The 43,429-nt window shown below is 62.8% G+C and carries 40 protein-coding genes and 2 pseudogenes (1 of these 42 only partly in view); 23 read left to right on the top strand and 19 right to left on the bottom strand.

All coding sequences use genetic code 11. The annotated features are described in order from the left end of the window. Positions 1-1,249, bottom strand: the 5' portion of a protein-coding gene (locus tag AC2CGW_RS14430) for a hypothetical protein (protein ID WP_484574207.1). It extends 260 nt beyond the left edge of the window; the window shows 1,249 of its 1,509 coding nt (coding positions 1-1,249); its start codon is at positions 1,247-1,249; its stop codon lies beyond the left edge, outside the window. A 227-nt stretch (positions 1,250-1,476) separates the two neighbouring features. Then, entirely contained in the window at positions 1,477-1,971 is a 495-nt protein-coding gene (locus tag AC2CGW_RS14435) for a DUF6231 family protein (RefSeq protein ID WP_484574208.1), read from the bottom strand. A 160-nt stretch (positions 1,972-2,131) separates the two neighbouring features. On the opposite strand from AC2CGW_RS14435, the gene AC2CGW_RS14440 reads away from it, so the two are divergent. From AC2CGW_RS14440 to AC2CGW_RS14455, 4 genes are all read left to right on the top strand, one after another. After that, the gene (locus AC2CGW_RS14440; RefSeq protein ID WP_186668479.1) at positions 2,132-2,827 is read left to right on the top strand and encodes a PA1041 family peptidoglycan-binding anchor lipoprotein; all 696 of its coding nucleotides are present in this window, start codon (positions 2,132-2,134) and stop codon (positions 2,825-2,827) included. 57 nt (positions 2,828-2,884) lie between these two features. After that, the gene (locus AC2CGW_RS14445; RefSeq protein WP_186668477.1) at positions 2,885-3,607 is read left to right on the top strand and encodes a PA1041 family peptidoglycan-binding anchor lipoprotein; all 723 of its coding nucleotides are present in this window, start codon (positions 2,885-2,887) and stop codon (positions 3,605-3,607) included. A 108-nt stretch (positions 3,608-3,715) separates the two neighbouring features. Continuing rightward, positions 3,716-3,991, top strand: a complete 276-nt coding sequence (locus AC2CGW_RS14450; RefSeq protein WP_054891766.1) for a DUF1145 domain-containing protein — start codon at positions 3,716-3,718, stop codon at positions 3,989-3,991. Continuing rightward, a complete protein-coding gene (locus AC2CGW_RS14455; RefSeq protein ID WP_288374535.1) occupies positions 3,984-4,742 on the top strand; it encodes a collagen-like protein in 759 nt (252 codons plus the stop codon). Before AC2CGW_RS14450 ends, AC2CGW_RS14455 begins: the two co-directional genes overlap by 8 nt. A gap of 67 nt (positions 4,743-4,809) precedes the next feature. On the opposite strand, the gene AC2CGW_RS14460 is transcribed toward AC2CGW_RS14455, so the two are convergent. Further along, positions 4,810-5,274 carry a CopD family protein gene (locus AC2CGW_RS14460; RefSeq protein WP_186668473.1) on the bottom strand — a complete coding sequence of 155 codons (465 nt, stop codon included), beginning with the start codon at positions 5,272-5,274 and terminating at the stop codon, positions 4,810-4,812. 98 nt (positions 5,275-5,372) lie between these two features. Here AC2CGW_RS14460 and dinG point away from each other — a divergent pair, with 98 nt between their 5' ends. The 6 genes from dinG to AC2CGW_RS14490 all read left to right on the top strand — a co-directional run bounded on the left by dinG (position 5,373) and on the right by AC2CGW_RS14490 (position 13,606). Next, on the top strand, positions 5,373-7,517 hold the full coding sequence (gene dinG / locus AC2CGW_RS14465) for an ATP-dependent DNA helicase DinG (RefSeq protein ID WP_054891763.1): 2,145 nt from the start codon (positions 5,373-5,375) through the stop codon (positions 7,515-7,517). 79 nt (positions 7,518-7,596) lie between these two features. Next, on the top strand, positions 7,597-9,834 hold the full coding sequence (locus AC2CGW_RS14470; RefSeq protein WP_484574209.1) for a beta-galactosidase: 2,238 nt from the start codon (positions 7,597-7,599) through the stop codon (positions 9,832-9,834). Between the two features lie 129 nt (positions 9,835-9,963). Beyond that, entirely contained in the window at positions 9,964-11,109 is a 1,146-nt protein-coding gene (locus tag AC2CGW_RS14475; protein WP_186720736.1) for a serine hydrolase, read from the top strand. A gap of 99 nt (positions 11,110-11,208) precedes the next feature. Next, positions 11,209-12,210, top strand: a complete 1,002-nt coding sequence (locus AC2CGW_RS14480) for an OmpA family protein (protein ID WP_484574210.1) — start codon at positions 11,209-11,211, stop codon at positions 12,208-12,210. A gap of 20 nt (positions 12,211-12,230) precedes the next feature. After that, positions 12,231-12,878 (top strand): pyridoxamine 5'-phosphate oxidase, encoded by a 648-nt coding sequence (pdxH, locus tag AC2CGW_RS14485; RefSeq protein ID WP_186711167.1) that lies wholly within the window; start codon positions 12,231-12,233, stop codon positions 12,876-12,878. Between the two features lie 263 nt (positions 12,879-13,141). Next, a complete protein-coding gene (locus AC2CGW_RS14490; protein WP_054891758.1) occupies positions 13,142-13,606 on the top strand; it encodes an outer membrane lipoprotein in 465 nt (154 codons plus the stop codon). 65 nt (positions 13,607-13,671) lie between these two features. On the opposite strand, the gene nhaA is transcribed toward AC2CGW_RS14490, so the two are convergent. The 8 genes from nhaA to AC2CGW_RS14530 form a co-directional block, all read right to left on the bottom strand. Beyond that, the gene (gene nhaA / locus AC2CGW_RS14495) at positions 13,672-14,862 is read right to left on the bottom strand and encodes a Na+/H+ antiporter NhaA (protein WP_186720740.1); all 1,191 of its coding nucleotides are present in this window, start codon (positions 14,860-14,862) and stop codon (positions 13,672-13,674) included. A 650-nt stretch (positions 14,863-15,512) separates the two neighbouring features. Then, positions 15,513-17,126, bottom strand: a complete 1,614-nt coding sequence (locus AC2CGW_RS14500) for an NAD(P)/FAD-dependent oxidoreductase (protein WP_288374546.1) — start codon at positions 17,124-17,126, stop codon at positions 15,513-15,515. Between the two features lie 103 nt (positions 17,127-17,229). Continuing rightward, a complete protein-coding gene (locus AC2CGW_RS14505; protein ID WP_484574211.1) occupies positions 17,230-17,904 on the bottom strand; it encodes a COG3650 family protein in 675 nt (224 codons plus the stop codon). A gap of 143 nt (positions 17,905-18,047) precedes the next feature. Then, positions 18,048-18,749, bottom strand: a complete 702-nt coding sequence (locus tag AC2CGW_RS14510) for an ABC transporter ATP-binding protein (protein WP_054891753.1) — start codon at positions 18,747-18,749, stop codon at positions 18,048-18,050. Continuing rightward, positions 18,750-19,517: a high-affinity branched-chain amino acid ABC transporter ATP-binding protein LivG gene (livG, locus tag AC2CGW_RS14515; RefSeq protein ID WP_411383951.1), complete on the bottom strand. Its 768-nt coding sequence runs from the start codon at positions 19,515-19,517 to the stop codon at positions 18,750-18,752. After that, entirely contained in the window at positions 19,514-20,770 is a 1,257-nt protein-coding gene (locus tag AC2CGW_RS14520) for a high-affinity branched-chain amino acid ABC transporter permease LivM (RefSeq protein WP_186710865.1), read from the bottom strand. The genes livG and AC2CGW_RS14520 overlap by 4 nt, the downstream gene beginning before the upstream one ends. Then, positions 20,767-21,690 carry a high-affinity branched-chain amino acid ABC transporter permease LivH gene (gene livH / locus AC2CGW_RS14525; RefSeq protein WP_039575990.1) on the bottom strand — a complete coding sequence of 308 codons (924 nt, stop codon included), beginning with the start codon at positions 21,688-21,690 and terminating at the stop codon, positions 20,767-20,769. The genes AC2CGW_RS14520 and livH overlap by 4 nt, the downstream gene beginning before the upstream one ends. A gap of 226 nt (positions 21,691-21,916) precedes the next feature. After that, positions 21,917-23,032, bottom strand: coding sequence for a branched-chain amino acid ABC transporter substrate-binding protein (locus AC2CGW_RS14530; RefSeq protein ID WP_186710867.1), 1,116 nt, complete (start codon positions 23,030-23,032; stop codon positions 21,917-21,919). Between the two features lie 360 nt (positions 23,033-23,392). Between AC2CGW_RS14530 and AC2CGW_RS14535 the strand changes: the two genes are divergently transcribed. Next, a complete protein-coding gene (locus tag AC2CGW_RS14535) occupies positions 23,393-23,698 on the top strand; it encodes a DUF2288 domain-containing protein (RefSeq protein ID WP_186668452.1) in 306 nt (101 codons plus the stop codon). Positions 23,699-23,942: 244 nt separating this feature from the next. Here AC2CGW_RS14535 and AC2CGW_RS14540 read toward each other — a convergent pair whose 3' ends face one another. Next, the gene (locus tag AC2CGW_RS14540) at positions 23,943-26,114 is read right to left on the bottom strand and encodes a hypothetical protein (protein WP_186710869.1); all 2,172 of its coding nucleotides are present in this window, start codon (positions 26,112-26,114) and stop codon (positions 23,943-23,945) included. A gap of 195 nt (positions 26,115-26,309) precedes the next feature. On the opposite strand from AC2CGW_RS14540, the gene AC2CGW_RS14545 reads away from it, so the two are divergent. Beyond that, positions 26,310-27,197: an NAD(P)-dependent oxidoreductase gene (locus AC2CGW_RS14545; RefSeq protein WP_186710871.1), complete on the top strand. Its 888-nt coding sequence runs from the start codon at positions 26,310-26,312 to the stop codon at positions 27,195-27,197. Here AC2CGW_RS14545 and AC2CGW_RS14550 read toward each other — a convergent pair. Both AC2CGW_RS14550 and rapA read right to left on the bottom strand, forming a co-directional pair. Beyond that, positions 27,097-29,361, bottom strand: coding sequence for a putative bifunctional diguanylate cyclase/phosphodiesterase (locus tag AC2CGW_RS14550; protein WP_484574212.1), 2,265 nt, complete (start codon positions 29,359-29,361; stop codon positions 27,097-27,099). The genes AC2CGW_RS14545 and AC2CGW_RS14550 overlap by 101 nt on opposite strands. A gap of 250 nt (positions 29,362-29,611) precedes the next feature. After that, a complete protein-coding gene (rapA, locus tag AC2CGW_RS14555) occupies positions 29,612-32,458 on the bottom strand; it encodes an RNA polymerase-associated protein RapA (RefSeq protein ID WP_484574213.1) in 2,847 nt (948 codons plus the stop codon). A gap of 118 nt (positions 32,459-32,576) precedes the next feature. Here rapA and AC2CGW_RS14560 point away from each other — a divergent pair, with 118 nt between their 5' ends. The 7 genes from AC2CGW_RS14560 (at position 32,577) to AC2CGW_RS14590 (ending at position 37,424) form a co-directional block, all read left to right on the top strand. Then, positions 32,577-33,272: a M949_RS01915 family surface polysaccharide biosynthesis protein gene (locus AC2CGW_RS14560; protein WP_186668441.1), complete on the top strand. Its 696-nt coding sequence runs from the start codon at positions 32,577-32,579 to the stop codon at positions 33,270-33,272. Between the two features lie 110 nt (positions 33,273-33,382). Continuing rightward, the gene (locus AC2CGW_RS14565; protein ID WP_186668439.1) at positions 33,383-33,721 is read left to right on the top strand and encodes an aspartate-semialdehyde dehydrogenase; all 339 of its coding nucleotides are present in this window, start codon (positions 33,383-33,385) and stop codon (positions 33,719-33,721) included. A gap of 67 nt (positions 33,722-33,788) precedes the next feature. Further along, positions 33,789-33,950, top strand: a complete 162-nt coding sequence (locus AC2CGW_RS14570; protein ID WP_186668437.1) for a hypothetical protein — start codon at positions 33,789-33,791, stop codon at positions 33,948-33,950. 133 nt (positions 33,951-34,083) lie between these two features. Beyond that, positions 34,084-34,200, top strand: coding sequence for a cytochrome c oxidase subunit CcoM (ccoM, locus tag AC2CGW_RS14575; protein ID WP_054891741.1), 117 nt, complete (start codon positions 34,084-34,086; stop codon positions 34,198-34,200). 161 nt (positions 34,201-34,361) lie between these two features. Beyond that, a complete protein-coding gene (locus tag AC2CGW_RS14580; RefSeq protein WP_484574214.1) occupies positions 34,362-36,350 on the top strand; it encodes an FUSC family protein in 1,989 nt (662 codons plus the stop codon). Continuing rightward, positions 36,337-36,543, top strand: coding sequence for a DUF1656 domain-containing protein (locus AC2CGW_RS14585; protein WP_186668433.1), 207 nt, complete (start codon positions 36,337-36,339; stop codon positions 36,541-36,543). Before AC2CGW_RS14580 ends, AC2CGW_RS14585 begins: the two co-directional genes overlap by 14 nt. 11 nt (positions 36,544-36,554) lie before the next feature. Then, positions 36,555-37,424 (top strand): efflux RND transporter periplasmic adaptor subunit, encoded by an 870-nt coding sequence (locus AC2CGW_RS14590; protein WP_186668431.1) that lies wholly within the window; start codon positions 36,555-36,557, stop codon positions 37,422-37,424. Positions 37,425-37,469: 45 nt separating this feature from the next. On the opposite strand, the gene AC2CGW_RS14595 is transcribed toward AC2CGW_RS14590, so the two are convergent. Beyond that, positions 37,470-38,198, bottom strand: coding sequence for an SDR family oxidoreductase (locus AC2CGW_RS14595; protein WP_484574215.1), 729 nt, complete (start codon positions 38,196-38,198; stop codon positions 37,470-37,472). Between the two features lie 101 nt (positions 38,199-38,299). Between AC2CGW_RS14595 and AC2CGW_RS14600 the strand changes: the two genes are divergently transcribed. Then, positions 38,300-39,088, top strand: coding sequence for a LysR family transcriptional regulator (locus AC2CGW_RS14600; RefSeq protein WP_484574216.1), 789 nt, complete (start codon positions 38,300-38,302; stop codon positions 39,086-39,088). Here the strand turns inward: AC2CGW_RS14600 and AC2CGW_RS14605 are convergent. Further along, positions 39,085-39,335 (bottom strand): annotated as a pseudogene (locus AC2CGW_RS14605) (SDR family oxidoreductase); the annotation flags it as partial. The gene AC2CGW_RS14600 and the pseudogene AC2CGW_RS14605 sit on opposite strands and share 4 nt — an antisense overlap. A 17-nt stretch (positions 39,336-39,352) precedes the next feature. On the opposite strand from AC2CGW_RS14605, the gene AC2CGW_RS14610 reads away from it, so the two are divergent. Both AC2CGW_RS14610 and AC2CGW_RS14615 read left to right on the top strand, forming a co-directional pair. Further along, on the top strand, positions 39,353-39,475 hold the full coding sequence (locus AC2CGW_RS14610; RefSeq protein WP_346655303.1) for a hypothetical protein: 123 nt from the start codon (positions 39,353-39,355) through the stop codon (positions 39,473-39,475). A 125-nt stretch (positions 39,476-39,600) separates the two neighbouring features. Then, positions 39,601-39,941, top strand: a pseudogene (locus AC2CGW_RS14615) (DUF2025 family protein). On the opposite strand, the gene AC2CGW_RS14620 reads toward AC2CGW_RS14615, so the two are convergent. Continuing rightward, positions 39,919-40,995, bottom strand: coding sequence for a diguanylate cyclase (locus AC2CGW_RS14620; protein ID WP_186668423.1), 1,077 nt, complete (start codon positions 40,993-40,995; stop codon positions 39,919-39,921). The pseudogene AC2CGW_RS14615 and the gene AC2CGW_RS14620 sit on opposite strands and share 23 nt — an antisense overlap. A gap of 128 nt (positions 40,996-41,123) precedes the next feature. On the opposite strand from AC2CGW_RS14620, the gene AC2CGW_RS14625 reads away from it, so the two are divergent. Beyond that, complete coding sequence (locus AC2CGW_RS14625; RefSeq protein WP_484574221.1) at positions 41,124-42,218, top strand: MBL fold metallo-hydrolase; 1,095 nt, start codon at positions 41,124-41,126, stop codon at positions 42,216-42,218. Between the two features lie 3 nt (positions 42,219-42,221). Here AC2CGW_RS14625 and AC2CGW_RS14630 read toward each other — a convergent pair whose 3' ends face one another. Both AC2CGW_RS14630 and AC2CGW_RS14635 read right to left on the bottom strand, forming a co-directional pair. Beyond that, positions 42,222-43,115: a formate/nitrite transporter family protein gene (locus tag AC2CGW_RS14630; RefSeq protein ID WP_186710890.1), complete on the bottom strand. Its 894-nt coding sequence runs from the start codon at positions 43,113-43,115 to the stop codon at positions 42,222-42,224. 64 nt (positions 43,116-43,179) lie between these two features. Further along, a partial coding sequence (locus AC2CGW_RS14635; protein ID WP_484574217.1) for a hypothetical protein occupies positions 43,180-43,429 on the bottom strand: 250 nt, incomplete at its 5' end.

Here is a 43,429-nt window from a genome sequence, read left to right on the forward strand (position 1 = left end):
CGATCTCGAATTGCTGGCCCTTAACGGTCCCGCATTGGGCGACCAGCATGGGCAGCATGATGTTCTCGACGTACTCACGGGTCTGGGTTTGGCCGCAGATGGTGACTTCGTTCTTCAGGACTTTCGTGATAGTGATTTTCATGGTTTGGGTTCTCCTATTGGGGACCCTTTGATTCGTCCTTGCGCCATAGACGCGCACGACCAGACGGCCAAGGAGAAAGCCTTCGCGGGCATCTTCAAGGACGATCAAAAGGTTCTGGGTTTCAAATGGTTTTGATGACGCTGATTCAGGACATGGCAACCCATAGGCTCCATCGACCAGAGGCACTTGCCGGATGGAGAAGTCATTTTTCAGGGTCTTTCCCTTCTCGTCCTTGTTGATGTCGATGACGGTGATCCCGTCCACTTGCTTTATGTCGTCCTGAGTCAGTTGGTACAGCTCGCCAATGCGGGCACCTGTGAGGACTCCCAGAGACAGTGCCCAGCGCTTCCAGTCGGTCACAGGCAAGGTATTAGCGTGGTCCATGATGGTCGCCACTTCCTCACGGGAGAACGGTCTACGCTCGCTTTCAGCGCCTTTCTCGATCTTCAGGCCCTTGTCATAGGAGCGCTCAAGGAAGCCATTGTTTACGGCCCAATCCATGACAGTGGATAGCTGGGTCAATAGCTTGTTGACTGTCAGGACCTTGCGGCCATCCATCACACGCTCTTTGAGCGCCACCATGTCAGCTCTTGAGTGGGTCTTGATGTCGAGGTCCCCGAGAAGCCCCGAGAGAGTCCTACAGTTCGATTGAATGGCCTTCAGGGTCGAACCTTCCACGTTGCCTTGGCGTTCCTTGATGAACAGCTCAGAGAGGCCCTCGAAGGTAATCGGGTCTGTCGAGGACGCATTTACAGATAGGGACACGGAAGGGGCTACAGACGTGCTACAAGACAGCTCTCCAATGATCTCTGTGAGTTCCTGAGGGCGACCCTCAAGACGCTCCTGAGCAGCCCTGAGAACCCGCTGGCCTGTCCCGATGGCTCGCTGCTGGCTCCCAGTGAACCGACCCAGCGAGGCAGCCTCAGCGAGGTGGTTGCTCATCTGGTCATAGATTTCCATGTAGAGGCCCCGTGAGTCCTCGCTATGGCCCTGTAGGGCGTCCTCAGCGATCTCCTTGAGGCGCTCCTTGAGGTCCTCCCACGAAGCCTCAGGGCGGTCGAGGTGGAAGACAGCCAGTGTCTTGAGGATGTCCTTTGAGAACTGCATAGCGGTTGGCCTATCGGTGGAACGGAGAGAGATGGCGAGACTACGGGTTGAGCATCCCCGAGGGCGAACTCTCAGGTAATAGATTCCTGACCGTCTGTAGTGCCAGACCGAAAGGGCCTGAGCTGGTCGTTGGTGACAAGGCTGGTTACAGGCTGGTGACAGTTGGCCCTGCTCGGGCATAGCTTCGATAGCGTTCATGGTGATGTAAGCCCTTGATATTCATGGGTTTACCACCAGTACTTGCCAAACATTTCCGGGTTGGCCCAGAACTTGGCATTGAGCCAGTCCGGGACCTGCTTGTAGTCATGTAGATCATAGGTGAACAGGCTCAGCACCTGTTCGTCGCGACGGAATTTCTCGCTGGCCGACAGCGCCAGGGCGAAGAAATCGGTGTCCTGCCAGCCACAGGCGGACAGGTCGGCCAGTACCGCGACCCTGCTGGCATTCAGATTGCGAATGCCGCCGAGCAGTTCCAGCCCACTGCGCTTGGGCAAGTGCTCCAGGCAGTCGACCAGCACCGCGAGGTCGAAACGTTGCGCCGCCAGGTCGGCAGGCAGCGGACCGGGCGCAGCCACTGACAGCTGCACCGTCGGGTGGGCTGCGGCAAAGGCCTCCAGGGCCGGGAAACGTGTGCCGACCAATAGCAGGCGCGCGGGGGCGAAGCGCTCGAGAAGGGCCGCCAGGGCCTGTTGGGGGGTACGCTGGGAAAAACCGTCGGTCATTGCCAATCCTCGTTCAGGTCGCTCAAGACTAGCGGTCCCAGCCCTGGCGGCAAAGAGGCGCGGCGTCGCGTCGTGGCTTATTGCTGGCAGAGAGGGAATAGGCGGTCTTTACTCCCAGAGCATCGGTTTTGCACCGATCCCCCTAGGAGAAGCAACGAAAATGAGCATAGTACGCACAGCGATACCCCTGGTTCTGCTCACCAGTGTGTTGACTGGTTGTGCAGGTTTGCAAAAAACCGACTGGCCGAAGTGTGCTGCCGTCGGGGGCGTGGGAGGCGCAGCCCTGGGCGCCATCGAAAGCTCCAGTTGGGCCGGCTGGGGCGCGTTGCTCGGCGGTGGCCTGGCGGCGGGCTACTGCTGGGCCCATGGCGACGGTGACGAAGATGGCGATGGCGTGCCCGACAGCCGTGACAAGTGCCCTGGCACCCCGCGCGGGGTGCAGGTCGATGCCAACGGTTGCCCGCCCGAGCCGGTCGCCGTGGTCGAGGAAGTCGTCGTGGTCGAGAAGGAGGAAGTCATCGTCATTCGTGACGTGCACTTCGAGTTCGATTCCGCGCGCCTGACTGCCACCGACAAGGAACGCCTGAACACCATTGCCACGCGCCTGAAGCAGGAAGCGCCGAGCGCTCGTCTGAGCGTGACCGGCCACACCGACAGCGTCGGCTCCGACCGCTACAACCAGAAACTCTCCGAACGTCGTGCCCACTCGGTGACCGACTATCTGGTGAGCAGCGGCGTGCCACGCAGCAGCTTCGTTTCGGTAGTGGGGGCAGGCGAGGCCCAGCCGGTGGCTGACAATGCCACGGCTGATGGTCGTGCGATGAACCGGCGCACCGAGATCAAGATCCAGCGCTGACGGCCCGCGCCCACGTCTTTAGCCGTGGCGTGGGCGCATTCACCGGGGACATGATCCATGAATACCTTGTCGAAGACGGCTGTGTCGCTGCTGCTGGCCTCCAGCCTGCTGAACGGGTGCGCTACCCACAGTGATGGCAGCGCCCCCCTCAATCAACGGACCTGGCCGGTCTGCAGTCTGCTCGGCGGGCTGGTCGGTGGCGGCCTGGGTGCGATCGAAAGTTCCAGTTGGGCGACGGGGGCCGGTGTTGCCGGAGCCATTGCCGGTGGCCTGATCTGTTATGCCCAGGACGGTGACGAAGATGGCGATGGGGTGTTCGACCGTCGTGATCGTTGCCCGGACACCCCCAAAGGTACGGCGGTCGACCACATGGGTTGCCCGCTTGCGCAGTATCCGCCTTCGACGCCCAAACCCGAGGCTCCAGCACCTGCGCCTGAGGTGATCACCCTCGACGATCAGGGCCAGGTGCTGTTTGCGTTCGACTCTGCACAGTTGTCGGCCGCTGCCCAGCAGCGCCTGCAAGCGCTGTTGCCGAAGCTCGGCGATCCCGGCGTGACCGCCATCAGGGTGATCGGGCATACCGATAGCGTAGGCACCGACCGCTATAACCAGGGCCTGTCCGAGCGCCGCGCGGCCAGTGTTGCGCAGTACCTGATCGGCCAGGGGCTGTCGCCGGCCAAGGTGACCAGCCAAGGTCGCGGTGAAAGCGAGCCGGTGGCCGACAACGACACCGACGAGGGGCGAGCGAAGAACCGACGGGTGGAGCTGCACCTGAACTGAATCGCCTCTGGCGCGCGCCCTGGCGCGGCGGTACTGTTGTGCGCACGGCCCGCTCGAACGGGCCGCGTGCACATAACAAGACAGTACAAGACAGTCGGGGGGCGGGGTATGAAGTTCATCCTGGGCCTGGGCAAGGCCCTGACGGTGGTTTTCTGGTGGGTGGTGCTGGTCAATCTGTTGATGCCGCAGCCCCTGCCGTTCAATCTGCTGATCAATGCGGCAGGCATCACGCTGCTGGGCTTGCATGTGCTGGAGGTGTTTTTCTTCAACGCCAGCCTGCGCGGGCGCAGCCATCGCTGGTTCGATCGCTTGCAGATCCTGCTGACCGGCATCTTCCATGTCATGTCCATTCCCCGTCCGCAGGAGGCTTCGCGCCATGCGTAAGTTGATGTTGCTGGCCGCGCTGGCCACCCCGCTGGCCCAGGCCGAGAGTCTCGAAGTCGCTGCCCATTCGATGCTGCGCCTGCCGAACAAGTCGTCCAGCGTGCACCTGGAGCGTGTGCAGGTGGCCGACTCGGCGACCTTGCTGCTGCCGGCCACGCTCACCGCGCTGAAGATCGATCATCTTGAACTGGGACGCGATGCGCGCATTGCCATCGCCCCGGCGCAAAGCGCCTTGAGCATCGAGGCGAGCAGTGCCGTGCTGGGCGTCGGTAGTGAAATCAGCGCGCCGGGGGCGCCGGGCAGCTACGAGCGTGCGGCGCGCCCCGGTCGTGACCTCGACCTGCGCCTGCAGACGCTGGAGGCCGAGCAACTGTCGATCGACGCCCGTGGCGGCGCTGGGGCACCGGGCTATGCTGGCCTCGATGGGGGGAATGGCACGTCTGGAGGTTGTACCTGGGGCACTGCCAGCCGCGGCGCGAACGGTGACAACGGCGGCAACGGGCATGACGGCGCGGCCGGAGGAAGGATTCGCCTGGCCCTGCCGGCAGATTTCCCGCAGGAGCGCATCCAGGTACGCCTCGATGGCGGTGCACCGGGCAAGCCGGGCGCTGCCGGCAAGGCCGGGCAGGGTGGTGCGAGCAAAGGGTGCCTTGTGTATCGCACCGAGGCCGGTGCCAACGGTCGTCCGGGCCTGCCAGGGCAACCGGGGCTTGCCGGTACGGCGGGGGAGTTGATTCTGCAGCGGCTTTGACACATGCGCTTTACGCGGCCGAGCGTTTGCGTTTCCAGGGCTGCGTCGCGGCCCTGGGTCAACGACTTCAGAACATGACGCGAGCGCTGGCCACTGCCACCACGGCAATGCCCAGCAGCAGGTTGATCCCCACCATCCGTCGGATCCTGCCCAGCACCCCGGCACCCGCCGGCCAGTCCTCGGCCTGCACCGCAGCGCGCAGCTCCGGCAGCAGCAGCGCGTGCACGCGCAGGAACAAGGCAAACATCACGATCCCGCCGCCCATCATCAGTTGTACATAGCGGGGCGCGGTCTCGAAGCCGGAAAATCGCAGGTGCAACATGCCGATACCACTTATCGCCAGCACCGCTATCGCCAGCCAGACCCATCCGAAGAAGCGTCGGAATACTTCCACCCACAGCCGCAGCCGCGCGGGCCCTTCCAGCGCTGCGACAGTCGCCGGGCGCAGTACCAGCCAGGCGAAGAACATCCCGCCAACCCAGACAAGGGCGGCCAGGACATGCAGTGTGTAGGGCAGGGCAAAGGCGAGCATCCGGATCTCCATGCGGCATAAAGGGCAATAGCGGGGTATGATAGCCGCCCCATGCGAAACACTGAAAATATATCCAGCCCTTTGGGCGCCCGCAGACCATGATCAGCAACGAACTCAAAGCCACCATCCAGGGCGCCTATTCGCGTTTTCTCGAAGCCAAGAGCCTCAAGCCGCGTTACGGCCAGCGCCTGATGATCGCCGAAGTGGCCAAGGTACTCGGCGACATCGCCTGCGATGATGAAGGCCGTCGGGCCGGCGAGCCTGCCGTGGTCGCGGTCGAGGCCGGCACCGGTACCGGCAAGACGGTCGCCTACAGCCTCGCCGCGATTCCCGCCGCCAAGGCCGCCGGCAAGCGCCTGGTGATCGCCACCGCCACCGTCGCCCTGCAGGAGCAGATCGTCTTCAAGGACCTGCCCGACCTGATGCGCAACAGCGGTTTGAACTTCAGCTTCGCCTTGGCCAAGGGGCGTGGCCGCTACCTGTGCCTGTCCAAGCTCGACGTACTGCTGCAGGAGGGTCACGCCCAGTCGGCTACCGCCCAGCTGTTCGAGGAAGAAGGCTTCCATATCGAAGTCGACGAGCGCAGCCAGAAGCTGTTCAACAGCATGATCGAGAAACTGGCCGGCAACCGTTGGGACGGCGACCGCGACAGTTGGTCGGAAACCCTCGAGGACCAGGACTGGGCGCGCCTGACCACCGACCACAGCCAGTGCACCGGCCGGCATTGCCCGAACTTCCAGCAGTGCGTGTTCTACAAGGCGCGCGAAGGCATGGGCAAGGTGGATGTGATCGTCACCAACCACGACATGGTCCTGGCCGACCTGGCGCTGGGCGGCGGCGCGGTGCTGCCCGACCCGCGCGACACGATGTACGTGTTTGACGAGGGCCACCACCTGCCAGACAAGGCCATCGGCCATTTCGCCCATTATTCGCGGCTGCGCTCCACGGCCGACTGGCTGGAGCAGACCGCCAAGAACCTCACCAAGCTATTGGCCCAGCACCCGTTGCCAGGCGACCTGGGCAAGCTGATCGAGCAGGTGCCGGAGCTGGCGCGGGAAATCCGTACCCAGCAGCAGTTCATGTTCACCCTGTGCGAGCAGGTCGCCGATTTCCGGCCCGGTGAAGACATGGAAGGGCGTGATCGTCCGCGCTACCGCTTCGAGGGGGGCGTGGTGCCCGAGCAGATCCGCGAGGTCGGCATCGAGCTGAAAAAAGGCTTCGCGCGTCTCAATGATCTGTTCACCCGGCTTGCCGACCTGCTCAAGGAAGGCATGGACGGTGAAGTCAACATCGGCATCGCCAGCCACCAGGCCGAAGAGTGGTACCCGCTGTTCGGCAGCCTGGTCACCCGTGCCCAGGGCAACTGGGAGCTGTGGACCGCCTTCACCGCCGAAGACCCGGAAGACAGTCCGCCCATGGCGCGCTGGCTGACGCTGGCCGAGAGTGGGGCGCTGTTCGACATCGAGGTCAACGCCAGTCCGATCCTCGCCGCCGAAATGCTGCGCCGCAGCCTGTGGAGCGTTGCCCATGGTGCACTGGTCACCTCGGCGACCTTGACGGCCCTGGGCAAGTTCGATCGCTTCCGCATGCGCTCCGGCCTGCCGCGCGATGCGGTGACCTGCGTCGTACCCAGCCCATTCGTGCATGGCGATGCCGGCTTGCTGCGGGTGCCCGATCTGGGTGCCGACCCGCGCGATGCGGCGGGCCACACGGCGGCGATCATCCGCGAATTGCCGAACATCGTCGAAGAAGCCCGTGGTGCGCTGGTGCTGTTCTCTTCGCGCAAGCAGATGCAGGACGTGTTCGATGGCCTGGACCGCGACTGGCGCAAGCTGGTGCTGATCCAGGGCAACCTGTCCAAGCAGGAAACGCTCAACAAGCACAAGGCGCGGGTCGATGACGGTCAGCACAGTGTGTTGTTCGGCCTGGCCAGTTTCGCCGAGGGCGTCGACCTGCCAGGTGCTTATTGCGAGCACGTGGTCATCGCCAAGATTCCGTTCGCCGTGCCGGACGATCCGGTCGAGGCGGCCCTGGCGGAGTGGATCGAGGCGCGTGGCGGTAACCCGTTCATGGAAATCGCCGTACCCGACGCCTCCCTGCGCCTGATCCAGGCCTGCGGTCGCCTGCTGCGTACCGAGCAGGACCGTGGCGTCATCACCTTGCTCGATCGACGCCTGGTCACCCAGCGCTACGGCAAAGCTATTCTCAATGCGCTGCCGCCCTTCCGGCGGGAGATCCAGTAACGGCCGGAGCATGATGCTCCGGCCCGTTGTCCATGACTCGATCAGGCCCATGAGGGCCTTGAAGGAGAGCCACGTCCACATGATCCGCCGTACCTTGCCCGTCGTTTTCACCCTGCTCTTCAGTACCCCGTTGCTGGCAGCCCAGCAGACTTTGTTCAGCTTCGTACGCCCGACTTCGGTCGTCACCGTGACCACCGAGGACACGGGCATGCCGCAGTACAACGCGGAGCAAACAGCCGAAGGCGAGGTGCTGCGGCGCGTGGTGTTCAACCCGGTGGAGCGTCCGACCCTGCGCCTGAGCCCGCAGGCCGGTACCTGGGATTGGTCGACGGGGCAGTTTCTGACGCTACGCCTGCAAAGTGCGATGGACTGGGCCTTGACCGTGGACGTTACGCTGCTGGGCAGCGACGGGCGTACGCTCACCAGCCGCATCGACCTGCCAGCGGGCCCGGCACAAACGGTGATGGTGCCGCTCAAGGCCAGTTCGCCGTTGAGCCAGGGCATGCGTGCCGGTCCACCGATGCCCTGGACGTACGAAGGACAGCGTGTGCTGTTGACCAGCAGCGAGGGTGAGGTAGACCTCAAGCAGGTGGTTTCGATCAGCCTGAGCATTCCGCGACCCAAGGTCGCGCAGAACCTGCTGATCGAAAAGGTCGGGATACAGGATGATGACCAGGCATACCGGGCAGCCTACGGCGATCTGATCGACGCCTATGGCCAGTCCACCCGCGCACGCTGGCCGGAAAAAATCGTCAACGATGAACAACTCAAGGCCGCCGATACGCGTGAACGGCAGCAGCTCAAGGCCTGGCTGGCCGAGCGCGACAAGCAGAAACTGGACACCTACGGCGGCCTGGAGGCCGGCCCGGCCTTCGAAGCCACCGGCTTCTTTCGCACTGAAAAACGCGACGGACGCTGGTTTCTGGTGACCCCACAGGGGCACCCGTTCTACTCGCTGGGCGTCAACGCGGTGGCCGCCGATGGCGGGCGCACCTACGTCGCCGGCCGCGAATCGATGTTCAAAGGGTTGCCCGGGGAGGGTGACCCGCTCGCGGCGTTCTATGGTGAGGGCAACAATGACGACGGCAATGCGTCTTCCCAGGGGCGCGGGTTCAAGCAAGGGCGTTGGTTCGACTTCTATGCTGCCAACCTGCAGCGTACCTATGCCAAGCCCTGCGCCCCTGCGGCCGAGGGCCAGCCGCCAACGAACTGCCCGGCAGCCGGTGTCGATGCCGAACGCTGGCAGGTGCACAGCCTCGATCGTTTACAGGCCTGGGGTTTCAACACCCTGGGTAACTGGAGCGATCCGACCCTGGGTCAGGCCAAGCGCATGCCGTACACCCTGCCACTATCGATTGTCGGCGACTATGCCAGCATCAGCACTGGCATGGACTGGTGGGGGCGCATGCCCGACCCGTTCGACCCACGATTTGCCATGGCCACCGAGCGCGCCGTAGCCATTGCCGCGCGGGACCATCGCGACGACCCCTGGCTGATCGGTTATTTCGCCGACAACGAACTGGCCTGGGCGGCGCCGGGCGATGACCCCAAGGCACGCTATGGCCTGGCCTACGGCACCTTGCGTCTGACCACCGATGTGCCGGCCAAGCGCGCCTTCCTCAAGCAGTTGCGTGACAAATACCGAAACCAGGAGGGGTTGTCGAAGGCCTGGGGCATCGAACTGAAGGCCTGGGAGCTCATGGAGGACCCGGGTTTCGAGGCGCCCCTGCCCAACCCGGAGCATCCGGAAATCGAGCGTGACTACCAGCACTTCCAGCAGGTGTTCGCACAGACCTACTTCAAGACCATCTCCGATGCGCTGAAATGGCATGCGCCCAACCATTTGTTGTTGGGTGGACGCTACGCGGTCAGCACGCCTGAGGCGGTGAAGGCCTGCGCCGAGTTCTGCGATGTGCTCAGTTTCAACTTCTATACCCTCAAGCCCGAGGATGGCTACGACTTCGCCCGGTTGGTCGAGCTGGACAAACCGGTGCTGGTCTCGGAGTTCCAGTTTGGCTCCCGGGACCGTGGCCCTTTCTGGCCAGGGCCGCTCGAGGTGGCGCGTGAAGAGGACCGTGGGCCTGCCTACGGCAATTTCCTCAAGGCAGCCCTGGCTCAGCCGATGATCGTTGGCGCTCACTGGTTCCAATACCTTGACCAGCCCGCCAGCGGGCGCCTGCTCGATGGGGAGAATGGGCATCTGGGCCTGGTCGCTATCACCGATGTGGCGTATTCGGGTTTTGTCGAGGCCGTGCGTCGGAGCAACCAGCAGGCCCTGGAGCAATTGCGCGCGGGGCTTGAGGTCAAGGCGCCCTGAAGGTGACAGTTGGTTCAGCCAAACCCCAAGGTTTTCCTTACAACCTTCCAGCCACATTCAGTATGCAAATCCGCCAACTACTGAAACAATGCACGACTTTGTAAGACAGGTCGTACGGAGAGTAGGCGGGTGCAGATCCAGGGTCACTATGAGCTGAAGTTCGAAGCGGTGCGCGAGGCATTTGCGGCATTGTTCAATGATCCCCAGGAGCGTGGCGCGGCGCTGTGCATCCAGGTAGGGGGCGAAACCGTCATCGATCTTTGGGCTGGAAGTGCCGACAAGGACGGCCAGCAGGCCTGGCACAGCGATACCATCGCCAACCTGTTCTCCTGCACCAAGACCTTCACTGCCGTGACTGCGTTGCAACTGGTGGGCGAGGGCAAGCTGGCCCTGGACCTTCCGGTGATTCGGTACTGGCCGGAGTTTGCCCAGGCGGGCAAGGAAGGCATCACCCTGCGTCAGTTGCTCAGCCATCGCGCCGGCCTGCCGGCAATCCGTGAGCTGTTGCCCGCCGAGGCCCTCTACGACTGGCAGGTCATGGTCGATGCCTTGGCTGCCGAAACCCCGTGGTGGACCCCTGGCAGCGAACATGGCTATGCCGCTATCACCTATGGCTGGCTGATCGGTGAACTGATCCGCCGCGCCGATGGCCGCGGCCCTGGTGACTCGATCGTTGCCCGCACTGCGCGCCCGTTGGGCCTGGACTTCCACGTGGGGCTAGCCGATGAGGAGTTCCACCGCGTGGCGCATATCGCCCGTGGCAAGGGTAATCCTGGTGATGCCGCCGCCCAGCGCTTGCTGCAGGTGACCATGCGCGAGCCCGAGGCGTTGTCGACCCGCGCCTTCACCAACCCGCCGGCGATCCTCACCAGCACCAACAAACCCGAGTGGCGACGCATGCAGCAACCGGCTGCCAATGGCCACGGCAATGCCCGCAGCCTGGCGGGTTTCTATGCCGGCCTGCTCGATGGGAGCCTGCTGGAATCCGAACTGCTCGATGAGCTGACCCGCGAGCACAGCCTTGGACAGGATCGCACGCTGTTGACCCAGACCCGTTTTGGCCTGGGCTGCATGCTCGACCAGCCGGATGTCGCCAACGCCACCTTCGGTCTGGGGGCTCGGGCCTTCGGTCATCCGGGGGCGGGCGGATCGGTTGGTTTCGCCGATCCTGAGCACGACGTGGCCTTCGGCTTCGTCACCAATACCCTGGGCCCTTACGTATTGATGGACCCCCGTGCGCAGAAGCTGGTGCGGGTACTGGGCAGTTGCCTTTGATCGGGTAATGCGGGTAATGCCCGATCCCTTTGACTATCCTCAATGCCAACGCCTCGCGTGCGTGGGCAAAATTTCTTTCTAATTCATGGTGTATCGCTGATGTCCTCACAAAAAACCTTAGCACTTGCCCTGTGCCTGGCCATGACCGGCTGCGCCAGCCACTCCCAGGACGCCTCGAAGGACGGTGGCCTCAGCTGGTGGCCGTTCGGTTCGGACAAGGTTGCCGAACAGGACGTGAAGGACGCGGTGACCGAGAAGGTCGCCCAGGCCGATGCCAAGTCCGAAAGCAGCAGCCGCTGGTGGTGGCCGTTCGGCTCCAGCGACAAGCAGGCCGAGGCGCCCGCGGTACCCAAGATCGACCAGAAGGCTACCCAGGCCTGGCTGGACGAGTATGAACCAAAGCTGCGCGAGGCGGCCAAAGACAGCAAGCTTGAAGTCGAGCGTCGTGACAACGTGCTTGCAGTGACCCTGCCGGTCGACGGCTCCTACAACCCGGACCGCCCGAACATGCTGCTGCCGTCTTCTCTGGGCCCGATCACCCGCGTGGCCAAGATCGTTGAAGGCGATCCGAAGACTGCCGTGCTCGTGCTCGGTCACGCTGACACCAGCGGTGTTGCAGTTGCCAATCAGAAGCTCAGCCTCGAGCGTGCAGCCTCGGTCTCGGCGATTTTCCGCTTGAGCGGCCTGCAGCGTGACCGCCTGACCCTCAAGGGCATGGGCGCAGTGATGCCGCGTGCCGCCAACGACAGCGTCGAGGGCCGTGCCTTGAACCGCCGTGTGGAAATGCTGCTGACGCCGCAGAACACCATGGTTGCGCTGTTGGCCAAGTACCAGCAGGCCGCGCCAGCGTCCGTACCGGCAGCGATGGTCGCCACCCAGGACGCCAAGGCCCCGGCCAAGGCCCCGGCCAAGGCCGTTGAGGCCAAACCGGCCGCCAAGCCAACTGCCAAGGCTGCCGCCAAACCGGCTGCGAAGAAGGCCGTGGCGAAAACCGCAGCCAAGCCAGCCGCGAAAAAACCAGCGGCCAAGCCAGCAGCGAAGAAGACAGCTCCAGCTGCCGACAAGAAAGTCGCCGCCAACAGCCCTGCGAAGACCAATTGATCGTCTGAGGAAACGCAGTCATGACTCAATCCCTGGCCGATATGCGCCGCGACTACACCCGTGATGGCCTGGCCGAGGCCCAGGCCCCGGGCGAGCCGTTCGCGCTGTTCCATCACTGGTTTGGCGAGGCGGTGAAGACCGAGCAGCCACCGGTGGAGGCCAACGCCATGACCCTCGCCACCGTCGATGGCGAGGGGCGTCCGCACTGTCGTGTGCTGTTGCTCAAGGGGCTCGATGAGCGCGGCTTCACCTTTTTCACCAACTATGACAGTGCCAAGGGCCAGCAACTGCTGGCCAACCCGTTCGCGGCCATGACCTTTTTCTGGCCAGCGCTCGAGCGCCAGGTACGGATCGAGGGACGGGTGGAAAAGGTCAGCGCTCAGGAGTCGGACGACTACTACCAGGTACGTCCGCTGGGCAGCCGTCTGGGCGCCTGGGCGTCGCCGCAAAGCCGGGTGATTGCCGATCGTGCCGAGCTCGAAGGGTTGGTCAAGGCCACCGAGGCGCGGTTCTCCGACACCCAGCCGCATTGCCCGGAACATTGGGGCGGCTACCGCCTGCTGCCTGAACGGATCGAATTCTGGCAGGGGCGCTCCAGTCGCTTGCACGATCGCCTCAATTACCGCCTGGTCGATGGTCAGTGGCTGCGTGAGCGGCTGGCACCGTGATCATCAGGGGCCGCTTGCGGCCCCGCCATTGCTCGGCAGGACGTGGTCCCCATCCAGCCATTCAGCGGCAAAATACCGACCTGCAACGCCTGTCACTGCGACGATGAAGTAATCCACGACTATTATTGGTCTCATTGGTGAAGTGGGCGGCAAGTCGCTTGGCGCCTGTACTCGAGCTGAATGAAAACAATTTAATAACGTTTGTGTCGTGACACCCATCTACACGGGGAGTCTAATGGACACCTGACTTATGGAGATTCCCCATGCGTAAATCCGTTTTGATGGTGGCGAGCTTCACCACCATGGCGCTGTTGCTCGGCGGCTGCCAGTCCAGCCTGACCGGTGACAGCTATTCCCGAGATGAAGCCCGTCGCGTGCAGACCGTGCGCATGGGCACCATCGAATCCCTGCGCCCGGTCAAGATCGAGGGTACCAAGACGCCGATCGGTGGTGGTGCCGGCGCCATCGTCGGTGGTGTCGCGGGCAGTGCCGTCGGCGGTGGTCGTGGCAGTATCGTCGCTGCGGTGATCGGCGCCGTGGCCGGTGGCCTGGCAGGTTCGGCTGCTGAAGAAGGCCTGACCCGCACCCAGGGCGTTGAAATTACCGTGCGTGAAGACGACGGCAGCATGCGCGCCTACGTGCAGCAAGTGCAGCAGAACGAGATCTTCCGCGTGGGCGAGCGCGTGCGCATCATGACCGTCGACGGCACCAGCCGCGTCACTCACTGATTTCGCAGCGCAAAGAAAACCCCGATCCGGCGAGGCCGGTCGGGGTTTTTTTGTGCCTGGTGCTATCAGCTGGCTGCAACCGCCACTTGTCGCTTGCGGCTGGCCGCCGCAGTCACGGCATAGCCGATCAATGCTGCGAAGAGCGAGCCGGTGAGGATGCCCATGCGGTCCTCTCCGGCATACTCGCTGACACCGGATGGGAAGGCCAGGGAACCGACGAACAGGCTCATGGTGAAACCGATGCCGCAAAGAATCGCGACGCCAAGCACCTGCCCCCAGTTGGCGCCCGCCGGCAGGGCGGCCAGGCGCAGTTTGATGGCCATCCAGGTCAGGCCGAACACGCCGACCGTCTTACCCAGCAGCAATCCGATGGCGATGCCCATGGGCACCGAATGCGTGAAGCTCTCCGCGCTGGCGTTGACCAGGGATACACCTGCATTGGAGAAGGCGAACAGCGGCAGGATCGCGTAGGCCACCCAGGGGTGTAGCGCGTGCTCCAGGGTGAGCAATGGAGAGGTACTTTTCTTGCCGCCAGCGCCCAGCGGGATGAACATTGCCAGGGCCACGCCGGCGAGGGTGGCATGCACGCCGCTCTTCAGCACGCAGACCCAAAGTACCAGCCCCACGATCAGGTAGGGTGCAAGCTTCTTCACCCCTAGACGGTTCATGCCCAGCAGAGCCAGCAGACAGCCCCCTGCAAGCATCAATGCCATGCTCGAAAGCTCGCCGGAATAGAACAGGGCGATGATGATGATCGCACCCAGGTCGTCGATGATCGCAAGGGTCATCAGGAACAGTTTGAGCGACACAGGCACACGCTTGCCGAGCAGCGCCAGCACGCCAAGGGCGAAAGCGATGTCGGTCGCGGTAGGGATGGCCCAGCCGGCAAGTGTCGCGGGGTTGTCACGGTTGATGAACCAGTAGATCAGCGCCGGGACCAGCATGCCACCGACTGCGGCGGTGGCCGGCAGGATGATCTGCGAAGGTTTCGACAGCTGGCCCTCGAGCACTTCGCGCTTGACCTCCAGCCCGATCAGCAGGAAGAACAATGCCATCAGGCCGTCGTTGATCCACAGCAGCAGCGGCTTGGCGATCTCCAGGGGGCCGATTTGCACAGCGACGGGGACGTCGAGAAAACTGACGTACAGATGCGACAGCGGGGAGTTGTTGACGATGAGGGCGATGATCGCCGCGATGATCAGCAGCAAGCCGCTGGCGGCCTCCAGCTGAAGGAAACGATTGATGAGGCTGCGCACGGGGATGGGTCTCCAGTACGTTGATCGAACGGAACGGGAGTACACCCTAACGCGCAACGATATTCTTTAAAACAAAAATTATATTCTTTTTTGTTATAAGTGGTTTCACTTTGGCCTTGTGAGTCTTGCGCGGAAATATTCGCTTGGATTTTAGGATTACTCAGACAACTAACGGGCCTTTCTACCATTGAAATGCACGTTGAAATACTCGTGGGAAAACGTCGCAGCCGAACATGCACGAAGGAAGGAGAGTTGGATGTCGCACAGTAACCTACATCCTGCTTGGATCGTTCACCCGCAAGGTTGGCTACGACAAACCGCGTTCAGGCGACGTGGCGCCTGAGTTTCTCGTGTTCTACTGGGGCAACTGGCTGCGGGGTGCGTTGCCGCTGGCAGCTTTCGATCTTGATGAGCGCAGCGGTTATCGGCAGGCAGTTGCGCCAGCGGCTAGCTTGATGGTGACGCTGGCTCCGCAGCAGCTTGTGGGCGACAGCGACTTCACTGCGCGCCAGCTGGGAGGTTATCGCAGCGTGACCGCAAGGAGCTGGACAAGACTGCGAGTCGCAAGTTGGGCTATGTGGCCGAGTACCGCAAGAACCGCAGTGCTCGGCAATAGCCGCAACCTCGTGCAACTGGCCTGGCTTGGGGCGTCAGGCCTTGATTCCGAGTATGTCGCGCGCGACCGCTTCAGCGATCCGAATGCCATCGACGCCGGCCGACAGGATGCCGCCGGCATAGCCTGCCCCTTCACCGGCCGGGAACAGGCCCTTGAGATTCAGGCTCTGGTAGTCCTCGCCACGGGTGATGCGCAGCGGTGAGGAGGTGCGCGTCTCGATACCGGTCAGCACTGCATCGTGCAGGTTGTAGCCCTTGATCTGGCGATCGAAGGCCGGTAGCGCTTCGCGAATCGCCTCGATGGCGAAGTCTGGCAGGCTGGGGGCCAGGTCCCCGAGGGTGACGCCTGGTTTATAGGAGGGTTCGACGCTGCCCAGCGCCGTGGACGCACGACCTGCGACGAAATCGCCGACCAGTTGCGCCGGCGCCTGGTAGTTGCTGCCACCCATGACATAGGCGTGGGCTTCCAGGCGTTCCTGCAACTCGATACCAGCCAGCGGGCCGCCCGGGTAGTCACGCTCAGGATCGATGCCCACGACGATGCCAGAGTTGGCATTGCGCTCATTACGCGAATACTGGCTCATGCCGTTGGTGACTACGCGCCCCGGCTCGCTGGTGGCCGCGACCACGGTACCACCCGGGCACATGCAGAAGCTGTAGACCGAACGACCGTTCTTGGCGTGGTAGACCAGCTTGTAGTCGGCGGCGCCCAGTTTCGGGTGGCCGGCATACTTGCCCAGGCGCGCCTTGTCGATCAGCGATTGGGGATGCTCGATACGGAAGCCCACCGAGAATGGCTTGGCCTCCATGAACACGCCCTTGGCGTGCAGCATGCGGAAGGTGTCGCGGGCGCTGTGGCCCAGGGCCAGCACTACATGGCGTGAGTGCAGCTGTTCGCCGCTTTCGAGCACCACACCGGTGAGCTGTTCGCCCTCGAGCAGCAAGTCGGTAACCTTTTCCTGGAAGCGGATTTCACCGCCCAGGCTGATGATTTCCTCACGCATCTTCTCGACCATGCTGGTCAGGCGGAAGGTGCCGATGTGTGGCTTGTTGATATAGAGGATTTCTTCCGGCGCACCCGCCTTGACGAATTCTTCGAGCACCTTGCGGCCATGGTGCTGCGGATCCTTGATCTGGCTGTACAGCTTGCCGTCGGAGAAGGTGCCGGCGCCGCCTTCGCCGAACTGCACGTTGGATTCGGGGTTGAGCACGCTCTTGCGCCACAGGCCCCAGGTATCCTTGGTGCGCTGGCGCACTTCCTTGCCGCGTTCGAGCACGATCGGCTTGAAACCCATCTGCGCCAGCAGCAGGCCTGCAAAGATGCCGCACGGGCCGAAGCCGACCACGATCGGACGCTGCTGAAGATCGGCAGGTGCATGTCCGACGAACTTGTAGCTGACGTCCGGTGCCACGCTGATATTGCGATCATCGGCGAACCTGTGCAGAAGCTCGGCTTCGTTGCTGGCTTCGAGGTCGATGGTGTAGATGAACAGCAGCTCGCTGTTCTTCTTGCGCGCATCATAGCTGCGCTTGAACAGGTTGAAGCCGAGCAGTTGCTCGTCGCGGATCCCCAGGCGCTGGACGATAGCCTCGCGCAAGGCTTCGTCGGGATGGTCCAGGGGCAGCTTCAGTTCGGTGATTCGTAGCATGGCAGGGTCCAGTATCCCGGCCATGGGCGGCCGGCGGCTTTACTCAAACCGCCAAGTATAAGCTGTTCGCCGGCCTGACTGGCAGGATAAAAGTACCCGATGATCAGTTGTCGCGCGCACCGCCGTAGTAGGCGCAGCCTTGCAGGGTCTGGCCATCGATGCGCAGTTCGGCGCGTAGATGGCGCACGGCACCGGTGCCAGGCTCGACGCAACGCTGCGGCGCGACCCACAGCTCGACGCGCTGGCCGTTGGCTTCACTGGACAGGCTAAGGCCGCCGCCGGGCATCTGCTCTTCGAGGAACGGCAGCGGCAGCGGATCCTTGTCGGCACGGTTGATCACCATGCCCTTGCCGCTGGCCTTGATGTCCCAGTCGGGTGCATGCCCGCCGGCACGCAGGGTCAGTTGCTTGAAGTTGGGGTCTTCGCAGGCGCTGGCGGAGTTTTCGACGCGGTACAGCCGGGTGACGTCCAGCTGACCGTCACTGTTGGCCTCGCGGCTGCCGGCCAGGCGCCCGCGGAGGTCGGCGAACAGTGAGGCCTTGGGGCCATTGGCGAGGTTGGCGGCTTCCTGCAGGACACCGGTGCCGGCGGCATCCTTGACCACGAAGCGGCGTGCCTCGCTGCAAGGCTTGAACAGCAACTGACCGTTGGCTGCGCTCAGTTCGCCTTGCATGCGCGTGGTGCCGACGTTCGGGTCGCTTGGTTGCTCGGCGAGCATCTGGCAACCGGCGAACAGGGGCAGCAGGGCAGCGAGCAGCAGGGGAGGGGTGAGGCGCATCGGTGGACTCCGGGGTCGCGGCGGGTTGAAGTTGGCCACGTTACCCAGCGGGGAGCGGCTTCACAAGGGGCAGGCCGCAGGAACAGTACCGGCCACCGAACCTCCACCCCCATGAAAAAAGGGCCCGCAGGCCCTTTGATCATTCAACCACCCAGGTACGCGTCCCGTACCTTCGGATCGGTCAGCAGTGCTTCCCCGGTCCCTTGCATCACCACCTTGCCGTTCTCCAGCACATAGGCGCGGTCGGCGATCTTCAGCGCCTGGTTGGCGTTCTGCTCAACCAGGAACACCGTCACACCATCACGGCGCAGCTGTTCGATGATATCGAAGATCTGCTGGATGATGATCGGCGCCAGGCCCAGCGACGGCTCGTCGAGCAGCAGCAGCTTGGGCTTGCTCATCAGCGCCCGGCCGATGGCCAGCATCTGCTGCTCGCCACCGGACATGGTGCCGCCGCGCTGGGTGAAGCGCTCCTTCAGGCGCGGGAACAGTTGCAGGACCTTGTCCATCTGCTCCTGGTAATCGCCCTTGTCGGTGAAGAAACCGCCCATGGCCAGGTTTTCCTCGACGGTCAGGCGGGCGAACACACGGCGGCCTTCCGGCACGACGGCGATGCTCTTGCGCATGATATGCGAGGAGGGCTGGCCGACCAGCTCTTCGCCCAGGTACTTGATGCTGCCGCTGTGTGCCTGTGGCGAGCCGCACAGGGTCATCAGCAGGGTCGACTTGCCGGCGCCGTTGGCGCCGATCAGCGTGACGATCTCGCCCTGGTTGATTTCCACGTTGACGCTGTGTAGCGCCTGGATCTTGCCGTAGAAGGTGGAAACGTTCTCGAACTTCAGCATTTACGCTTCCCCCAGGTAGGCCTTGATCACATCAGGATTGCCGCGAATCTGTTCCGGCGTGCCATCGGCCAGCGGCGTGCCCTGGTTGATCACCACGATGTGGTCGGAAATGCTCATCACCAGTTTCATGTCGTGCTCGATCAGCAGCACGGTCACGTTGTGCGATTCGCGCAGGTAGCCGATGAGGGCCTTGAGGTCTTCGGTTTCCTTGGGGTTCAGGCCTGCTGCCGGTTCGTCGAGCATGATGATCCGTGGCTGGGTCATCATGCAGCGGGCGATTTCCAGGCGGCGTTGCTGACCGTAGGCCAGGGTGCCGGCGGTACGGTTGGCGAATTCGGTCAGGTTGACCTTCTCCAGCCAGTACTGGGCCCGCTCCATGGCTTCCTTCTCGCTGCGGCGGAAGGACGGGGTCTTGAACAGGCCGGCAAAGAAGTTGGTGTTCAGGTGCCGGTGCTGGGCGATCAGCAGGTTTTCCAGCGCGGTCATTTCCTTGAACAGGCGTACGTTCTGGAAAGTCCGCACCACACCCTTGCGGGCGATCTGGTGGCCGGCCAGGCCTTGGATCGGCTGGCCGTCGAGCAGGATGGTGCCGCCACTTGGCTTGTAGAAGCCGGTCAGGCAGTTGAACACCGTGGTCTTGCCGGCGCCGTTCGGGCCGATCAGGGCCACCACCTGTTTTTCCTTGACGGTCAGGCCCACGCCGTTGACCGCCAACAAGCCGCCGAAGCGCATGCTCAGGCCGCTGACTTGCAGAATTTCGCGGCTCATCGACGCAGCTCCATGTGTGGACGTTGCATAGGCAGCAGGCCTTGCGGACGCCAGATCATCATCAACACCATCAGCGCACCGAACATCAGCATCCGGTATTCGCTGAACTCACGCATCAGCTCAGGCAGCAGGATCATCACGATGGCCGCTAGAATCACGCCCAGCTGAGAGCCCATGCCGCCAAGCACGACGATGGCGAGGATGATCGCCGACTCGATGAAGGTGAACGACTCCGGCGTCACCAGGCCCTGGCGCGCAGCGAAGAAGCTGCCGGCGAAACCTGCGAAGCAGGCGCCCAGGGTGAAGGCCGAGAGCTTGATCACGGTAGGGTTCAGGCCCAGCGCGCGGCAGGCGATCTCGTCTTCGCGCAGCGCTTCCCAGGCACGCCCGATCGGCATGCGCAGCAGGCGGTTGATCACGAACAGCGCCAGCAAGGCCAGCAGCAGGGCGACCAGGTAGAGGAAGATGACCTTGTTGATCGAGTTGTATTCCAGCCCGAAGAACTCGTGGAAGGTCTGCATGCCCTCTGCCGCGCGGGGTTGGAAGGTGAGCCCGAAGAACTCGGGTTTGGGGATGTTGCTGATGCCGTTGGGGCCGCCGGTCCAGTCGGTGAGGTTGCGCAGGAACAGGCGAATGATTTCGCCGAAGCCGAGCGTGACGATCGCCAGGTAGTCACCGCGCAGGCGCAGTACCGGGAAGCCGAGCAGGAAGCCGAAGGTCGCGGCCATGAGGCCGGCGATCGGCAGGCAGACCCAGAAGCTCCAGCCCAGGTAGTGCGAGAGCATGGCGTAGCTGTAGGCGCCGACGGCGTAGAAACCGACGTAACCCAGGTCGAGCAGGCCGGCCAGGCCGACCACGATGTTCAGGCCCAGGCCCAGCAACACGTAGATCAGGATCAGGGTGGCGATGTCGACCGCGCCGCGCGAGCCGAAGAACGGCCAGATCAGCGCGGCCACGATCAGGCCGAGGATGATCCAGCGCTGGGTCTTGGGCAGGGTCAGGAAGTTGCTGACCGAAGGCGGGATCAGTTTGCGATCCGAGCGCCCGCCCATCACCGAACTCCACTGCTTGTCGAACAGCACGCGCAGGAACATCAGTATCGAACACACGGCAATGATGCTGATGGTGAAGCTGCCCTGGCTGTGCACGATCAGGCTGATGCCGTCGATGCTCAGCTTCAGGCCCAGCACCGGGAAGGCGACGGCCCAGACCAGCAAGGCGCTGAAGAACGCCTGTTTGAGATTTCTGTTCATACTTTTTCAACCTCCGGACGGCCTAGGATGCCGGTCGGCCGGAACAGCAAGACGAGAACCAACAAGCCAAACGCCACCACATCCTTGTATTGGTCGCCGAAGATGTCGGCGCCGAAGGCTTCGGCCACACCCAGCACCAGCCCGCCGAGCATGGCGCCCGGAATGCTGCCGATGCCGCCCAGTACCGCCGCGGTGAAGGCCTTCAGGCCCACCAGGAAACCGGCGTTGGGGTTGATCACCCCGTACTGCATGCTCAGCAGTACGGCCGCCACGGCCGCCAGGGCAGCACCGATGACGAAGGTCAGGGCGATGATGTTGTTGGTGTTGATGCCCAGCAGGTTGGCCATCTTGATGTCCTCGGCGCAGGCGCGGCAGGCGCGGCCCAGACGGGAGCGGGAGATGAACAGGGTCAGGCAGGTCATGGCCACCAGAGTGACCACGAACACCAGGATCTGCATGTAGGACACCAGCACTTCCTCCGCACCGCCCGGGCCGAACGAGAAGGCGCCCGGAATCAGGTTGGGGATGGATTTGTCCTTGGAGTCCTGCGACAGGAGCACGGTGTTCTGCAGGAAGATCGACATGCCGATGGCGGAAATCAGCGGGATCAGGCGGTTGCTGTTACGCAGCGGTCGGTAGGCGACCCGCTCGATGCTGTAGCCATAGGCACTGGTGACGCAGATGGTGGCGACGAAGGCCACGGTCATGAGGATCGGCAGCGAGTGAATGCCCATCATGGCCAGCCCCGCGAGGGCGATGAAGGCCACGTAGGATCCGATCATGTACACCTCGCCGTGGGCGAAGTTGATCATCCCGATGATGCCGTACACCATCGTGTAACCGATGGCGATCAAGGCATAGGTGCTGCCGATGGTCAATCCATTAACCAGTTGTTGGAAGAAATGGTAGATCTCAGGCATTACAGCGCTCCTAAAAACCTGATTTGCATTTCGCTGGCGGGCGATGGGCCCGGCCCGTTTCGTGGTCTTCGCCAAGTCAGTGGGCACAGCCAGGAAACCGCGGGTGACGGTTTTAAGATTTTCAGGTGAACCGGCTCCCGGATCGCGGGAATCAGGTCCATGAACCTCGTAAAACAAAGCCCACTGCTCGCACAGTGGGCTTCTCGGTCAGCTATTAGTCACGCAGTTACTGAGGGGAGACTTCGGTCTTCGGCTTGCCGAAGTGCCATTCGTAGACCACGAACTTGAAGTCTTTCAGGTCGCCTTTCTCGTCGTAGGACAGCTCGCCGGTCGGGGTCTTGAACTTGCCGGCGTGGATGGCGGCTGCCACCTTGTCGGTGTCTTCGGACTTGGCGGCTTCGATACCCTTGGCGATCAGCTCGACAGCGGAGTAGGCCGGGAACACGAACGGACCGCTAGGATCCTTGCCGTCAGCCTTGATGGCGTCGACGATGGCCTTGTTCTCAGGGGCAGCGTCGAACGACTTCGGCAGGGTGACCAGCAGGCCTTCCGAAGCGCCCTGGGCGATCTGCGAGATGGAGTCGTTGCCGACACCTTCCGGCCCCATGAACTTGGCTTTCAGGCCCTTCTCTTGCGCCTGGCGCAGGATCAGGCCCAGCTCTGGGTGGTAGCCGCCGTAGTAGACGAAGTCGACGTTGTTCTGCTTGAGCTTCTGGATGATCGAGGAGAAGTCCTTGTCACCGGCGTTCAGGCCTTCGAAGACGGCGACCTTGGTGCCTTTCTTCTCGAGGGTCTGCTTGACCGCGGTAGCGATGCCTTCACCGTACTGCTGCTTGTCGTGCAGGACGGCAACGACCTTGGGCTTGACGTGGTCGGCGATGTAGTTGCCGGCCGCCGGGCCCTGGGCGCTGTCCAGACCGATGGTGCGGAAGATCAGCTTGTAGCCACGCGCGGTGATTTCCGGGGAGGTGGCGGCAGGGGTGATCATGATCACGCCTTCGTCTTCGTAGATGTCGGACGCAGGCTGGGTGGAGCTGGAGCACAGGTGGCCGATGACGAACTTGACGCCGTCGTTGACCACTTTGTTGGCGACTGCAACGGCCTGTTTCGGGTCGCACGCGTCGTCATATTCCTTGGCCTCGAGCATCTTGCCGTCGACGCCACCCTTGGCGTTGATGTCTTTGATGGCCTGTTTGGCGCCGATGAACTGCATGTCGCCATATTGCGTGACCGGACCGGTCTTGGGACCGGCGATGCCGATCTTGATGGTGTCGGCGGCAAACGAATGGCTGGCTACCCCGGCCAGGACCATTGCGGCGAACAGCTTGGAAATCTTGATCATAGTGCTCCACTCATTCTGTTGTAATTCTTATAGTCCTGGCGGCCAGGGCTACAGACCGGGCGGGATTTGCGGCACGCTCGTGCCATGTCGCAAGCCCACCTTCCCCCGGAACATGTCCCGGAACTGTACCGGTACAGTGTAGAGCGCTGTCCGAGCGCTTGAAAAGCGGGCGAAAAGCGCCTGTTTCCCGGGGTGTCGCATGATCGACATAAAGATATAGAAAAGCGCCATCACTTTGCCTCTATCCCGAGCCCAACCCCATATAACCGGGGCCCGTCGATCAAATTACGTATTTGAAACCGGGTTTTTCTGCAAAAATGCCGGCCTTTTCAAATGGCCATTCTGTCGGCAGGAAAACCCATGACTGATCACACAAGCACCCTCTATGCCAAATTGCTCGGCGAGACCGCGATTATCGAGTGGAAAGCCTTGGAGCGTTTCTGGGCCAAGGGTGACCTGATTTGGGTCGACTCCAGCCTGGATCTGATCGCCGTTGCCGAGGCGATGGCCGAGAATCGCAGCGAAATCTTCGCCAAGTGGCGTAACGATGGCGTTGTCGGACCGCTCAGTGCAGAGCAGGCGCTAGACCTGCAAAGCCGCGATCCCGAGATCTGGGCGGTGGTAGTTTCGCCGTTCATCGTGATCCAGGTGAAGAAAGCGGAATAACTGCGGGCTTTTTTAGTGCGTAAAAGTAGTTGATTGCACCTTGTTGGTGCGTGTTGACGCTGACGTAAGGTGGAAGTAAGTAACAAGTCGCCGCTGCGTTCGCCACTGCGGTAACAGTTTACGGGATGCGTAATATCCCCGTAGGAGCGGGCTTGCCCGCGAATGCGTCGCCGACGTCACTATCGCATTCGCGGGCAAGTCGCAGCGGCGAACCGCCACTCCTACAGGAATCATGTGCAAGACCTCAGTAATCCACCCGCCCGGTATGGCTGTTGAGCGAAATCACCCGGGTCTTGCCGATCCGATGCCTGAAGATCTCGCGCAGGTACTTCACCGCTTTCTTCACGCATTCGCGCGACAGGCGGATGTCGTTGATCGAGACGAAGCGGCTCTTGTCGTTGATCAGCTCACGGTACTTCTTCTCGTACATCGGTTTGATCGCATACCAGTTGGTATCGAGGATCTTCGCCGGGTTCTCGAATTCGTTGAGCAGGTCGTCGATACGGTCTTCATCGAAATGCTCGCTGGTGATGAACTCCAGGATGGCGTTGTCCAGCGTGTCGTCGAAACGGTAGGGCGCGCGTGCGAAGCAGCGCTTGATGAAGGCCACGATCAGCGTCAGGAAGTCGTCCGACAGGCAGGGGCTCTTGGCGATCAGAGTGGTCAGCGACAGGTTGGCCGAGGCACCGATCACCAGCGCGTAGCGCTTGAGCGTGGTGTTGGGGAACAGGCTGTTGAGGTGGGTCTTGAGCCGGTTCAGGTCCATGTACGACAGCTTGTAGTCCTTGGGCAGCGATACGATCGATACCACCGACGAGCAGTTCTTGAAGAAATGCAGGTCGTGCAGGGCCGCTGCGTCGAAGCCCGAGGCCTGGTACTGCTCCAGTGCCGCGCGATAGCGACGCGACTCGATGGGCAGCAGGCTGATGCCCTCGATGGCCTGGGTCTGCTTGTTGAAGTGGGGCAGGTCGATGGAGCGCAAGAACAGGTCGTCGATGTCCAGGCGCGGCGATTCGCGTTCGAACACCTTGAACTTGTCCGAGCCCTGCGCGGGCGCCTCCGGCACTACCGATTCGGCATAGGCGATGGCGACCGGGCCCGCGAGGCTCATGAACAGGTCGTTGGCATCCAGGCGGATGGTTTCGCCAATGTCGATGCCGGCACGGCGGAAGTAGTTCTGGTCGTAGTCGGTGGTTACGGCCTGGGCGGTGAGGATGTTGAAAATCTGCTGAGAGATGTACTGGTTGGCATGCTTCTCCATGGCATTGACGTCGATGTTCTGGATCGTGCCGTCATCGCTCTCTTCGGCATAGCGCATGATGTCGTTGGAGATCAGCATCATTGCGTTCCAGGGGCGGATGCGCCCCATCACGCTGGCCTCGCTGCTGTCTTCGTTGTCGAAGTTGTACGAGAAGTCCCATTCTTCGGACAAATACTTGCACAGCAGGCGCCCGGCATTGATGTGCAAGGCTTCGGACATTTCGCTGCGGTGGTCGGAGGCATTGGGCAGTACGCAGATGCCGCTGGTGAAGATCGGCTCGAACACGAACGAATGCCCGCCCTTGCCGTCGTTCTCGTCGGCCGGCTTGGTGTCGAAGGTCTTGTTCATGTACGAGTACTGCTGGGCCAGGCCGAACTCCGAGGCCATCCCTGAGCCGGTACCGCCGCCGGCGCTGAAGATGTAGAAGTACAGGCGCGATTGGTTGGCCTTGATGCCGCAGGAATCGATCAGGTAGGAGTGGATGAGTTTCCAGTCGGCGCTCGAGAAGCGCTGGGTATCCTTGTTGAGGATGATCTTGGCCAGGTACTGGCCGAGGATCGGCGCATTGCCGGCGCCACCGGCGTGCACCTCGGACAGGTCCATGATCTTCATCTTGCTGTAGTCGCGCAGGAAGCCCCCGCGCTCACCCTTGCGCGAAAAGCGGATGCGTCCGGCGATGTCCTTGTCCAGGTCGCCGAGCATCACCAAGGGCTCGACCAGAAATACCGGCTTGGCGCCCTTGTTCTGCACCAGGCGCAGGTTCTGTCGGATCCAGCGTGCAGGGCTGTAGCCGCCTTCGCTTCTGTTGCGGTCTTCGTTGTTGAATTCGTTGAGGAAGAAGGTACGTGCGTTGTACACCAGTTCCGCCACGTCAAGGGCAATGTTCGAACCGCAGCGCCCCAGGCCGATCAGGCATACCGAAGGGAACTGCTGGTCCAGACGCAATTGGCTTTCGTCTTCCGCGTGCAGGCCCTGCGGGAACACCAGGTCACGCAGGCCGTCGAGGTTGTCGAGGATGCGTTGGATATCGTTCTCGGTGAAGTACAGATATTGCGCGGGGACGTTGCGGGTGGCCTGGCCGCCACCGAGGGTCAGCGAGGTGATGCTGGTCGAGGGCTCGGGCACTGCATTGGCAGAAGTATTATTGGAGGTCATAGTGCGCCATTTGCCTGGAGTGGTGGACGGTCGGAAGATATGTCATCTGGCCATTACGTAAATCCGGCGACTGTAGCAGTGCGCCTTTTGCCCATGCGATAGGGGTTTACCCTATGGTCGATAGGGGTTTTACGCTGGCACCTGCACTGCATCGCCCGAGAGCCACGCTTCTTTAATCCTTGCCTGGAGTCATTCATGAGTACTGCATTGCCTTCCCTGGGGTTTGCCGGCATCGGTCTGATGGGGCTGCCGATGTGCCGTCGCCTGCTGGCTGCCGGCTATCCGCTGACCGTGTGGAACCGTAGCCCGCAGAAGTGCGCCGAATTGGTCGCCGCCGGGGCACGTCTGGCCGAGAGCCCGGCAGCGTTGTGCCGTGACACTGAGATCGTGCTGCTGTGCCTGGCCGACACGGGCGTAGTACGTGAGGTGGTGTTCGGCGAGCAAGGCATCGCCCAGGGCGGTCGCAGTGGCCAGTTACTGGTGGATTTCTCCAGCCTTGAGCCAACCGCCACCCGCGAGATGGCCGCGGAACTTGCGGCGCTGTGCGGCATGGCCTGGCTGGACGCACCAGTGTCCGGCGGTACGCCAGGCGCCGAGGCGGGAACCCTGGCGATCATGGTGGGTGGTGACGCTGCAGACCTGGCGCGCGTACGCCCGGTGTTGCTGACCCTCGGCCAGCGCGTGACGCACATGGGGGCGGTTGGCGCCGGCCAGGTGACCAAGGCCTGCAACCAGATGATCGTTGCTTGTAATGCCCTGGTGATTGCCGAAGTGGTGGCCTTGGCCGAACGTTCAGGGGTGGATGCCAGCCTGATCGCCGAAGCACTCTCCGGCGGGTTCGCCGACTCTCGGCCGCTGCAGATCCTCGCGCCGCAGATGGCGCAAAGCTGCTACACCCCGGTCAAATGGCATGTACGCACCTTGCTCAAGGACCTCGACACTGCGGTGAAGTTTTCCCGCGAGCAGGGTTCGGCAACGCCGATCAGTGGCCTCGCCGCGCAACTGATGCGCCTGCACGGCAGCCAGGGGCATCTGCAAAACGATCCGGCGACCCTTGTAGAGCTGTTCCGCGCTCGGGAATGAAGTCGCTGTCCAGATTGTCGAGGCGTTCCAGCACTGGCTGCAGGTCGGTCAGCGGGACCGGACGGCTGAGCAGGTAGCCCTGAAGGAAATCGCAGCCTTGGGCGGCGAGAAACGCGCGTTGTTCGTCGGTCTCCACGCCCTCGGTGACGACCTGCAGGTGCAGGGTATGGGCCATGATGATGATGGCCTGGACGATCTCTCGGTCTTGCTGGCTGCCCGGCACATCCTGGATGAACGAACGGTCGATCTTCAGCACGTCCAGGGGAAGGCGCTTGAGGTAGGCCAGCGATGAATAGCCGGTGCCGAAGTCGTCGATCGACAGGGCCACGCCCTGGGCGCGAATGCGTTTCAGCAGGTTGATGGTGCGGTGGATATCGCCCATCAAGGCGTTTTCGGTGACTTCCAGTTCCAGTTGGCGAGCCGCCACACCGGCCTGGAACAAGGCCATCTCCACCTCGCTGGCCAGTTCCTCGCGCCCCAGCGTCACCGCGGAGCAGTTCACCGTGACCTTGAGATGTCCGTAGCCAAGGCGGTTGAGTTCGGCGAGGTCTTCGCAGGCGCGGCGCAGTACCCACAGGTCGAGTTCGGCGATCAGGCCATTGGCTTCGGCAATTCCGATGAAGCGGTCGGGGCTGAGCAGGCCATGCTGCGGGTGCTGCCAGCGTACCAGGGCTTCCAGCTTGGCGACCCGTGTGCTGTGCAGGTCGAAGATCGGCTGGTAATGCACGCGCAGTCCGCGCTCTTCGAGCAGCGCCACGCGCAGTTCCTCTTCCAGTTGCAACTCCAGCGTGGCGCGGGTCTTCAGGCTGCTGTTGAAGAAATTCAGGTTGTTGCGCCCGCCGCCCTTGGACTGGTACAGCGCCAGGTCGGCATTCTTCAGCAACTCCTCAACGCTGCGCCCGTCGTCGGGAAAGATGCTGATGCCGATGCTGGTGGTCATGACCATGCGTCGCCCGCCCAGGTCGATCGGCTCCTTCATGCGTTGCATGATGCGTTGCGCCAGGTGGCGGGCCTCGTCGCGGTTGTGCAGGCTGGTGACGATGCAGAACTCATCGCCGCCAAAGCGTGCCACCACATCCTGGGAGCGGGTCGCCGCCTTGATGTGCCCGGCGATCACCTTGAGCAGTTCGTCGCCGGCAGCGTGCCCGAGGCTGTCGTTGATGCGTTTGAAGTGGTCGATGTCGAGGAACATCACGGCCAGCATGCCTTCGCTCGCGGTCTGCTCGGCCAGGCGTTCGGCAAAGACCTGGTTGAAGCCGCGGCGATTGACCAGGTTGGTCAGGGCATCGTAGTGGGCGGCCTGTTGCAGCGAAGCCCGGGCCTGATCGAGCTGGCTCAGCAGTATGTTGACCCGACGCAGATCATGTTCCTTGCTTTGCAGTTTCTTGTCGGCCAGGGCCGCGCTGATGCTGCTGCCACTGATCAGCAGGGTGATGAACGCGATGGTCAGCCCCAGCTGCAGGCTGTTGTTGGCTGAGGGCAGTTGCAGGGGCATGTTGTCTGGGATCACCAGCGACAGTGCAGCCATGCCGGTGAAATGGGTAAGGACGATGCCCGCCGCCATCATCAGGCTGGCGCCGTATTTCATCACCAGGTGCAGGGTCCCGCTGCCACTGCGAAAATGCCGGGCCATCAGCAGCGCCACCAGGCTGGTGACAGTGGCGATGCCCAACGAGGTGAGCAGCAGTGGGGTCTGGTAGTACTGCAGGGCGCTGGTCTGCAGCGCGGCCATGCCGACGTAATGCATCACGGTAATGCCGAGGCCGATCGCCAGTGCGGCCTGCAGGTAATGACGCCACTGCATCACCGTGCGATCCAGGCTGTTCATCGCCAACCACGCGGCGAGCAGGGCGATGATCAGCGAGAGGGCGGTCAGCGGCATGTCGTAATGCACTTCAAGTGGCGCCTGGAACGCCAGCAGGCTGATGAAGTGCATGGCCCAGATACCGCTGGCCAGGCAGCAGGCACCGAGGATCCGCCATTGGCGACGGGCGTTGCGTTGCTCGCTGTGACTCTGCCGTTCGGCCATGTCCAGGGTGGCGAAGCATGCAGCGCAGGCCACCAGGTAGGCGAGCATGACCAGGAAAGGGTTATGACGGCAGTCGAGGATGATTTGTCCGTTCGCCGGAAGCTCGGCGAACAATTGAAGTCCCAGCCACTCCATTGCCTGTCTCTTCGTCGAGTTTGCACTCGTCTCCTAAAAGCGTGGTGGAGACCGTTGAAACCCGAGTATAGGAAAGGGAAACTAGGCCTTCCTGATTAATGGCAATTTGATCTCTACCATTTGGGCATGGAGTCGATAGCGGAAGGTTATAAAAAGGGTGGGGCGACCTGGATTCTGATGTCGTCTCTTTCGCGGGCAAGCCCGCTCCTGCAGGTGCAGGAGCAGGCGAGCGAAAGGGGCCGCAGTTCTATCAGCCGGCCACCAGCACGCGAATCGCTTCCAGACGCAGTGCGGCCTTGTCGAGCATTGCCAGGCCTTCTTCGCGCTGCTTGCGCAGGGCGTCGATCTCGCTGTCACGCACGCTCGGGTTGACGGCCTTGAGCGCCGTCAGGCGCGCCAGCTCTTCGTCGGCTTCAGCCGCCAGGCGGCGCTGCGCCTCTGCGACACGCTCGTCGTGCACTGGCAGTACCTTCGCCTCGCCAGCGGCGATGCGCTTGGCCAATACATCGCGCTGGGCCTGGATGAACTTGTTGGCGCTGGCCTTGGGCACGCTCTCGAGCTGGTCGTTGAGGGTTTCGAAGGCAACCCGCGGCGCCAGGTCGTTGCCGTTGGTATCGAGCAGGCAGCGCAAGGCGGCCGATGGCAGGTAGCGACCCAGTTGCAGGCTGCGTGGCGCCACCACTTCGCTGACATAGAGCAGTTCGAGCAGCACGGTGCCAGGCTTGAGCGCCTTGTTCTTGATCAGCGCCACCGCGGTGTTGCCCATCGAACCGGACAGCACCAGGTCCATGCCGCCCTGGACCATCGGGTGCTCCCAGGTCAGGAACTGCATGTCCTCTCGCGACAGGGCCTGGCCACGGTCGTAGGTGATGGTCACGCCTTCGTCGTCGCCCAGCGGGAAGCTGGCGTCGAGCATTTTCTCGCTGGGCTTGAGCACCAGCGCGTTTTCCGAATGGTCTTCGCTGTCGATGCCGAAGGCGTCGAACAGGGTTTCCATATAGATAGGCAGGGCGAACTGGTCGTCTTGCTCGAGAATCGCCTCGACCAGTGCCTCGCCTTCGCCAGCGCCGCCGGAGTTGAGCTCCAGCAGACGGTCACGGCCGCTGTGCAGCTCGGCCTCCAGGCGCTCGCGCTCGCCGCGGGCCTCGGCAACCAGGGCGCTCCAGGCCGCCTTGTCGCCGCCGACCAGTTGCGCCAGCAGGCGTGGGCCGAACTGGTGCTGCAGGGCGTTACCGGTCGGGCAGGTGTTGAGGAAGGCATTCAGGCCTTCGTGGTACCACTGGAACAGGCGCTCTTGCGGGCTGTCCTGCAGGTACGGGATGTGCAGCTGGATCGTGTGTTTCTGACCGATCCGGTCGAGACGGCCGATGCGTTGCTCGAGCAGGTCCGGGTGCGCCGGCAGGTCGAACATCACCAGGTGGTGGGCGAACTGGAAGTTGCGGCCTTCACTGCCGATCTCCGAGCAGATCAGCACCTGCGCGCCAAATTCTTCGTCGGCGAAATAAGCAGCGGCGCGGTCACGCTCGAGGATGCTCATGCCCTCATGGAAAACCGTGGCGGGGATGCCGGAGCGCACGCGCAGAGCGTCTTCCAGGTCCATGGCGGTTTCGGCGTGGGCGCAGATCACCAGCACCTTGGTGCGCTTGAGCATCTTCAGGGTGTCGATCAGCCAGTCGACCCGTGGGTCGAAGCGCCACCAGCGTTCGTCGTCGCTGACTTCGCCCTGGGCCTGGAAGGCCACTTCCGGGTACAGCTCGGCACGCTCGCCGGCAGGCAGCGCGCTGTACGGCTCGGGGTTGGCGAGCGGGTAGGGGTGCAGTTGGCGCTCGGGGAAGCCCTGGATCGCGGCGCGGGTGTTGCGGAACAGCACGCGGCCGGTGCCATGGCGGTCGAGCAATTCGCGGATCAGGCGTGCGCTGGCCTGGCTGTCACCATCGCTGACTGCGGCCAGCAGGGCTTCGCCCTCGGCGCCGAGGAAATTGTGAATGGTGGCGTGCGCCTTGGGCGACAGGCGGCCTTCATCGAGCAGTTCCTGCACGGCTTCGGCTACCGGGCGATAGTGCTCGCTCTCGGCGCGGAACGCGGCCAGGTCGTGGAAACGGTTGGGGTCGAGCAGGCGCAGGCGGGCGAAATGGCTGTCCTGGCCGAGCTGCTCGGGGGTGGCAGTGAGCAGCAGCACGCCAGCAATGACCTGGGCCAGTTGCTCGACCAGCGCGTATTCGGCGCTGGCCTGTTCCTCGTGCCAGACCAGGTGGTGGGCTTCGTCGACCACCATCAGGTCCCAGCCGGCGGCGAACAGTGCGTCCTGGGCCTTTTCATCGTCGACCAGCCATTCCAGCGCCACCAGCGCCAGTTGGGCATCTTCGAACGGGTTGCTGGCATCGCTCTCGATGAAGCGTTCGGCGTCGAACAGTGCCACCTGCAGGTTGAAGCGCCGGCGCATTTCCACCAGCCACTGGTGCTGAAGGTTTTCCGGGACCAGGATCAGCACACGGCTGGCACGGCCCGTCAGCAGTTGGCGGTGGATGACCAGGCCCGCCTCGATGGTCTTGCCCAGGCCCACTTCGTCGGCCAGCAATACCCGCGGGGCGATACGGTCGGCGACTTCACGGGCAATGTGCAACTGGTGGGCGATCGGCTGGGCGCGGCAGCCGCCCAGGCCCCAGAGCGTGGAGAGCATCTGCTTGCTGCTGTGCTGCAGCGTGTTGTAGCGCAGCGAGAACCACGACAGCGGGTCGATCTGCCCGGCGAACAGACGGTCGCTGGCCAGACGGAACTGGATGAAGTTCGACAGTTGCGTCTCAGGCAGGGTACGCGCCTCGTTCTGCCCGTCCAGGCCATGGTAGACCAGCAGGCCGTCGACATCCTCGACCTCGCGCACGGTCAGCTTCCAGCCATCGAAGTGAGTGATCTGGTCTCCCGGCGAGAAGCGCACGCGGGTCAGCGGCGCGTTGCGTAGCGAGTACTGGCGGGTATCGCCAGTGGCCGGATAGAGCACGGTCAGCAGGCGGCCATCCTGCGCCAGGATGGTTCCCAGGCCGAGCTCGGCTTCGCTGTCGCTGATCCAGCGTTGCCCCGGTTGATACTGCTGCGCCATACTGCCTGAACTCCCGCGATGAAAAAGCGCACTATCTTAACGGATAGGCCCGGCGGACCAAAGCGTTCAGCCACTTCATCGACGAATACCCTTTAGTCAACGAGGGCCTCGCGCCAACATGCCTGTCACGCACCGCTGGTTGAACCTCTCCCTGGCCGTGGGCAGCGTGGCGCTCCTCGCGGCCTGTGACCAGAAGAAGTTCGAGATCCTCGCGCCGATCCCGGTCGAGCAACTGGAAGTCCTGGGCGTGCAGACACCGCTCAAGAGCGTGCATTTCCACGACCGCGAGGGCGAAGGCCTGCTGGTGCTCAGCCGTGTCGACGGCCAGGCGACCGATGCCGAGAGCGAACAGGAAGTCGACAAGGTCGTGCTCAAGGCCACGCTCTATGGGCGTGCGAGCGAAAGCGAGGCGTTCAAGCCACGCTGGCAGATCGACCAGGAAACGACCTGTCCCGGGCTGGACCTGGATGTCGATTTCTATACCGATGTCAGCGACGTCACCGACCTGAACAAGGATGGTGTCGCCGAAGTCACCGTGGCCAGCCACGCCTTCTGCGGCGGCGGCATCGACCCGCACGACATCAGCATCGAAATGCGCGAAGGCCAGGCGATCTACAGCATCAGTGGTCAGTCGCAGATCAGCCCGGCGGGCGAGGAGCCCATCGGCGGCGAGCGCGAGGACAGTGCGTCGCTCAAGAGTGCGCCGCAGGTGCTGCGCGAGCACATGGACGCGGTCTGGCAGCAGGTCTACAAGAGGCCCTGGAGCGAGACCAGCCAGCCCGCGGACGACGATCCCGACGACGAAGGCGAGTGATCGCGGTCTATACTTTGCAAACGGTATTGTGACCAGCCGCACAAACCCTTGCCCATGTGCTCAAGGCGCACCGTGACTGGCCGACACAGTGGCTACAGGAGAACCGACTCATGCTGCCGCCGATCATCCCGCTCAGTGCCGTGCCCGTGACCTCGCAACAAGACCCCGTCAAGCAGACCCCCAATATTCCTCCGGTGGTTCCGGCCCAGCCTGCCTCCAGTGATGGCACCATCGACCTCAAGCAGCAGCGCGACCCGCAGGATGAGGCCTATCGGCTGCGCGAAGAGCAGCGCCGCCAGCAGCAACGTCGTCAGCAACGCCGACAGGACGAGCAGGAAGAGCTCTACAGCGCCATGCCTGGCGATGAACTCAATGCCGACAACACCGTGCCGGTGGCGCCGCTGGGTGAGCGGCCGCGCCAGGGGCTGCTGGTGGACATCGAAGTCTGAGGCGGGGCTGTTCAGCGTCGCCATCAGGCTTCATCATGGGCGCATCCGCTGTCAGTCGAGCCCGCCCATGAGCCAAGACAACCTGATCGACTTCGGCGCCGAGCGCGCCAAACGTATCCACGACATCAAGGACAAGCGCCTGGATGAAATGCGCCAGGCCTTCGAGCAGGCCATGCCGTTGGCGAAAAGCAAGAAGAAGAAAAGCAAAAGCAAGCCCAAGAAACGCTGAAAACTGATGCAGGTCAAACCTGCGCCCCCTCTTGTGCCCGGTCCCGGGCCCTATTGACCCTGGTCAATTTCTCCTCCCCGCATATTCGTTACCTTGCACACATCGGACAACGGCAACGAATCGGGAGGCCGACATGTTCTTCGACAACGTGGTGATCGCCGGTGTGGTGACAGTCGGGTTGATGTTGACGTTCTTTGCCGGTCTGGGACTTTTCATCTGGAAGGATGCGAACAAGCGCAAATCGCGCTGATTCTTCCGGGTATACGAGCACGCAAGGCATTTAGGGCGACTTCGGTCGCCTATTTTTTTGCCTTTTTAAAAGATGATTAGCTAGCTAATTAGTTGATTGCATTTTATTCTTCCATCCGTTGTCTATCTTTCTACTCAATATCCCCCCGCAAGGTCCGCTTCGTGCCCATCACCCTCCAGGCCCTGTTCGCACCCACCAGCCCTGCTCTGAAGTTCGCCATCAAGACCCTGCTGGGCGGTGGACTGGCGCTGTGGCTGGCGCTGCGCTGGGGGTTGGAGCAACCCGCCTGGGCCTTGATGACTGCGTTCATCGTCGCCCAGCCGCTGTCGGGCATGGTGGTGCAGAAGGGCCTGGCGCGACTGGCCGGCACCTTGGTCGGTACGTTCATGTCGGTGGTGTTCATTGGCCTGTTCGCCCAGACCCCGTGGTTGTTCCTGCTGACCCTGGCCTTGTGGCTGGCCCTCTGTACCGCCGCTTCAACCCAATTGCGCAGTGCCTGGGCCTATGCCTTCGTGCTGGCCGGCTATACCGCAGCGATCATCGCGTTGCCGGCAATCGACCATCCCTTGCAGGTGTTCGACCAAGCGGTGGCGCGCTGCACCGAAATCTGCCTGGGCATCGTTTGCGCCACGGCCACCAGCGCGCTGATCTGGCCCATGCGCGTCGAGCAGCAACTCGGCGGCCAGGCGAGGCAGGCCTGGCAGAACGGCATGCAGACCGCCAGCGCCATGCTCGGCGGCGAAGACGAAGCGCGCCAGGGCTTGCTGGATATCCTTGGACGCATCGTCGCCATCGACGCTCAGCGTGAACATGCCTGGTTCGAAGGCAGTCGTGGTCGCCAGCGGGCCCGGGCGATCCGTGGCCTGAGCCAGAAGCTGATGGTGCTGCTGCGCATCTCGCGTTCGGTGCGTCGTCAGTGGCGTCAGCTTGACGAACATCAAGCGGCGCACCTGGCGCCTTGGCTCGAGGAGGTTCGGACCCAGTTGGCCAGCCCCGACCAACCCAGCCTTCTGTTGTTGCGCCAGCGCGTCTGGGACGCTGCTCACGATGAACAGATCAGCCCCGCCGAGCATTTCTGCCTGGCGCGCCTGGCCTTGCTGCTGGATTTCGCCATGGCCGCCACCCAGGCGTTGCTCGATGTGGAGCAGGGGCGAACGCCCAAGGATGTATCGCTGGGCCTGGCGGCGCATCGCGACTTGCCGCTGGCGCTGCTGTTCGGCTCGCGCAGTGCGTTGGCGTTTCTGGTCATGAGCAGTTTCTGGCTGGCCACGGCCTGGCCCTCGGCCCCCGGAGGCCTGGTGCTGACCTGCGTGGTCTGCAGCCTGTTCGCCAGCCGCGAGAACGGCGCACAGATCGGCTTGAGCTTTTTGCGTGGCATCTTGCTGGCGATTCCGGCGGCGTTTTTCGTCGGGCAGATCCTGTTGCCGCAATGGAGCAGTTTCGCCTTGCTGTGTCTGGGCATGGGCGTGCCGCTGTTCTTCGGTGCGCTGGGCATGGCCCATCCGCGCACGGGGCCGACGGCGACCTCGTACTGCCTGCATTTCATCGTGCTGGTGGCACCCCTCAACGCCATGCACTTCGACGTGGCCAGCATGCTCAACAGCGCCCAGGCCATGCTCATCGGTGTGGGGGCGGCGGTACTGGCGTTTCGCTTGGTCGTGCTGCGTAATCCGAAGTGGCTGGGGCGGCGCCTGAGGGCCGCCACCCAGAGCGACCTGGTTCGCCTGACCCATCGCGACCTGCGGGGTGCTGACAGTTGGTTCGGTGGACGCATGGCCGATCGCCTGATGCAGTTGGCCCGTCATGCCAGCGAGTTGCCCGAGGCCGAGCGCAAGCGTTGGGACGATGGCCTGCATGGCTTGGACATCGGTGACGAGCTGGTGCACCTGCGCATGTGCCTGGCGGTAGCCCAGGTGCCGCTGGCCGGTGCCGAGCGCCAGTATCTGCAGCAACTGGAGGCGGTTCTGGCCAGTGGCCCTGCGCCTGGGCGCGGCCAGCGTCTGGATGCCGCCAGCGAACAGTTCATCGAGGCCCTGCGCCGCCAGCCGCCGAGCGACCCGCTGCGCCTGGCCATCGGCGCGGTCCTGCAATTGCAGAAGAGCTGGGGCAAGTGGTGCCGTTGGCAGGAGGAAGTCCATGGGGTTGCGTGAGTGGGCGCTGGGCGGCGTATTGCTCAGCCCGTTTCTGATCTATGTGCTGATGGCGTTGGCGCTTACCGGCCTGTTGCGCCTGGTGGTGCAGGCGACGCCGCTAGGGCGCTGGATCTGGCATGAAGCGCTGTTCGATGCGGCGTTGTTCGTCTGTGTGCTGTCGTTGGTGGTACATCTGTTGGGACCTTTGTAAGGAGTCAGTCCATGCGTACAGCGGTACGTACCCTGGTCACCCTGTGCGTGGTGGCCATTGCCGTGTTTGCCGGGTATCACCTCTGGCAGTACTACATGCTCACCCCCTGGACCCGCGATGCGCGGGTGCGGGCCGATGTGGTGGTGATCGCCCCGGACGTGTCCGGCTGGGTGCGCGAACTGCGGGTACACGACAACCAGCCGGTGAAGGCCGGCGATGTGTTGATGACCATCGACCACGAGCGCTTCCAGGCCGCTTTCGACCAGGCCAGTGCCGTGGCTGAAACCCGCACCCAGCAGTTGCGCCTGCGTGAGCGCGAAGCGGCCCGACGCACGGCCCTGGGTCCGGAGGCGATCAGCGCCGAGCTGCGCGAGAACGCCCAGATCAACGCCGCAATCGCCCGTGGTGAACTGCACGAGGCGCAAGCGCAACTGCAAGTGGCGAAGATCAACCTGGCCCGCAGTGAAGTGCGCGCGCCGCGCAGCGGCCACATCACCAACCTGCGGCTGGCCCAGGGCAACTATGTCAATACCGGGCAATCGGTAATGGCGCTGGTGGACGAGTCGACCTTCTATATCCAGGCCTATTTCGAGGAAACCAAGCTGCCGCGCATACGTGTCGGCGATCCGGTGAAGGTCTGGTTGATGGGCGCAGGTGAGGCCATGCATGGGCATGTGGAGAGCATCAGCCGGGGCATCACCGACCGCAACTCGACGCCGGATGGACAGTTGTTGCCGGAGGTGGAACCGACCTTCAACTGGGTGAGGCTGGCGCAACGGATCCCGGTGCGAATCAGGCTGGACGAGATTCCTGCAGGGGTGAACCTCAGTGCCGGGATGACGGCGAGTGTGCAGGTGCGTGAGGATGAGGTGCAGCGCTGAACAAGCCCCCACAGGCACCCGGGTACCTGTGGGAGTGTTTGCCGATTAGGGTTGCTGGGCAGTGGCCGCCAGGACGATCTCGCGGATGCACACATACTGCGGCTGCTGGTACGCCCAGACGATCGCGCCGGCCACATCCTCGGCCTTGAGCACTACACCGCCCATGTCATTGGCTTTCCACGACTCGTAGTCGCGCTTGATGCCCTCGTCGGTGGTGTGGCCGAGCAGCTCGGTCTCGACCGCGCCCGGCGCGATGGTGACGACACGCACGTTGTGTGGCGCCAGCTCTTCGCGCAGGTTTTCCGACAGGCCATGCACGGCGAACTTGGTGCCGACGTAGGCGACATGGTTGGGGAAGGTCTTGCGCCCGGCGACGGAGCTGACGTTGATCAGGGTGCCGGCGCGACGCGCGACCATGCCGCTGGCCAGGGCATGCACGCCGTTTAGCAGGCCCTTGACGTTGATGTCGATCATCCGGTCCCACTGCTCGGGATCCTGCTCGTACACCTGGCCCAGCAGCATCACGCCGGCATTGTTCACCAGCGCGTCGGCCGGGCCGTACAAGGCTTCGGCTTCGTTCACGGCCGCGACCAGCGCAGCACGGTCGCGAATGTCCACGGCGCGGCACAGGCAGTTGGGCAAGGCCAATGCTTCGAGACGTTCCAGGCGACGAGCGATCAGCAGCAGCGGGTGGCCTGCGGCCGAAAATTGCTGAGCCGTGGCGGCGCCGATACCGGAGCTGGCGCCGGTGATGATGATCAGAGGTTTGTTCATGAGCGCCTCCTAGGCATAATCGTTCTCGATGGCCAGGATTGTAGGCGTCGATCCAGGCCATGAAAAACGGCTTATTCCTCTGGCTGGTATCGGTTCTATCTATGGATATTCGTCATCTCAAGGCGTTCATCGCCGTGTTCGAAGAACGCAACATCACCTTGGCCGCCCAGCGCCTGTGCGTGGCCCAGCCGACATTGTCGGTGACCATAAGGCAACTCGAAGACGACCTCGGCGTCAGTCTGTTCCTGCGCCAGGCCCGCGGGGTGGACGTCAGCGAGCAGGCGCGGGCGCTGTATCCCCAGGCGTGCCGCATGGTCGCGGAGGCCGAGGCGCTGCGCCTGCGCTTTCGCCAGGAGCAGGAGCGTGTCCCGCTCGCGCTGGGTATCGAGGCCGATATTGCTCCGGCCCAGATCGAAGCATGCGTGCGTCTTGCGGCTCAGGCCGTGCCCGGGCTGCAATTGACGTTGCTGGACGGTTGCGAGGGCGATGCGCGGCTGGCCGATGAAGCCGAGCGCTGTGAGGATGAGCTCTTCCTGGCGCTGTGGGAAGAGTCGTTTGTCCTGGTCATGGCCACCGGCAGCCAGGCCGACGGTCGCTGGATCACCTGCCCGCAGCACCCTTCGCACCAGCGCCTGATGGGGCTGTATGGCGAGGGTGAGCAGGTGGCACAGGCCGGATCGTTGCAACTGGCGTTGGCGCTGGTCGCCGCCGGAATGGGCGCGGCCTGGTTGCCACAGTCGCTGGTCGAACGCCACCCGGGGGTCTACTGGCAACCAGGGCCCGGCCCGGCGCTGCGGCGTCGGGTCGGGTTGTGCTACGCCGCCCAGGCTTTGGCCATTCCTGCCTTGGCCAGCTTGCAGCAGGTGCTGAGCGGCAGCAGCCTGGGTTAGAGGAGCATGCCGTCGGAGACTTCCAGGCGCTGCCCGGTTATCCAGCCATTACCGTCCTCAAGCAGCAGAGCGATGGCTGCGCCGATATCGTCGGGCAGGCCGGCGCTGCCCAGGGCAGTATTGCTGGCCACGAAGGCGTTGACCTGCGGATTGTCACGTATGGTGCCACCAAAATCGGTCTCGATGGCGCCCGGCTGCCGCGCTAGACACCCAACTCCTTGGCCTGGTAGCGGGTGAGCACCTCCATGTCGGCGGGCCCGGGCCATGCCAGTGACGATGCTGTACCTGCGCCAGCGGCATGTTCCGCGCCGCGTACAGGCGTTCATGGGATGGATGGAGGCGCTGTTGACCGATCAGCTCGATCCGGCGGTATCCGGCGCTCGCTGAAAAACCTTGGCGAAGGCGGCGCAGGTTGCGTTAGTCTGCGCAACAAACGATCTGCGCGTTGCCCGACAGAGGCAACCGTTCCCGCCCGGCGTGCGTTCCTTCCGATTTCATTGCGAGGTAGCGTCATGGCCATTACATCCCAGGATATCTGCACAGCTGCCGAGCAGCTCAACGGCTTCGTCGGTTTTCATGGCAAGCGTGGCACGCATATCGTGCGCTTTTCCGAGGACGCATTCGGTATGGATGTCGCGGATGCGACATTACACCCTGCAGCGAGTTCGTCTGGCGTCCCGAGTCGGGGCAGCGCATGGCGCTCTGCCGTGAGCGCCTGGCACTGTTGGTGCAGCAGCATGTGGACGATCGTCTGAACATTGGCGAGCCGCTGCGGATCTATCTGCGCCGCATCGACCTGCCGGAGATTGTCGCCGAGCGTAGCCTGCGGTTCAGTCGGGGTAGGCCAGCTTGAGAGGGCCAGCCTCGCTGCGAGCGACGTTGACCTGGTTGCGACCTTGATGCTTGGCGGTATAGAGCGCCTTGTCGGCGTCTTCAAGCCACTGCTCGGGCGTCTTCAGCCCAGGATGATAGGCCGAGAGGCCTATGCTCAGGCTGATGCGCAATTCCGGCAGTTGTGGGTTGCGATAGGCGCCGACCTGTTCACGCAGGCGCTCCATCGCAACACCGGCCTGGATCTGGTCGGTGGCAGGCAGGATCAGGCAGAACTCGTCACCGCCGTAGCGCCCGGCCAGGTCATCTTCGCGCAGGATGCGCTTGAGCTCATGGCTCAGTTGGCGCAGCACGCAATCACCGACCACGTGGCCGAAGGTGTCGTTGATGGTCTTGAAATGGTCGATATCGATCAGGGCGATGACGGCCGGTGCTTGCTGTTGCTGGCAGATCTGGAACCTCAGCAGCAGCAAGTCTTTCCATGAGCCGTGGTTGAGCAGCCCGGTGAGGCTGTCGGTGCGGCTCAGGGCGCTCAGTCGACGCTTGTGGTCGGCCAGCTTGATCGCCAACTGGTAGCAGACCCATCCGAGCGCCAGCGGGTAGAGCGTCAGCATTGGCAGGCAGGCATAGACCTGCAATGTCGTGGCTTGCAGTTGCAGGCCGGGGCCGAACAGCGCCATGGCCAGCAGCATGCCTGCCAGTTGCGCCAGCAACCCGCGCAGCACCAGGCGCTTGCCGCCTGCGGCGACGTTGTTCATGGTCATCATCGACAGGATGGTCACGGTCGGCAACGGATTGAAATGAATGGCCGCGGCCCAGAAGCCGCCGCTCAACGAATCGAGCAACAGGTTGCGCTGTTCGGCGCGGTAGGGCGCAGGGGAGCGGATCGCCCATTGATAAGCCAGGTGGGGCCAGGCCAGACCGTTGAGCAGCATCAGCAGCCACGCCCAGGTGGGCGGGTGCAGCGGGGCAAGTGCCGCCATGACGCTGAACAGGCCGATGCCCATGCCGATGGTGCGCGGCAGGTAGATGCGTCTGACGAATGAGAGCCCCTTGCCGCTTCTGTTGTCGATCATGTCTATCGTTCTTTTTCTGCAGAAGCCGTTTATCGCATAAGTTGCATGAATATTGTTGAACAATGATTCATGGCGGAAAAATGACCTTACAAGCCAATTCACGGTTGATCCGATCATTGTGAGGTAGCATCAAGCCTATCTTCCTCCTCGGAGTGCTCCTGCTGATGGCCCCCATGGCTTCCCTCGCCGGCGAGCCGGCACCTTACAGAGATGGGCGTTTCCACAATCAGGCCGAGCTGCCCAAGGATGGCGTGCTCAAGAAGTTGCGCATCGGTCTCAAGTACCTGCTGCTGCGCAAGCCTCCCGAAACACGACCTGCCACTCCCCCGAGCCTGCAGCCGATGACCCGCCAGCAGGTACTCGATGCTCCCGACCACAGTCTCTGGCGTCTGGGGCACTCCACTGTACTGCTGAAACTGCGTGGACATTTCTTTATTACAGACCCGGTGTTTGCCGATCGCGCCTCGCCGGTGCAATGGGCCGGCCCGCTGCGCTTCCACGCTTCGCCGCTGGCGATCGACCAGTTGCCGCCGCTGGCTGCAGTCATTCTGTCCCACGATCACTTCGATCATCTCGATGAGTCGGCCATACGTCAGTTGGCGCCAAGCACCGGCCAGTTTCTTGCGCCGCTGGGCGTGGGCGACCGTTTGGTCGAGTGGGGCGTGCCGAGCGACAAGGTGCGTCAACTGGATTGGTGGCAGGAAACCGAAGTCGCAGGCGTGCGTTTCGTCGCCACACCGGCGCAGCACTTTTCTGGGCGCGGCCTGTTCGACAGCAACAGCACCTTGTGGGCGTCGTGGGTGGTGATCGATGAAGGGCTGCGACTGTTCTTCAGTGGAGATACTGGATATTTCGAGGGCTTTCGTGAAATCGGCGAGCGCTTCGGACCCTTCGATCTGACATTGATGGAGACCGGCGCCTACAACCTGGCCTGGCCCAATGTGCATATGCAGCCTGAGCAGGGTCTGCAGGCACACCTCGATCTGCGCGGGCGCTGGATGTTGCCGATCCACAATGGAACCTTCGATCTGTCCCTGCACAGCTGGCAGGAGCCATTCGAGCGCATCGTCGCGCTCGCCGCGCAGGCCCAGGTTCCGTTGAGCACGCCACAGATGGGCGAGCGCGTCAGTCTCGATTCGCCCCATGCCGGGCAGAACTGGTGGCAGCCCAGGCCTTTGCGTCAGCGAGGCGACAGCACTGAGCGTGCAGTGGCGGTGCGCTGAGTATCAGCTTTCACGGCCCTTCTTTATTGGCGACTCTTGTTCATCATCCAGCAGCTTCGACGGCGGCTTGCCGCTGTCGCTGCGTACCTGGGCGTGGCTGATGAGGGCGAAGATGAAGCTGCCACCGATGATGTTGCCGGCCAGGGTCGGCAGGGCGAACTCCAGCCAGAAGCTGCGCCAGGTCTGCTCTCCGGCCCAGACCAGATAAGACACTTCTACCGAGCCGACGACGATATGGGTGAAGTCGCCCAGGGCCATCAAGTAGGTGATCATCAGGATGATCCAGATCTTGGCGTTCTCCATGGACGGGATCATCCAGACCATGGTCGCGATCATCCAGCCCGAGACGATGCCCTTGGCGAACATCTGGCTCGGATCGTTGTGCATCACCTTGCGCCCGATTTCGAGGAAGGCCACATCGGTCTTGCTGTCGAAGATCGGCAGCTCGAGCATCACCCAGGCCACCAGCAAGGTGCCGGCGAGATTGCCCACCAGCACCACGGTCCACAGGCGTAGCAGGCGACCGAGGTTGGCGAGCGTAGGGGAGGTCATTACCGGTAGCACGGCGGTCAGGGTGTTTTCGGTGAACAACTGCTGTCGAGCGAGAATCACGGCAAGAAAACCAGCGGCGTAGCCGAGGCTGGCGATCACCTGACTGCTGTCGTTGTCTGGCAGGCGTGCATAGAACAGCCCCATGGCCATCAGCGACAGGCCCATGGTCAGGCCGGCAGCCAGTGCCGACCACCACAGGGCCGCGAGGGTGCGCTCCAGTTCCTGATCGCCCTGGGCGCGGATGATCTCGTGCAGTACTGCCGCGCGGGGTGGCTGGTTATGGCTGACTTCCTGCTCTTCATCTGCCGACAGGCCTGGTGTTTTCTCGTTCTGCGCTTTGCTCATCGTGGTGCGCTCCAGGGGGTGTTTCTCTACAGATCGATTGCGCTCGGATTAGTTGCCAGTGAGCTCATGGAGGCGGATAAAAGTTTTTTTGGATCAAAGTGTTGACTGTGATTTCAAACCACGTATTATTCGCCTCCTCGCAGCGATGAACGCAGCGGGGCAGTCGGTAAGTCGTTGACGTTGAAGGCTTTTGAAAGAAAGCGGTTTGAAAAAACTTCAAAATAAACGCTTGACAGGCAATGAGGAAAGCGTAGAATGCGCGCCTCGGTTGAGACGAAAAGCTCTTAACCAAACGCTCTTTAACAAATTGAATC

It is taken from the genome of Pseudomonas sp. SYWMCR5, assembly GCF_057197165.1.

Excerpts from the sequence above, each read along its gene's own strand:
- AC2CGW_RS14435 (WP_484574208.1), bottom strand. The coding sequence starts at position 1,971 with ATGACCGACGGTTTTTCCCAGCGTACCCCCCAACAGGCCCTGGCGGCC.
- AC2CGW_RS14440 (WP_186668479.1), top strand. The coding sequence starts at position 2,132 with ATGAGCATAGTACGCACAGCGATACCCCTGGTTCTGCTCACCAGTGTG.
- AC2CGW_RS14445 (WP_186668477.1), top strand. The coding sequence starts at position 2,885 with ATGAATACCTTGTCGAAGACGGCTGTGTCGCTGCTGCTGGCCTCCAGC.
- AC2CGW_RS14450 (WP_054891766.1), top strand. The coding sequence starts at position 3,716 with ATGAAGTTCATCCTGGGCCTGGGCAAGGCCCTGACGGTGGTTTTCTGG.
- AC2CGW_RS14455 (WP_288374535.1), top strand. The coding sequence starts at position 3,984 with ATGCGTAAGTTGATGTTGCTGGCCGCGCTGGCCACCCCGCTGGCCCAG.
- AC2CGW_RS14460 (WP_186668473.1), bottom strand. The coding sequence starts at position 5,274 with ATGCTCGCCTTTGCCCTGCCCTACACACTGCATGTCCTGGCCGCCCTT.
- dinG (WP_054891763.1), top strand. The coding sequence starts at position 5,373 with ATGATCAGCAACGAACTCAAAGCCACCATCCAGGGCGCCTATTCGCGT.
- AC2CGW_RS14470 (WP_484574209.1), top strand. The coding sequence starts at position 7,597 with ATGATCCGCCGTACCTTGCCCGTCGTTTTCACCCTGCTCTTCAGTACC.
- AC2CGW_RS14480 (WP_484574210.1), top strand. The coding sequence starts at position 11,209 with ATGTCCTCACAAAAAACCTTAGCACTTGCCCTGTGCCTGGCCATGACC.
- pdxH (WP_186711167.1), top strand. The coding sequence starts at position 12,231 with ATGACTCAATCCCTGGCCGATATGCGCCGCGACTACACCCGTGATGGC.
- AC2CGW_RS14490 (WP_054891758.1), top strand. The coding sequence starts at position 13,142 with ATGCGTAAATCCGTTTTGATGGTGGCGAGCTTCACCACCATGGCGCTG.
- AC2CGW_RS14500 (WP_288374546.1), bottom strand. The coding sequence starts at position 17,126 with ATGCTACGAATCACCGAACTGAAGCTGCCCCTGGACCATCCCGACGAA.
- AC2CGW_RS14505 (WP_484574211.1), bottom strand. The coding sequence starts at position 17,904 with ATGCGCCTCACCCCTCCCCTGCTGCTCGCTGCCCTGCTGCCCCTGTTC.
- AC2CGW_RS14510 (WP_054891753.1), bottom strand. The coding sequence starts at position 18,749 with ATGCTGAAGTTCGAGAACGTTTCCACCTTCTACGGCAAGATCCAGGCG.
- livG (WP_411383951.1), bottom strand. The coding sequence starts at position 19,517 with ATGAGCCGCGAAATTCTGCAAGTCAGCGGCCTGAGCATGCGCTTCGGC.
- AC2CGW_RS14520 (WP_186710865.1), bottom strand. The coding sequence starts at position 20,770 with ATGAACAGAAATCTCAAACAGGCGTTCTTCAGCGCCTTGCTGGTCTGG.
- livH (WP_039575990.1), bottom strand. The coding sequence starts at position 21,690 with ATGCCTGAGATCTACCATTTCTTCCAACAACTGGTTAATGGATTGACC.
- AC2CGW_RS14530 (WP_186710867.1), bottom strand. The coding sequence starts at position 23,032 with ATGATCAAGATTTCCAAGCTGTTCGCCGCAATGGTCCTGGCCGGGGTA.
- AC2CGW_RS14535 (WP_186668452.1), top strand. The coding sequence starts at position 23,393 with ATGACTGATCACACAAGCACCCTCTATGCCAAATTGCTCGGCGAGACC.
- AC2CGW_RS14540 (WP_186710869.1), bottom strand. The coding sequence starts at position 26,114 with ATGACCTCCAATAATACTTCTGCCAATGCAGTGCCCGAGCCCTCGACC.
- AC2CGW_RS14545 (WP_186710871.1), top strand. The coding sequence starts at position 26,310 with ATGAGTACTGCATTGCCTTCCCTGGGGTTTGCCGGCATCGGTCTGATG.
- AC2CGW_RS14550 (WP_484574212.1), bottom strand. The coding sequence starts at position 29,361 with ATGGAGTGGCTGGGACTTCAATTGTTCGCCGAGCTTCCGGCGAACGGA.
- rapA (WP_484574213.1), bottom strand. The coding sequence starts at position 32,458 with ATGGCGCAGCAGTATCAACCGGGGCAACGCTGGATCAGCGACAGCGAA.
- AC2CGW_RS14560 (WP_186668441.1), top strand. The coding sequence starts at position 32,577 with ATGCCTGTCACGCACCGCTGGTTGAACCTCTCCCTGGCCGTGGGCAGC.
- AC2CGW_RS14565 (WP_186668439.1), top strand. The coding sequence starts at position 33,383 with ATGCTGCCGCCGATCATCCCGCTCAGTGCCGTGCCCGTGACCTCGCAA.
- AC2CGW_RS14570 (WP_186668437.1), top strand. The coding sequence starts at position 33,789 with ATGAGCCAAGACAACCTGATCGACTTCGGCGCCGAGCGCGCCAAACGT.
- ccoM (WP_054891741.1), top strand. The coding sequence starts at position 34,084 with ATGTTCTTCGACAACGTGGTGATCGCCGGTGTGGTGACAGTCGGGTTG.
- AC2CGW_RS14585 (WP_186668433.1), top strand. The coding sequence starts at position 36,337 with ATGGGGTTGCGTGAGTGGGCGCTGGGCGGCGTATTGCTCAGCCCGTTT.
- AC2CGW_RS14590 (WP_186668431.1), top strand. The coding sequence starts at position 36,555 with ATGCGTACAGCGGTACGTACCCTGGTCACCCTGTGCGTGGTGGCCATT.
- AC2CGW_RS14595 (WP_484574215.1), bottom strand. The coding sequence starts at position 38,198 with ATGAACAAACCTCTGATCATCATCACCGGCGCCAGCTCCGGTATCGGC.
- AC2CGW_RS14600 (WP_484574216.1), top strand. The coding sequence starts at position 38,300 with ATGGATATTCGTCATCTCAAGGCGTTCATCGCCGTGTTCGAAGAACGC.
- AC2CGW_RS14610 (WP_346655303.1), top strand. The coding sequence starts at position 39,353 with ATGCCAGTGACGATGCTGTACCTGCGCCAGCGGCATGTTCCGCGCCGC.
- AC2CGW_RS14620 (WP_186668423.1), bottom strand. The coding sequence starts at position 40,995 with ATGATCGACAACAGAAGCGGCAAGGGGCTCTCATTCGTCAGACGCATC.
- AC2CGW_RS14630 (WP_186710890.1), bottom strand. The coding sequence starts at position 43,115 with ATGAGCAAAGCGCAGAACGAGAAAACACCAGGCCTGTCGGCAGATGAA.